The organism is Pseudomonas sp. SWRI68, assembly GCF_014269165.1.
GTDB classification, from domain to species: Bacteria; Pseudomonadota; Gammaproteobacteria; order Pseudomonadales; family Pseudomonadaceae; genus Aquipseudomonas; species Aquipseudomonas capeferrum.
The window spans coordinates 1-57,671 of record NZ_JABWRU010000008.1 but is presented as its reverse complement, the minus strand read 5'-3'; the positions used below and the strand labels follow the sequence as shown (position 1 = coordinate 57,671).

Sequence of the window (57,671 nt, the reverse complement as noted above, 5' to 3'; positions counted from 1 at the left end):
GCGTCTCACCCATCTGGCCGACGCGCTGCGCGCGACCGGCAACCGGCATGTACAGCTGCGCGTCTACCCACAAGCGCGGCACGAAGTGCTCAACGAAACCAACCGTGACGAGGTCACCGCCGATATTCTCGGCTGGCTCGAACAGGCGCTGGCCCTTGGCCGCCCTGCGCGCAGTGAATGATAGGCACCCTCGCCCCACCGCTTAAGGAAGCCCCGATGTCCCAGGTCACCAACACGCCTTACGAAGCCCTTGAGGTCGGCCAGAAAGCCACCTATGAGAAGTCTGTGGAAGAACGCGACATCCAGCTGTTCGCTGCGATGTCCGGTGACCACAACCCGGTGCACCTGGATGCCGAGTTTGCGGCCAAGAGCATGTTCCGTGAACGCATTGCCCATGGCATGTTCAGCGGCGCGCTGATCAGTGCCGCAGTGGCCTGCACCCTGCCTGGGCCTGGCACCATCTACCTGGGCCAGAAGATGAGCTTCCAGAAGCCGGTAAAAATCGGCGACACCCTGACCGTGCGCCTGGAAATCCTCGAGAAGCTGCCCAAGTTCAAGGTGCGCATCGCCACCAATGTGTACAATCAGAACGATGAGCTGGTCGTCGAAGGCGAGGCCGAAATCCTGGCGCCGCGCAAGCAGCAGACCGTCGAGCTGGTATCGCCACCGCATTTCGTGGCCAGCTGATTTCAGCACCGGCCGCTTCGCGGAGGTTCGGGGCGCCGAACCTCCGCGAAAAGGGCTGCAAATACCCTTACCCCAATTCGCGTAGACGGCTTTCGATATGCCGTCGCTCCGGCGCCTGCCGGGTCAACGCCAGTGCCTGCTGCCAGGCCGCGCGTGCCTCTTCGACATGACCCAACTGAGCATGCAACTGCGCCCTTGCCGCATAGGCCAGGTGATAATCGCGCAACTCCCCCGCCGCCAGAATCGCTTCAACCTCCGTGAGCCCCACCTGCGGCCCATCACGCTTGGCCAGCGCCACCGCCCGGTTCAGCGCCACCACCGCGGACGGCCAGTAGCGTTGCAACACATCGTACAGCCCGACGATTTCGTCCCAGTCCGTCGCATCGGCCGTGGCCGCCTCGGCATGCACCGCGGCAATCGCCGCCTGTACGGTGTAGGCGCCATAGGCCCGGCTTTGCAGGGCGTGGCGCACCAGCGCGCAACCTTCTTCGATACACTCGCGGTCCCACAGGCTGCGGTCTTGTTGCTCAAGCAGCACCAGATTGCCCTCGGCGTCTGTACGCGCACGCTGGCGCGACGCCTGCAACAGCATCAACGCCAGCAAGCCAAACCCCTCCGGGTCGGGTAGTAGTTGCACCAGCAGGCGGCCAAGGCGAATCGCTTCGTCAGTCAGATCTTGCTGCAGCAGGGCGTCGCCGGACGATGCCGAGTACCCTTCATTGAACACCAGGTAGATCACCCGCAATACGCTCTCGAGGCGCTCAGGCAACTCATTGAGCACCGGCACCTGATAGGGGATGCCGGCATCGCGGATCTTGGCCTTGGCCCGCACGATGCGCTGGGCGATGGTGGCCGGGCTTTGCAGAAACGCTCGAGCAATCTGCTCGGTGGTCAGGTCGCAGACCTCGCGCAGGGTCAGCGGCACCTGGGCGTCGCCGGCCAACGCCGGGTGGCAGCAGGTGAAGATCAGCCGCAAACGGTCGTCGCCGAGCAGTTCTTCGTCGCTGGGGTCTTGCGCCTGGCCTTCCAGCAGCATGATCAGGTCCGCCTGGGAGCGGTCGAAGCGGGCACGTCGACGTAACGCGTCGATGGCCTTGAAACGGCCGGTCGAAACCAGCCACGCCCGCGGGTTGTCGGGGATGCCATCACGCTGCCAGCGCTCGACGGCAATGAAGAACGCATCGTGCATGGCCTCCTCGGCCAGGTCGAAATCCCCCAGCAGGCGAATCAAGGTCGCCAGGATGCGCCGGGAATCGCGACGGTAGACTGCCTCGACCTCGGCGCGCACCTGCGCCAGCGTCACCATCAGTCCGGCATCCGCTGGGTCACCACCTCCACCAGGCGGTCCAGGCTTTCTCCCCAGCCTTGGTGAAACCCCATTTCTTCATGGGCACGGCTGTCGGCGGCGCTCCAGTGCCAGGCGCGGGCGGTGTATCGGGTTTGGCCGTGTTCCTCGTCGAAGGTCACCACGGCGGTCATGAAGGCTTTGTTTGAAGGCACCCAGCCTGGCCCGAAAGCGTCGGTGAACACCAACCGCCGGGGCGCGGCGATCTCCAGGAACACGCCCTGGGTTGGGTACTCGGTACCGTCCGGGGCGCGCATCAAGGTACGGAACAGGCCACCAACCCACAGCTGCATTTCGCATTCGGGGGTGGTCATGCCATGTGGCCCCCACCATTGCATCAGCCACTGGGGCTCGGTCCAGGCGCGGAACACCTTGGCCGGTGGTGCGTCGATCAGGCGGCTGATGGACAACTCGTGCTGCGCTTGCGCAGGGTGTGCAAGGCTCATGCTGGTTGTTCTCCGTTATTGTCAGGGTTGCAGTTCGCGCACAGGCCGCACTTCCACACTGCCGACCCTGGCGGCGGGGATGCCCTTGGCGATGTTCAGCGCCTCGTTGAGGTCGCGGGCATCCACCAGATAGAAGCCGGCCAGTTGCTCCTTGGTCTCGGCGAACGGGCCATCGGTGAGGCTCATCTGCCCATTGCGCACACGCACCGTGGTGGCGGTCTGCACCGACTTCAGCGCCTCGGCCGCGAGCATGCGCCCGCCGCCCTGCAGGGATTCGGCGTACGCCATGCACTCGGCGTCTTCCGGGCTGTCGGGCAGGCTGTGCAGCAGCCCTTCGTCACAATAGACCAGGCACAGGTATTTCATGGTCGCCTCCAGGGCATTGGCACAGTGCGTTTGGCGATATCGGCTCAGGGCTTGAGATCGAACAGGGCTTTCTGGGTGTCCATGTCGAAGGGTGCCGACCAGTGTTCGTGGATCACCTGCCATTGCCCGCCTTGGCGGCGATAGCCGACCGTGACGCGCATGAAGCCACACTGGCTTTCGTCATCGGACGGGCCGCAGCGGTTCAGCCAATGGGCCAGGCCCAGGTCGCCGTCGGCGTACACGGTGAGTTCGGCCAGTTCGAAGACCATCGGGCCGGTGCAAAAGCCCATGCACATTTCCCAGTGGGCCTGGTAGGTGGCTTTGCCTTTGAATTGCAGTGCCTTGATGGCATCGAAGGCGACGATGTCGTCGGCATAGGGGGCGGTGATGGCCTGGACGTCGCGGTCGCGCGCAGCTTGCATCCAGCGGTCGATCAGTTGGCGAATTTCGTTTTCGGCTGAGGTGCTCATCGGGGTGCTCCGATCGTTTGAGGTTTTGGCACAGATTTGGGCTGGGCCTTCAACTCTGGTCGAACGGTAGACGGGGGAATCGACAGGGTGGTGAAATTATTTTTGTTGCCGGAAAGAAAGGGTTGGGCCGGCAGGTGCATGCCTACACTGCCGAACTGGCGAGAATAAATTCACGATACCCCGAAACAATCACATAAACCGCGAAATAGCAGAAGATCGCCGCCGACAGCAGGTATGACCAGGTCAGCAGCCGGTCGCCAAGCAAGCGCCCGCCATGGCTGGCAATACCACACAGGCTCAGACACCAGACCAACCCAGCAGCAAAAAAGCCGCTAAGGAACAACCCGGCATCCAGCAAACTGCCACCGCCGGAGCGTGAAATCAGCACCCCACCGACAGCCGCGAACCACAAAATCGCGGTGGGTGACGACATGGCCAAAAAGATCCCTCGCAAAAACTCGCGCCAACCGGACTCCACCACCACGTCTGCCCGCGCCTCCATGTGCCCGCCGCGCCACGCGGCCAGCAGCATCTTCACCGCAAACCACACCAGCAGCGCCGAACCGCCCAGCCACAAGGTCCAGCGCACGCTTTCGAACTGCAACAGCACGGTCATCCCGGCCAGCGCGGCAACGGCATAGATCAAGTCACCCACGCAAGTCCCAAGCCCCAGCCAGAAACCTTTGAGAAAACCACGCTGCATGGCCAAGGTGATCATGGCGATGTTGGCGATGCCGATGTCCAGACACAGGGACAGGCTGAGGAGAAATCCATTGGAAAAAGGCATTGAGCACTCGATGACCGGCCAATTAAGCGCCGTAGAGCCTGCCACGAGTGATCACTCGATTGAAAGCGCAAATTCCCCATGACAGTGGGCGCGGTACCCCCTGATGCCAATCAAGCTCAGTCGATGCCCGCCAGCACGCGCGCATACAGCGCCCGATCCACATTCGCCCCGCTAAGCACCACGGCCACCCGCCTACCGACTTGTCGCTCGCGCTCCTGCATCAACGCCGCCAGCGCCGCAGCCCCTGCACCTTCGGCAGTATTGTGCGTGGCTTCGTGGTACAGCCGCATGGCCTCGGCGACTTCACTGTCGGTGACCCGCACGATGCGCGCGGCATGCTCGCACACCAAGGCGAACGCCTCCGGGTGCGGCACGCGGCAGGCCATGCCATCGGCGAAGGTCTGGGCGGTGGCGGTGGTGACGATGCGGCCCAGTTCGAAACTTTGCGCATAGGCATCGGCAGCACTGGACACCACCCCCACGATCTCGGTCTTCAACCCCAGCAGGTTGCGTGCCTGGATCAGCCCGCAGATCCCCGACCCCATGCCGATCGGCACGTACACGCTGTCCAGGTCAGACACCGCCTCGAGCAGCTCCAGGGCATACGTGGCCACGCCGCGCACCAGCTCCGGGTGAAACGACGGCACCATCGCGTACCCCAATTCATCAGCCAGCCGGGCAGCCTCTTCACGGGCCACATCAAAATCGACACCGTGCTCCACCAGTTCGGCGCCGAGGGCGCGCATGGCGGCGTTCTTTTCGGTGGAATTGCCTTCAGGCACCACAATCACCAAGGGGATGCCAGCCTGGCGGGCAGCCAGTGCCATGCTCTGGCCGTGATTGCCACGCGTGGCGGTGACCAGGCCGCGCGGCGGCTTGCCGCCCGCCAGCAGCGAGCGCACGTAGACCAACCCGCCACGCACCTTGAATGCACCGGTGGGCGCGTGGTTCTCGTGCTTTACCCACACCTGGCAGCCCAGCCGTTCGGCCAGCAAAGGCCAGGCGTGCTGCGGTGTTGCAGGCACGTGCTGGTGAACGAAATCGGCGGCTTCGCGCAGGGCATTCAGGTCGAACATGGCGATCATCCCTCTTCGGTAGGTGGTTGATCCGATCCTAAGCCCCGGGCATTGTATGGGTACAACCTTATATTGCATGGGTAGCAATTTCGTGTGGATCCCAACGCTCGCAAACGATGACCAGCCCCGCTACCTGGCATTGGTCGAGGCGATCGCCGATGCCATCGAGCGCGGCGAGCTCAAGGTCGGTGACCGCCTGCCACCGCAACGGCGCCTGGCCTGGAAACTCGACCTGAACCCCAGCACCACCCAGCAGGCCTACCGGGAAGCTGCCGCCCGCCACCTGGTGGCCGGCGAAGTCGGCCGCGGCACCTACGTGCTGGCAGGCAGCAAGGAAGCGACCCTGTTTCGCCTCAAACACCAAGACGGGCCAAAGCCGCTGATCGACCTGTCGACCAACGTACCGGTGGCCGACCCGCACAATCAGGACCTGCAGCGCAGCCTGCACAGCGTGCTGGAGCAGCGCGACAGCAGCTTGCTGGATCACTACCTGGGCCCCGAGCAACTGCTGCGCGGCCGTATTCAGGGCGCGCACTGGCTGGCCAAGCGTGGCTTGGCGCTGGCCCCGGACCAATTGCTGCTCAGTGGCGGCGCTCAGCAGGCACTGACCCTGGTGCTGCAGTCGTTCTGCCAGGCCGGTGAACCGGTCATGCTCGAAGCCTTGACCGCACCTGGCATCAAAGCAGCCTGCCGACAGCTACGCCTGCCCGTGCATGGCGTGGCACTGGACAGCCAAGGCCTGCGGCCCGACGACCTTGACCGCGTCACCCGCGCCAGCGGTGCCCGCGTACTGGTCACCACACCGACCCTGCACAACCCCACGGGCACCTGCATGGATGACGCCCGCCGCGAAGCGCTTGCGGCGGTCGTCAAACGCCTGGGGCTGCTGGTGATCGAGGATGACGTGTATGGCGCACTCAGCGACCGACCGCCGCTGTACCCACTGCTGGGCGAGCAAGGGGTGCTCATCAGCAGCTTGTCCAAGACGGTGGCAGCAGGTTTGCGTGTAGGGTGGATTGCGGCCAACCCACAGCTGCTTGCACACATCGACCCGCACGCCCAGGCGAGTCACTGGCCGGTGTCGCCACTGAACCTGTATATCGCCTGCCAGTGGATAGAAGATGGCACAGCAGCGCTACGCCTGGCCTGGCAACGTGCTGAAATTACCGAGCGCTGGCGCCTCGCGCGAAAGCTGCTGGGCGATGGGTTGCACAACACAGGCCAGCCTTCGCCGCACGCGTGGCTGGCCACACCGCAAGGTGCAGAGGGGGTGGTCAAGCAGTGTCGCGAACGGGGCGTGGAGGTTGTCCCGGCCAGTGTGTTCGCCATTGGCGCCAGCGAGGTGCAGGCCGTGCGTATCAGCCTGTCGGCGGCCGCCAGCCGGGCTGAACTGAAACAAGGGCTGGAGGTGGTGCGGCAGGTGCTTTCCAGTGAATGAACCGGGAGAAGCCTGCAACCTCTTCGCGTCGGCGCGGCGCGAAGAGGCCGCTGACCTTGAACGATCAACCCTGCTGGCAACCCTCGCCCATGGCGCGGTACTGAATGGTGTGCACCTGGCCCTGGTGGTCTTCATAGGTCATGGTTGCAGGTACCACTTCGCAAACATTGGGGATGGTCGACAGGTTGATGACCCGTTTGATATCCAGGTTCATGGAGTAGTCGTACTGCTGGGCCACAGGCTGGTTGGAGACAGGTTGGACCTCATCGGCGAGGGCGAACGAGGACATACCGACCAATGCAAGAATCAGTAATGGTTTCATGTGGGAGTGCCTATAAAGCAATCAAGCTGATCGATTGACTTCTAATGCCGTCATTGGCGCGGAGAAGTTGTCATCGACTGCAAAGATGACACGAAGTACCGATCCCGCTTCGTCGTACTGCTGGTGGGATGAGTAAAAGTCTACTCCCGGTTGGCAATAGTTGAACCCCAAAGTCGGATATTCACCCTTGCCGGATTTGCAACAATCTGCGACATAATGGGCGGTATATAGTGGCGTAGAGCCGTTGGTTGGCCTCTGCCCGACCCGGCCGACTCAACAAGGGAAATGCGCGATTTCTGATTACCTGTGTTGCTCAAGGCTGCTCGACCCTGAACGACGCCTGCTCGATCACTTCTACCGCCAGCACGGCTCGCGCATGCGCTCGGCCAGTGACGGCGAACTGTGGGTGGCGCGTGCCAGTTGCATCATTGCAGGGCTGAACTTGACCCCGGTGGGCGATGGCTACTGGCTTACCGGGCTGTTCGTCGACCCGCAACAGCGCAACCAAGGTGTGGCTGGGCGGCTGGTCGAAGCCGCGCTGGGGCAGGCCGTTGGGCCGACTTGGCTGTTCTGCCACCCCGACCTTGTGCCCTTCTACCAGCGCCTTGGCTTCGACACGGCAACCGCGCTGCCAGAAGCCCTGGCTGCCCGCCTGCAGCGCTACCAGCGCAGCAAGCCGCTAGTAGCCCTGCAGCGTGGTCAATCGTCGCTGGCGTCCAACCCGGGGAACAGCACCTCGGTGTAACCGAATTTGGCGAAGTCCTGGATGCGCGAGGGGTAAAGCCGGCCGATCAGGTGGTCGCACTCGTGCTGCACCACGCGCGCATGGAAGCCATCGGCAAAACGGTTGATCGGGTTGCCTTGCGGGTCGAGCCCCTCATAGCGAATGTGCTTGTAGCGCGGCACCACGCCGCGCAATCCGGGTACCGACAGGCAGCCCTCCCAACCGTCCTCGACCTCGGTGGTCATCGGCGTGATCACCGGGTTGATCAGGATGGTCTGCGGCACCGCTTCGGCATCGGGGTAACGCTCGCTGCGTTCGAAGCCGAAAATCACCAGTTGCAGGTCGATGCCAATCTGCGGTGCGGCCAGGCCCACACCCCCGACATGGCGCATGGTCTCGAACATGTCGTCGATCAACTGCTGCAGTTCGGCGCTGCCGATCAGGTGTTCGGGCACGGGCGGGGCGATGCGCAGCAGGCGTTCGTCGCCCATCTTGAGAATGTCACGGATCATCTGGGGTTCGGCTCGGAAGGTTGATGCTGGCTCGGTTGCGGGTGTTCGTGGCCCAGCACGGTCAGGGTTTCCTGGGATTTTTCACCGTCGAAATCCTTCTCGCCAGGGTTCTTGCCCTCGGCCGACATGTGCTCGATCACCGCGTTCATTTCCGCGCCGAGCAGCAGCACAGCGGCGGAAATATAGAAATACAGCAATAGCACGATGATTGCACCGATGCTGCCGTACATGGCGTTGTAATCGGCAAAGGTTTTGACGTAGTAGGCAAACCCCAGGGAGGCGACGATCCACACCACCACCGCCAGCACCGAGCCTGGGGTGATGAAGCGAAACTTCTGCTTCACATCCGGCATCACGTAGTAGATCAAGGCCACCGCTACCATCATCAAGATGATGATCGCCGGCCAGCGCAGGATGGTCCAGACCGTGACGATGACCTCCTGCATGCCGACCTGGGCGGCAATCCATTCCATCACCTGCGGCCCGAGCACCATCAGCGCTGCCGCAGCCAGCAGCATGCCGGCGATGCCCACGGTGTAGAAGATGGACAGCGGTATGCGCTTCCACACCGGGCGGCCTTCCGGCACATCGTAAGCGGCGTTCATGGCGCTCATCATCAAGCGCACACCCGCCGAGGCGGTCCACAGGGCAATCACGATACCCACCGACAACAGCCCGCCCTTGGACTGTTGCAACTGGTCGATCACCGGGTTCACCTGCTCCAGCGCCTGGGGCGGCAGCACCAGTTCCGATTGCAGGCGCAACCAGGTGAAGAAGTCTGGCAAATGCAGGAAACCGATCAGGGCAATCAGGAACAACAGGAAGGGGAACAGCGAAAACAGCATCTGGTAAGCCAGCGCGGACGCATAGGTGGACATCTCGTCGTCAAGGAACTCCTTGACGGTGCGCACCAGCACGCGGTGCAAGGGCAGGCCCTGCAGGGCGGAAAATATCATAGCGTCTCCTTTCGCCGCTCGATCGATACAACAGGCAAGTCTAATAGACCACGCCGTTGCTGTGCTGCTCCCGAGGGTTATAAAGAAAATGCCTACGTAACTGGGCCCAGGCATTCACGGGCAAGCCCGCCCCCACCGGCTACGTGCTACCTGCAGGGGCGGGCTTGCCCGCGAATCGATGGAACGCTCAATACGGCATCAAGGCTTCTTCACGGCATCCTTGACGTCACCCTTGATCTGCTGCGCTTCACCCTTGAGTTCCTGGGCCTTGCCTTCAGCCTTGAGCTTGTCGTTGTCGGTCACCTTGCCGACGCCTTGTTTCACGTTACCGATTGCTTCGTTGGCCAAGCCTTTCGCTTTGTCTTTAGTACCGCTCATGGCAAAACTCCTGCAAATGGAGACACGTGAACCGTGTCGACAGTCTGTGGACCCAGGGCCTTTCGCAAGAGTTTCAACCAATTTCACCCGAACAAGCCGAGCGGCAAATCTGCGTGCGAATATCGCACCCATTTACCCCGCCCAACTGCCCAGTACCTGCCGGCTGCCCTAGAATCGCGGCATACGCCCGCCCACATAGGGCAGGCCAGTCATAAAAACAACGATTTTCGGAAAACCCGCCCCCATGCGTCTGATGCCTGTGCTCGTGGCCCTGCTGCCACTGCTTCCCCTGCCCGCCCTTGCCGCCTCGCCGGCCGTAACCGAAACCCTGCGCGTCGACCGCTATGCCGACGACGGCCAACCCGGCAGCCTGCGCTGGGCAATCGAGACCAACAACCAGAACCCCGGCCACTACCGCATCGAAATCGCTGCGGTCGGCCAGGCGCCTTATGTCATCCGCCCGACGCGCGCGCTGCCTGAAATCAAAGGGCCGGTGCGCATCACCGGCCAGGCGTGGGCCCGCGACGGCCAGTACATCGCCATCGACGGCTCGGGCTACATCAAGGACCAGGGTGTGCACACCTGCCCCGGCGCTCTGCCCGGCCAGTTCGGCACCAACGTGCGCACCACCACCCACCCTGGCCTGGTGCTGCGCGACACCCAGGGCGTGCACCTGAGCGGCCTGGAAGTGCGCAACTTCTGTATTGGCATCCTGGTCAATCGCGCCAGTGGCAACGTCATCGAAGACAACCGCGTCATCGCCAACAAGGGCGGCGCTGGCATCATGCTGACCGGCGACGACGGTGCCGGCAACCCGACTGCAACCACCACGGTCAACAACAAGGTGCTGCGCAACCAGCTGATCGACAACGGCGACGGCCTGGAACTGACCCGCGGCGCAGCCTTCAACCTGGTGGCCGACAACCTGTTCCGTTCCACGGCGGCCAACCCCGAGCCCTCCCAGGGCATCGAAATTCTGCTGGGCAACGACAACAGCGTGGTCCGCAACCGTTTCGAGAACTACTCCGACGGCCTGCAGATCAACTGGGGCAACCGCAACTATTTGGGCGCCAATACCTTCAGCGGCAACTCGATCGGTGTCAGCGTCACCGGCGAGGGCAACATGCTCGATGGCAACCTGATCCACGGCAACCGCATCGGCGTGGCCCTGCGCCCGGAGCCGGCAATCACCGCCACCCGCTTGAGCGCCAACCGTATCTGGGGCAACAGCCAGGACATCCGCCGCTGCGAGGCTGGCGGCTCTTGCGTACCAGACCAGCGCACCGGCGCTATCGTGTTCGGCGTGCCGGCGCAGGCGCATGCGTTGTACGTAGGGTCGCGCGGGGTGGGGGCGGAGCTGGCGAAGAAGGACCAGGCAATCATCTGCAATGCCCAGGGTGAACCCAAGCCGTGCCAGCCGTTGCCTAATCACAACCAGCAACCACCACGGCTGATGGCGCTGGAGGGGAACGTGATCCGCGGTGAGGTGCAGGGGCCGGCGTCGAGCCTGTTGCGCGTCGAGTTGTTCGGCAATGCGCAAGCAACGGGCAGCGAGGCGGAGCAGTATCTCGGGGAAGTGCTGGTGAACAGCGATGCCAAGGGGCAGGCGCGGTTTGCCCAGGTACTGGAGAACAGTGCCGGGCTGCACAGCTTCACGGCGACCGTGACCACGGCCGACGGGGCGACTTCCGAGTTGAGCCTGCCGGTTCGTCGCTGAGGCAACCGGCCTCTTCGCGGGTTTACAGACGAAGAGGCCGGCCCAGGCAAACCTTGCTCAGCCACCCGCCACCCCTCACAATGCAGGCCTTATCAAGCGTCAACCCGCAGGAACCTGCATGAAACTCGACAAACCCGTCGCCATCGCACGGCGTAACGAAGCACTGGCCCGGCCAGTACTGACCAGCAGCAACACCCTGTTCGCTATCCTCGACCCGAAACGCAACCTGTGGTGGTTCGAGGTGCCGGTAGCGTTGCTGGGCAAGGGCCAGCCCGATTGGGTCAACCTGCTGCTGCACACCCCCGACACCGATGAGCTACAGCACCTGAAGGTGCCGACCAACTTCCTCAAGGCTCACCTGGAGCAGATGGAAGTGCGCAAGCCCGGCAAGCGCCGCTCGACCATCAGCCTGGCCCTGAGCGCCGACCGCGATTCGCTGCTGCGCGACACCCGCCCAGGTGGCGAGCAGCTGGACTTCCGGACCTTCGTGCAGGCCTGATCAGGCCCGCTCGATGCGATCGTCATGGATGACGATGCGGCCTTGCTTGAACAACGCACCAATGGCCTTCTTGAAGTTGCCCTTGCTGACGTTGAACAGCTTGCTGATCACTGCCGGGTCGCTCTTGTCGCACACCGGCAGCATGCCGCCTTCGGCTTCAAGGCGCTGCATGATCAGCTCTTGCAGGCTGTCCGCCAGGGCGGCGCCCACTGGCTGCAGGCTCAGGGCGATCTTGCCGTCGTGGCGAATCTCTTTGATGAAGCCCTTCTCGTGCATGCCCGAGCGCAGGAACTTGAACACTTCGTTCTTGTGGATCAGGCCCCAGTGGCGGTTGTTGATGATCGCCTTGAAGCCCATCGGCGTCTCGCCCGCCACCAGCAGCTCGACCGGCTGGCCCACCTGGTAATCGGCCGGGGTGCGGTCCAGGTAGCGGTCCAGGCGCGCCGTTGCGGTGATGCGGCGGGTGCGCTTGTCGAGGTAGGCGTGCACCACGCAGTAGTCACCGATCTTTAGCGGCTGCAACTCTTCCGAGTAGGGCATCAGCAGGTCTTTGGGCAGGCCCCAGTCCAGGAAGATGCCGGCGCCGTTGATGTCCTTGACCTTGAGGCTGGCGAATTCACCGACCTGCACCTTGGGCTTCTCGGTGGTGGCAATCAGCTGGTCTTCGCTGTCCAGGTAGATGAACACGTTCAACCAATCGTCGACCTCGGTCTCGGCGTTCTTCGGGATGTAGCGCCCCGGCAGCAGGATCTCGCCATCGGCGCCGCCGTCCAGGTACAGGCCGAATTCCACGTGTTTAACGATTTGCAAACTGTTGTAACGCCCAAGCAGAGCCATTTCCGATGTTCCTCAAGACAAGACGGCTATTCTACACCCGAAGCCGCCGCGCTGCCTGACCGCTGATTCGGTGGAACCGCCACCTTACCCTTGCGTCTACTGATTGGCAGCCACTGCAAGGATCAGCACATGCTTTCACGCCTGTTCAAGCCCCTGCTCATCGCCGTGGCGTTCGCCCTGGCCCTGGCGGCGTGCAGCCGCATAGACCTGGCCTACCGCAACCTCGACCGCCTGGTGCCGTGGTCGCTGGGCGACTATCTGGACATGAACCGCGAGCAGAAAGTACTGCTCGACGAGCGCCTCAAGCAGCACCTGGCCTGGCATTGCAAAACCCAGCTGCCCAGCTACCTCGACTGGCTGGACCGGGTGCGCACCATGGTCGCCGAGGACCAGGTGACCGACCAGGCGTTGCAGCAACGCACCCGCGAAGCGCGCGCGGCCATAGGCCGTGTAGCCGAAGAGATCACCCCTTCCGCTACCGAATTGTTACGTGGCATGAGCGACGCCCAGGTGGCAGAAATGCGCCAGGCATTCCGCGACGACATCAGCGAGCGACAAAAGAAGTATGTCGACACGCCCTTGCCCAAGCAGATTGCCCGCCGTACCGAACGCATGGAAAAACGCCTGACGCCGTGGTTGGGTGAGCTCAGTGCGGCGCAGCGGCTGCGGGTGCAAGCCTGGTCACAGGCGCTGGGCGACCAGAACCGCCAGTGGATCGCCAACCGCGCGCATTGGCAGCAACAGCTGGTGCTGGCAATGGACCAGCGTAGCGACGCCAGCTTCGAACCACGCCTGGCGCAATTGCTACAGCGCAAGGAGAGCCTGTGGACGCCGGCATATCGCATGGCCTACCAGAACACCGAGCAACAGGCGCGCACGTTGCTGGTCGACCTGATGCAACTGAGTACCCCAGCGCAGCGCCAGTTGCTGCAGCAGCGGCTGGGCAAGGTGCGGACTGACTTCAGTGAGTTGAAGTGTTTGAAGGGCTGACATGCTGGGGCCGCAAAGCGGCCCCGGGTTCACCGCAACTTGCGCCGATACGGAAACACATCGATCACCCTCCCCTCACGAATCGTCGCCTGCAGCCCCTTCCAGTAATCCGCGTCATACAACTCCCCATGCAACCGGCTGAACAGCCGCCGCTGGCCCATATCGGCAAACAGGAACGGCGGAAACTCCTCGGGGAACACATCATGCGGCCCGATCGAGTACCACGGCTCGCCCGACATCTCGTCCTCCGGGTAGCGCGGCGGTGGAATATGGCGGAAGTTCACCTCGGTCAGAAAGCAGATCTCGTCATAGTCGTAGAACACCACCCGGCCATGGCGGGTGACGCCGAAGTTCTTCAGCAGCATGTCGCCGGGGAAGATATTCGCCGCCGCCAGTTGCTTGATGGCCAGGCCATAATCCTCCAGCGCCTCGAGCACCTGCCCTTCACTGGCGTGTTCCAGGTACAGGTTGAGGGGCGTCATGCGCCGCTCGGTCCAGCAGTGGCGGATCAGCACCGTGTCACCCTCCAACGCGACCGTGGACGGCGCCACCTCCAGCAACTCGGCCAGGCACTGCGGCTCGAACTTGCTCTGCGGAAAGCGGAAATCAGCGAATTCCTGGGTATCGGCCATGCGCCCTACCCGATCGACACTCTTCACCAGGCGGTACTTGTCGATCACGGTGGCGCGGTCGACCGTCTTCGAGGGCGCGAACCGGTCCTTAATGATCTTGAACACCGTATTGAAGCCCGGCAGGGTGAACACGCTCATGACCATCCCGCGCACCCCCGGGGCCATGATGAAACGGTCGTCGCTGCTGGCCAGGTGGTTGATCAACGCCCGGTAAAACTCCGACTTCCCATGCTTGTAGAAACCAATCGAGGTGTACAGCTCGGCAATGTGCTTGCCCGGCAGGATGCGCTTGAGGAAGTTGACGAACTCCGCCGGCACCGGCACATCGACCATGAAATAAGACCGGGTGAAGGAGAAGATGATCGACACCTCGGCCTCGTCGGTGATCAGCGCATCGGCCTCGATGCCATGGCCTTCGCGGTGCAGCAAGGGGATCACCAACGGCCACTGCTCGTCGGGGGTGTACAGGCGGCCGACCAGGTAAGCGCCCTTGTTGCGGTACAGCACCGGCGAGAACAACTCGACCGCCAGGGCCGGGTCTTTGCACACCCAGTCCGGCAGGCATTCGCGCAGTTGTTCTTCCAGGCGCGTCAGGTCGCCTTCCAGGTCACCATAGGGCACATCGAACGGGTAGTCGGCGAAGATCGCCCGCAGCAAGCCTTTGAGGCCATCGCCAAGTGCGTAGGTGCGGGTTTGCGCGGCGCGCTCGTGGCTGCGCATCGACGGCCGGGTGGTGTGGATGAACATGCAGCCGTCGCTGATCTGGTCATGGCTGAACAGGCTGCAGAACAGCGAGTTGTACCAGGTCTCGGACAACTCATCGTCGAGCCGTGGGTCGATCAGGCGAATGTAGGCGCTCTTGACCAGCGGCCACTGCTCCACCTCCAGCAATACATCCTCGGCGAAGCGCTGGCGTAGCCAGCCGTTGGCCTCGGCCACCTTCTCTTCATACAGGTTGATACGCGCCGCTGCTGCGCGCTGGATGTCTTGCCAGCGCGCTTGCTCGAAGCGCTCACGGGCACCAAGGGTGATGCGCCGAAAGTGCTCGCGGTAGTCATCGAAGCCGTCGAGGATCATCCGGGCGATTTCGCCGGCGGGCCAGTGCTGGTGCATGCGAGGCATCTCGTTGCAGGGTGAGATACACAGCTTAGCCGGTCCCTTGCCCGCGAAAGGGCGCGCACCGATTCACTGCGCAAGAAAGCACAAGAATCCCGCTCCCCCCTGGCGTAAACTCGCGCCCTGCCCAAACCCCGGAGACCGTTGTGAGCCCCATCGCCCTAGCCCGCCTGCTGACCCTTGCCGCTGTCTGGGGGGCGAGCTTTTTGTTCATGCGCATCATCGCCCCCGAACTCGGCACCGTGCCGACTGCGTTTTTCCGGGTGTCGATTGCCTGCCTGGGGCTGATCGCCATCCTCGCCGCCGCGCGGGTACGCTGGGACTTCCAGGGCAAACTCGGCGCCTGCCTGGTATTGGGCATGATCAACTCGGGCATCCCGGCCACTTTCTACTCCGTGGCCGCGCAAGTACTGCCCGCCGGCTACTCGGCGATCTTCAACGCCACCACACCGCTGATGGGCGTGCTGATCGGCGTGCTGTTCTTCCGCGAACCGATGACCCTGCCCAAACTCTGCGGCATCTTCCTGGGCCTGTTCGGCGTCGGCATCCTCAGCGGCGCCGGCCCCGTCGCCCTGGACATGGCCCTGCTGCAAGGCGCCCTCGCCTGCCTGGCGGCCACCACCTGTTATGGTTTTGCCGGCTTCCTCGCCCGCCGCTGGGTCAGCGGCCTGGACAGCCGCCTTTCGGCCCTGGGCAGCATGCTCGGCGCAACCTTGCTGCTGAGCCCGCTGTTCGCCTGGAGCGCACTGACCCAGCCACCTGCCAGCTGGGGTGGCTGGAACGTGTGGCTGTCGCTGCTCGGGTTGGGCCTGCTGTGCACCGCATTCGCGTATATCCTGTACTTCCGTCTGCTGGAAGAAATCGGCCCGGTCAAGGCCAGCACCGTGACCTTCCTGATCCCGGTATTCGGTGTGTTGTGGGGCGCGTGGTTGCTGGACGAGCCGCTGTCGATGGCGCACCTGTACGGCGGCCTGCTGATTGGCGCCGCCCTGTGGCTGGTGCTGCGCCCGACACGTAAATAAAGCAGGAGCCACGATGAGCGATGCATACAAGAAGGTGTTGTTCCGCCTGCAGCAGGACGCGGACGGCTACCCGCCCGCCTCGGTCGAGGGCCTGTGGGCCAAGGAAACAGAGGGCGGCTACGAAGTCGACAACATCCCGTTCTATGTCTACGGCATTGCACCGGGCGACATCATTGGCACACGGGACGAAGCAGGTGAAACCTGGTTCGACGCCTTGCGCAGCAGCGGCGGCCGCTCGGTGTTCCGGGTCATCGTCAAGCCACCGGAAACCCTCGACCAAGTGCGCACGGCACTGGAGGATTTCGGCTGCAACTGCGAAGCGGAACAGGCAGTGAGGATGCTCGCTGTCGAAGTCGCCACACAGCGCTCGCTCGACACCTTGCTCTACTACCTGCTGACCCAGCGCGAAGCCGACCTGCTGGACTTCGAGGAAGGCGTGCTACGGCACACCATCCCCGAAGAATTCCGCTGAAGGCTTACGCCTCGGCCAATTGCGCAGCCGGCTTGCGGAACACGAACAGCAAGCCCACCACGATCAGCCCCATCCCCAGCAGGCTCAGCGGTGCCAGGCGGTTACCGAAGATCAGGAAGTCCATCACCGCCGTCACCGCAGGCACCAGGTAGAACAGGCTGGTGACGTTGACCAGGTTGCCCTTGGCGATCAGGCGATACAGCAGCAAGGTCGCCAGCAACGACACCACCAGCCCCATCCACAACAGCGCACCGACGAAACCACCGCTCCACTGCACCTGCAACGGCTGCAACGGCGCGAACAGCGCGCACAGGGCAAACCCTGCCAGGTACTGCAGCGGCAGCGTGCCCATGGGGTTGTCGGTGATGCGTTTTTGCAGGATCGAGCCAAAGGTCATGCTGCCCAACGCCAGCAGCGCAAACAGCATGCCGGCCAGGGACACCCCGCCAAGGTTGATGCTCTGATAGACCACCATCACCAGCCCGGCAAGGCCCAACCCCAGGCCGAACAACCGGCTCCAGGAGCGCTGACGCTCCATCAGTACCACGGTTAGGATCGGCTGCACCCCCATCACCGTGGCCATGACGCCGGGGGTGACATGGGTATTGAGCGCCAACAGATAGAAGATCTGATAGGCCCCCAGCAGCACACAGCCGGTGCCCAGGGCGCGCACAATCGCCCCGCGACTGCGCGGCCAGCGCAAGCCCAGCAACGGGCCGATCAGCAACAGGCCGGCGAGTGCCAGCGCCGAGCGCAACAGCAGGAAGGCGAACGGGCTGGCGTGCGCCAGGCCCAGCTTGGAGACGATTGCCCCGCTGCTCCACAGCAGGACGAACAGGCTGGTGGTGGCCGCCGAGGCCACGGATGCTTTGGAAATGACAGACATGTAGTGCCACCTTTCGGGCGAATAAGCCGAACGGAGGGCGTAACTTTCAGCGAGGGAAGTAGCCGACCGTGTTCAGTAGGTTGCGGGTGCGGTGGGATGCGGCAAAAAGCCGATCAGCCCAGCACGACCACGCAGCGAGGCGGAGCTACGCCGCCTACAACGCCACTGACAGGTGGTGGGTAGTGACTGATCATGGCCGGCTGCTGGCTGCCACGCACGACACTGCCCGCGACTGGCGCGAGGGCAAAGCATGTGGTGGAAGGGATGGCAGGCATGAACAGGTCTTCGGATGAGATCAATGGCCTGGACTATAGCCCGGCGTTTTCTGGTTGGCAACTCGCTAAACCGACCGATGCAGGGGCGGCCGCTGGTTAATTTTTCACCGCCTTGGCTCGTCTGAATGCGAAACGCCGCACGCATTCACCCGCTCCGAGGACCCCCAATGAACGCAAAAACCTGGCTCTACCGGCCAGCCCAGATCACCTGCCTGCTGCTGGTCAGCGCCTACGCCCACGCGGCCAAGCCAGGTGACGTATTCCAGGACTGCAAGGACTGCCCAGAGATGGTAGTGCTGCCCGCCGGCAGCTACGTGATGGGCGCCCCCGACGACGAAGTCGGCCGCCAGCCCGACGAAGGCCCGCTGCATACCGTGACCTTTGCCAAGCCATTCGCCATGAGCCGCTACCAGGTCACCGCTGGCGAGCTGGACGCTTATATCAAGGCCACCGGCACCGTCATCAAGAGCGGCGACGACCGCCCCGGCCGCTGGTGCGAGGCCAGCAAGCCAACCTACAAACAAACCGCTCGCCAACCTGCGGTGTGCGTCGACTATGACGAAGTCCAGGCCTACAGCGCATGGCTGGCGAAAAAAACCGGCAAGCCGTACCGCATGGTCAGCGAGGCCGAACGCGAATACGCCGCCCGCGGCGGCTCCACCGGCCCGTTCCCCTTCCCCTTCGATGAGCCGGGCAAGTACGAAATCAGCAAGCACGCCAACACCTATGGCCCCCGCGATGGCTACACCTTCACCGCCCCCGTGGGCAGCTACCCGGCCAATGCCTTCGGCATGTACGACATGCACGGCAACGTCTACGAATGGGTCGCCGACTGCTACCACGAAAGCTACGAAGGCGCCCCCAGCGACGGCAGCGCCTGGGTCCAGGACCCCACGTGCATCCGCGCGCACATGCGCGGCAACGACTGGGGTGAGCCACCGATCTTCTCGCGCTCGGCCAACCGCAATGACCGGCTGAAAACCACCCGGGGTGACTTCCTCGGTTTCCGCGTAGCACGCGAACTCTGAAACGTGTGACACGGTTAACGCTGCGCCTGCGAAAAAAGCAGTCAATAAGAATCGTTCCGGTTTTTCGCAGGTGCTGCGTCACATACAGCACATAGAAAAAAACCCCTCTGCCAACGAGAACGCAACCCGATGTCCAAGCCCTTGCCCAGTGCGCTCAACCCGCTCGCCAAAGCCTTACTGATTCGTCATTCGCTTCGTCCCCAGCGTGCGCTGTCACGCATCGGCATGGGCCTGGCGCTGTCTAGTGCGCTGGTTTTCCAGGTGCAGGCGCAGGAGTGGACGCTGGATATCCCGGCGCAGTCGATGAACTCCGCGCTGCAGGCGCTGGCCAAGCAGACGGATACGCAGCTGCTGTACAGCCCGGAAGACATTGGCGGGCTGCGGTCTTCGGCGCTGAAGGGGCGGCATGATCTTGCGTCGTCGTTGCGGATTCTGTTGCAGGGGACGGGGCTGCGGTATCAGATTGATGGTAATACCGTGACCGTGACGGCCAGCGCGGCGGCAAAAGACGGCCAAATCGAACTGTCAGCGACCAATGTGAACAGTGCCGGGCTGGGCGAAACCACGGAAGGAACGGGCTCCTACACAACGGGAGTTACCAGCACGGCCACCAAGATGAACCTTTCTATTCGCGAAACGCCCCAGACCATTACAGTGGTTACGCGTCAACGCATGGACGACCAGCATCTGGGCAGCATGAACGAGGTCCTGACCCAGACCCCTGGCATCACCATGTCGCAGGATGGTGGCGAACGCTTCAACATTTATTCTCGCGGTAGCGCTATCAATATCTATCAGTTTGATGGTGTGACGACCTATCAGGATAACCAGACGCGTAACATGCCCAGTACGCTTATGGACGTGGGGTTGTACGACCGTATCGAAATCGTCCGTGGCGCAACCGGCCTGATGACGGGGGCAGGTGACCCCAGTGCCGTGGTCAACGTGATCCGCAAGCGTCCAACACGCGAATTCAAATCTCACATTCAGGCAGGCGTTGGCTCTTGGGACTACTACCGCGCAGAAGCTGACGTCTCTGGCCCGCTGACGGATGACGGTCGAGTTCGGGGGCGCTTCTTTGCCGCCAAGCAGGACAACCACACGTTCATGGACTGGTACACGCAAGACCGAGATGTCTTGTACGGTGTTGTTGAAGCTGATGTAACAGACACCACAGTGGCTCGGTTCGGGATTGATCGCCAGACTTACAAAGTCAACGGTGCACCGGGTGTACCTATCATTTACACCAACGGCCAACCCACAAACTTTTCCCGCTCGACCAGTTCTGATGCACGTTGGGGTTACGACGATTACACGACGACCAATTACACATTTGGCCTTGAGCAGCAATTGGCCCACGACTGGCAATTCAAGCTGGCGGCTGCCTACATGGATGTTGACCGTGATTCGTTTTCATCCTATTACTCGACTACGACCAACCGCTCTTATCTGGAGCTCGATGGTTCAACCGAAATCAGCGCAGGTATCGTGACTGCCAAACAGCACCAAAAAGGCGTCGACGCCACGCTCCAGGGGCCATTCCAACTGTTGGGGCAAACACACGAACTGATAGTTGGGTATAACTATCTCGAGTACGAAAATAAACACCGGGGTGATTCTGGACCCGATGTGGATATCAATTTTTACGATTGGGATAACCAGACCCCCAAACCGGGTGATGACGAAATCATTCCCGGCATTCAGTACAATATTTCCAACCGCCAGTCCGGCTATTTTGTGGCGAGCCGCTTTAATTTGACCGATGATCTGCATCTGATTCTCGGGGCACGGGCGTCCAATTATCGGTTCGACTACGCCCTGTGGCGTATTGGTAATGAACCCGCGCCTTACAAAATGGTAGAACGCGGTGTCGTCACGCCGTATGCAGGCATCGTCTATGACCTGACGAATGAGCAATCCGTCTATGCCAGCTACACCGACATTTTCAAGCCACAGAATAACGTAGATATCACAGGCAAACCGCTTGATCCTGAAGTCGGAAAGAACTACGAGTTAGGTTGGAAAGGTGAGTTCCTCGAGGGCCGGCTGAACGCCAACATTGCGTTGTACATGGTCAAGCGAGACAACCTGGCCGAGTCGACCAATGAAGTGGTTCCTGACTCGGGTGGTCTCATCGCTTCTCGCGCAGTTGACGGTGCAGAAACCAAAGGTGTGGACGTAGAATTGTCGGGCGAAGTGCTGCCAGGCTGGAATGTCTTTACCGGCTATAGTCATACCCGCACCGAAGATGCTGACGGCAAGCGCCTGACCCCGCAACTACCGATGGACACATTCCGCTTCTGGAACACTTACCGACTGCCTGGCGAGTGGGAAAAACTGACCCTGGGCGGTGGTGTGAACTGGAACTCGAAATCCACGCTGAACTTTGCCCGCTACAACAGCCATGTGACCCAGGATGACTACTTCGTCACCAGCCTGATGGCGCGCTACCGGATCAATGAGAGCCTTGCCGCCACCTTGAACGTCAATAATATTTTCGACAAGAAGTACTACGCTGGCATGGCTGGCAGTTATGGTCATTACGGGGCACCACGCAACGCCACGGTAACACTGCGCTACGACTTCTGAGGCTCGTTGGCCAGAACCTGGGCTTGCTCCTGGGTCTGGCCATACTCTGCTGCTCTACCCCCTCTCTGATCCTCTCGTCCTCTCTTTATCAATCCCTCCTGTTACTGTGTCGACTGTTCGAAAGGCCGCGCACTAAAATCCTCCCCACCAAGCGCCGCCTCACCTGAGCTTGCTTGCCATGCGATAGGACTTTAGTGACGTCAGGCTGCGGGGAGCTCACAGCAAGCGCTTAACGAGCGTGCCCGCGAAATTCATAAGACACTGTCCGTTCCATAGCCAATCACTCTGCTGTGCTAGTGGATTGCTCTCGTTTTTCGTGGTGCCTAAAAAGCACATGGCCCCGAACCCGCAACCTCAAGGTGCGGGATCGGGGCCATGTCAATTGACGCTGGATAAATCAATCAACCTCGCTCAATCGATGATGGAGCCCTCCAACAACCACTGCGCCGCTAAGCCCTCAATTACGTCAGCATGCTTGAGAATGTCGTAATGCCCTGCAGCCACCGACTGACTTGTGCGAACAGTGATGTTCCATGCAGGCGTCACATGCCCCGCCCACCAGCATGTCGCACGAGCCTTGAGCCGAGGCAAGCTTGAAATGTTGAGCGACAACGCTTTCAAACGCATCGCCACCTCGAACGTATGAGCCAGTTCAGAGCTGTCGATATCGGCGTACATAGATTGCCCGAGCGGGTTAGAACGAATCTCCTCAATAAGCAGCTGCAGTGACGCGCCCCCCATGCCAGCGGGTACAGGTGGAACCTCCAGCGCGTCCTTGGAAACGCCCAGCAACACGCTGAGGAAGCCGTGCAAGTCATCGCTCCAATCCTCTGCCGTCTGATCATCAGTTGCTTGAGGAACAAAACTGTCCACCAGACCAAGCATTGCAACTGTCTCGCCTTGGATTTCCAGTTCCTGAGCCACCAATATTGCGAGCGTGCCACCCAATGACCAGCCTGCAAGTCGATACGGCCCTTCTGGCTGTTTCTGACGGATGTACTGCGCATAATCGATGGCCATCGCCTGAAGAGACTCGTCCTTCCACTGACGATCAAGCAACATACGGCACTGCACGCCATACACACTGCACACACCTTCTAGACGACGCGCCAGTGGCTCGTAGTCAAATACAGTGCCAAAGCCTGCATGCAGACAGAAAAGCGGCGTAGCCGTCTCAACACGAGCATTGAGTAACAGCACGGGGTCAAGATCCACCTCTACGCTTGAGTAGCCCGACAGCTCACCAATAGTCGGCTTTGCCATCACATCGCGTAGCTTCAGATCCAAATGCAGACCGACATGCGAGCGAACCTTGGACAGCATTTTCAACACCCGCAGAGAATCGCCACCCAGCTCGAAGAAGTTGTCATTGATGCCGATCTGATCAACGCTCAACACCTCTTGCCAGATCTGCGCCAAGGCCTGCTCTACGTTGTTGCGCGGAGGAAGGTGCATCCTATGGCCGACAAAGTCGGGCGCCGGCAACGCATTACGGTCAATCTTGCCGTTCGGTGTAAGCGGCATCGCCTCCAGTACCACAATCTGCGCGGGTACCATGTAGTCAGGTAGCTCGCACCGCAAAGCTTCACGAAGCTGCGTAGCAGTGGCTGCCTGAGCGCCACTTACCACATAGCCTACGAGTTGTTTGCCGATGGCGCCTTCACGCGCAACAACCACCGCGTCGCGGACATCCACCTGATTGCGCAGACGTGCTTCGATCTCGCCCGGTTCGATTCGGAAGCCACGTATTTTCAGTTGGTTGTCCAGGCGGCCAATGAAATCGATAACGCCATCGGCACGCCTGCGAACTCGGTCACCTGTACGATAAAGGCGTGCACCCACGGCGAACGGGTCCGCGACAAAGCGTTCGGAGGTGAGCGCCGCACGCTGGTGATAACCACGCGCCAGTCCATGGCCCCCAATATACAACTCGCCGGCCACACCATCAGGCAATGGGTTCAGGTTCTGGTCCAAGACGTGCAAGGTTCGCTCGCCGACCCGCTCACCGATCGGTGCATACACCGCCTGACAGGACTGTTCTGCCGACACTTTCCACAGCAAGGGTGTTACCACCGTTTCTGTCGGTCCGTAGCCATTGGTCAAGTACTGCGGACGCAATGTGCGTTTGACCAACTCGAACAAGGCATCTGGCACCGCATCGCCACCGAAACAGTAGATCCGAACAGGTGGTGCTGCTTGCTGTTGGGTTTCGCCGAACTCTGCCAACTGCTGGAGATAGGCCGGAGGGAAGCAAGCGATATCGATGCGTTGTGCATGCAACACTTGCCACGTCTCTTCAGCGGTCCAGAGGCGGTTTTCGCGAATGACCAGGCATCCACCCGACGTCAGCGTCGACAACCAACGCTCTTGAGCACCATCAAAAGCGAATGACATGAACAGCAACTCGCGCGTGCGTTCATCCATCTCGTAGAGTTTGGCAATGGCCAGGCAATGCATGCGGATCTGCCCATGGCTGACCGCCACGCCTTTGGGCTTACCGGTCGAACCGGAGGTGTAGATCAGGTAGGCAAGATTGTCATCTTGCACCTGCACCTGCGGCACGCTCGCCGTGAGGCCCACCGTGTCCAAAAGGTCCAGTTCTACACATTGCGCCACCTCGGTGAAGCGCTGACGCAAACCACTACTGGTCAGCAGCAAGTGCATTGCCGAATCTTCGACGATCCACTGCAGTCGATCCTGAGGGTAATCGATGTCCAGAGGCACATAAGCAGCACCGGTTTTCATCACTGCGAAGAAAGCGATGATCACTTCCACCGAGCGCTCCAGTGCAACACCCACCGTTGTTTCAGGTTTGGCACCCAACGCTATCAAGTAGTGGGCAAGACGGTTAGCGCGTTCCTCCAGTTCGCTGTAGGTCAGTTGCTGCTCGCCGCAGATCAGCGCCACTGCGTCAGGCTGTGCCTGAGCCTGCGCGCAGATGCGCTTGGCCAAAAGCGGCATGTCGACTGGGTTCGTGTGCAACTCGTTGCGCTGGCTGGCTTGCTTTATCTGGGCAGGGCTAAGCATGTCCAGGCTACCCACGGTAGCCTGCGGATTCGCCAGAATCGCGTTGAGCAAGCACTCGAAACTATCGCGAATCGCAGCAGTACCGGCCTCACTGAAACTGTCGCGTAAGTACATGAATTCGACCGAGAAGGTATCAGTCAGGTGCACAGCCAGATCCATCGCATAGTTTGTGACATCGCGATCGTTGGCCTCACCAAATTGCAGAGCGTTGTTGCTGCTACTGTTCAAGCGCTCATCGATTGGGTAGTTCTCGAACACCAGAATGCTGTCGAACAATGCCTGGCCTGGGCGCCCGGCCCAACGCTGAACATTGGACAACGCCGCATGCTCATGATCGCGTAGTTCCAGGTTGTAGCTCTGCAGTTGCTGTAACCAGTCACAGACTCGCTGCTGGGCAGCAGGTGCTTGCACCACAGGCAAGGTATTGATGAACAAGCCCAGCATTTCGTCAGCACCTGGCAGGCTGGCTGGCCGACCAGCTACAGTGGCACCAAAGCATACTGCCTCTTGTCCGCTGTAGCGCTGCAACAGCAGCAGCCAAGCTGCCTGCACAAGCGTGTTGGGCGTCACACGTAGGCCTTGCGCTGTCAAGCGCAGCCGCTCCGTACGCTCTAAATCCCAATGCAAGTAAAGCGCCGCGTGCCCTGACAAGTCGGAGTCCGGCCTTGGTAATACTGCCTGGGCGAGCAGTGTCGGGCTTTCAATCTGGCTCACCTTGGCCGTCCAGAACGTCTCCAGTTCCTTCTGCGATTGTGCTTCAAGCCAACGAATGTATTCACCGAAGCGCCCAGCAGCCCCCACCAAGGCTTGGCCATGGTAAGCCTGGAACACTTCACCCAGCAGACGTGAATTGCTCCAACCGTCCATCAAAATATGGTGGCGCGTCCAGATCAGCTGCATCCGCTGATCGTCCAGCCTCACCAGTGTCACCCTCATCAATGGCGCCCGCAGCATGTCGAAATCTTGCGCCGCATCGCCATCTACCAGCACTTGCAGCGCGCTTTCGGCAGCATCCCGGTCCCGCCAATCGAGTACGCGTACAGGCAAGTCCACTTGTCGATGAACAATCTGCAGGGGGTGTCCCAACTGCGCAGACGACCAGAATCCGGTGCGCAGAATATCGTGACGCGCAATCACTTGATTCCACGCTTCAACGAATCGCTCGACTTCCAACCCTTCGACAGCGACCGAAGTCTGGTTTATGTAAAGCCCCGTTTCGCCACCCTGACCGCTGTAGAACAACATGCCTTGTTGCATCGGTGACAACGGATAGATGTCGGCTACTTGCGCCACAGGCACAGGCAGGCTGTCCATCTGTGCCTGTGTAAGGCCGGCCAGCGGGAAGTCCGATGGGGTCGCGCCTTGATGCGGCTTCTGGCAGCAATGTGCGATCAGCGCTTTCAATTCCTCGGTATACGCATCTGCCAGCCCCTGGATGGTCGATTCATCGAACAGCTCGCGGCTATAGGACCAGGAAAGCTCCAGCGCCCCCCCGAACACTTGACCATTCAAAGTCAGCAGGCTACCTAGAGACGAGTTCGGGTCCTGCGTAGAGCCCGCATTTTCTTTGGCCGGCACGAATAACCCTGATGGCTCATCGAAGCTGCCGTCGAACTGTCCCAGATAGTTGAAGACGATTTCGCCCTGCGGTAATGCCGCCAGCGTCGCCGCGCATTCCTCGCCCCCAAGATAACGTAGCAGGCCGTAGCCCAGCCCCTTGTCTGGCACTGCGCGCAGTTGTTCCTTGATGGCCTTGATCGAGTTGTCGATTTTCAGCTGCGGGCTGAGACGGACCGGGTACATGCTGGTAAACCAGCCGACCGTACGGCTCAGGTCAACGTCGTCGAATATATCTTCGCGACCATGGCCTTCCAGGCGTACCAGCACGTTGGAGCGTCCAGTCCATCGTCCGACCACGCAGGCCAAGGCTGTTAGTAGAAGATCATTGATCTGCGTCCGGTAGGCTGCGGGTGCATCCTGCAACAGCTTTCGCGTCCACTCAGCATCGAGTCGACTGCTTACGCTGGTGGCACACTTGATCTGATTACTGCCTTGGGGGTGATCACAAGGAAGCGCATCGTCCACATTTCGCAACTGGTCTTGCCAATAATTCAATTGCTCTTGCAGTACGGGGGCTGTGGCATATGCCTGCAGACGCTCAGCCCATGCCTTGAACGAGCTGGTCTTCGCTGGCAGCGTCAGCGGCTGTCCGGTGCCTTGTGATTTATAGGCTTGCTGCAAGTCTTCTAACAGTATCCGCCACGACACGCCATCAACCACGAGGTGATGGATCACCAGAAGTATTCGCTGTGTAGCATCCGGCATTTCGATCAGCACTGCTCGCAATAACGGGCCTTGTGCCAGATCCAGACTGCGCTGGGCGTGCTCCAGTAATGGAGCAAGCTCTTGTGCCGTTTCCAGCCTGCGCACCCACACCAAATCCTGATCGGTGTCAGTGGCAAACTGCGCCTGCCAACTGCCCTGCTGTGATGCAAAACGCAGACGCAGCGCGTCATGATGCGTAAGCAATGTTCGCAACGAAGCTTCCAACCACTCGGCCATCACAGGCTCTCGGGTCTTGAGCAGCACCGATTGGTTCCAGTGGTGACGTGATGGAATGTCCTCCTCAAAGAACCACTGCAGGATGGGCGTCAACGCGTTAGACCCGGTGACAGGGCCTTGGTCGATCGATGTCCCCTCTTCACGGCGTGCGACAGCCGCCAGTTGGCGTACCGTCTGATGCTGGAACAACTCTTTCGCAGAGAATTGGATACTGACCTGGCGGGCCCGACTTACAACCTGCAGGGAAATGATCGAGTCGCCCCCTAGCTCGAAGAAGTTATCGGTGACCCCAACTTTTTCGAGTTTGAGTACAGCCGCCCAGATATCCGCCAAGTTCTGCTCAATCTCATTACAGGGCGCCACGTATTGGTTGTGCAACTGGCTTTGATCGACGCTAGGCAGACGCTTGCGGTCAAGCTTCCCACTCGGCGTCATGGGCATCTTATCTAGCACTATGAGGTAGCTCGGAACCATGTAGTGCGGCAAGCTGCTCTTGAGCGACTCCCTTAACGCGTCGCGCAATGCAGGTTCATCGGGCGCACCCTCCGCTGGCACTACATAACCACACAGCTGTTTGCCGCCAGCATGATCCACGGCAATCACCGCCGCCTCGCGCACCTGTGGATGCGCTTGCAGATGTTGTTCGACCTCACCAAGCTCGATGCGGAAACCGCGTACCTTGACCTGATGATCGGCGCGGCCACGATAGGCAAGTTCACCCTGCTCATCGAAATAACCCAGGTCACCCGTGCGGTACAACCGTGCGCCACCTTTTTCAGCCAGCGGGTCAGGGATGAACCGTTCGGCAGTCAGCGACGGGCGCTGGTGGTAACAGCGCGCCAGGCAGCCATCGCCACCGATGTACAACTCCCCCGGAACACCGATCGGTGTAGGCGACAGGCTGTCATCCAGCACCCGCATCACCCGCCCGCCAATTGCGCGACCAATCGGTACCCCGCTCTCCGGCAAGGGTGCTTGCGCCAGTCTCGAGCAGTCATAAGTCGTGGCAACCACAGTGGCCTCGGTCGGCCCATAAGTATTGAGCAGCCGCACATTCGCCGGGCCATCTGCCAGCCACGCCTGCAGACCATCTAGTGCGACAGCTTCACCACCGACATGGATCTGCTTCAACTGGCCATAGGCTTGCGGTTCACGTCGATCCAGCGCCAGCAGACGCCAGTAGGCCGCCGGTAAATCGGCCACCGTGACGCCATGACGTATGACCTGCTCGCTGAAGGTGTCGGTGTCCCAGAGCTGCTGATCACGCATCACCACGCACGCCCCACGGGACAATGGCGGGAAGAACTGCTCGATGAATCCGTCAAAGCTGAACGTGGCGAATTGGAGCACCCGGTCATCGGCAGTCAGCCGCGAGTAGCCGCTAGCGACCTCGCAGAAAACCGAGAGGGCATGATGAGGTATGGCCACGCCTTTAGGCATACCGGTGGAGCCGGAGGTGTAGATGACATAGGCCAGGCTGTCCGGCGTGACCGCGCATTGCAGGGGCGCGGCGCTGAATGTTTCCAACCACCGCGTTCCAGGTTCGAGGCCAACACAAGGCAGGTCGGCAGGAACCGGCAGTCGCTTCATGGACACTGCATCTGCCAGCAGCAATCCAATACCGCTGTCCTTGATTAGATAGGCCAGGCGATCCTGCGGATACTCAGGGTCGAGCGGCACGTAGGCTGCTCCCGCCTTGTGAATGGCGATCAATGCGACGGCAAGCGCAAGGCCACGCTCCGCAGCGACCCCAACCAGGCTGTTGGCGGTAACCCCACGCGCGATCAGCAGGTGGGCCAAACGATTGGTTTGCACGTCCAGTTCACGGTAGCTCAGTTGCTGCTCACCGAATACCAGCGCCACAGCATTCGGCCGCTCATTGGCTTGCGCCTCGAAGCGTTGATGGGCACATTGGCCCGACAAGGCAATTGCCTCGCTGCGATTCCAGTCATCGAGCAGCAACTGGCGTTCGGCGCCCCCCAGGAGCGACAACTCTCCGATCGCTACGTTGGCATCTTCGACCAGTGCTCGCAGCAGGTTTGCGAAGTGCTCCGCCAGGCGCTCGACGGCAGCATCGCCCCAAGAGGCACGGGCATGGCTGTACTGAATCGACAGTGTTTCACCCATGGTAGCCGCCAGGGTGAGGGCATAGTTGGTCTGTTCCAGGTTGGCGACCTGCCCGAAGCGCAAGCCGTCTGGCGCACCCTCCTGCAAGGCTTGTGACACCGGGTAGTTCTCGAATACCAGGAGGCTGTCGAAAAGTGCTTCCCCCCCGAGGCCCGCCCACCGCTGAACAGCATTCAGCGGCGTATGTTCAAACTCGCGTAACGCCAGGTTGCACGCCTGCACCTGTGCAATCCACTCGGCTACAGTCTGCTCGCAACGCGGCGACCCGATTACCGGCAAGGTATTGATGAACAGACCGATCTGTTCCTCCACCCCTGGCAGGTCCGCCGGGCGCCCTGCCACTGTGGCGCCGAAGCAAACAGTGGACTGCCCGGTATAGCGTTGCAGCAACAGCAACCATGCCGATTGCACCAGGGTATTGACGGTAACCCGGTTGGCGCGAGCGAAGGCCTCGATGCGTTGGGTCTGCGCGGAGTCGAACACCTGATGGTATTCACCCTGGCCATGCAGCTCGCCAGCACCGTGACGCACCACTTGCGACAGTCGTGTCGGCTCTTCCAACGTGGACAGTTGAGCCTTCCAGAAGGTTTCAGCGGCCGTTGCATCCTGGCGCTGCAGCCAAGCGATGTAATCGCGATAGGGCGCCGTCAGCGCCGGTACATGTTGCCCTGCATATCGCTGCAGAACTTCACCCAGCAAGCGCGAGGTGCTCCAGCCGTCCATCAGAATGTGATGGTTGGTGTAGATCAAGTGATGACAATTGTCGTCCGTGCGCACCAGCGTAAGACGCTGCAACGGTACCTGGTCGAGCTCGAAGCCAGCTTGTCGCTCACTTTCAGCCAGCGTTTGCACGGCCTCCTGCAACGCCGGCTGGCCGCGCCAGTCATACTCGACGAGCGCTTGCACGACCTGCTTGTGCACCACCTGAACCGCCCGGTCCAGTTCGCCCTGCCAGACAAAGCCGGTCCGCAGGATGGCGTGAATATCCACCGCCGCCTGCCAGGCCTGCTTGAAACGCTCCACATCCAAGCCGTGAACATCGACCCGCAGCTGGTTGATGTAGTCACCGGACTGCTGCTCGTACAAGGTATGGAACAACATGCCCTGCTGCATCGGCGATAGCGGATAGATATCGGCAATCTGCTCGGCAGGCAGCGGCAGGCTGTCGAGCTGCAACTGTGTAAGCTCGGCCAGCGGGAAGTCCGAAGGCGTCACTCCACGGTGCTCAAGCTCGCTGCAATGGGTAATCAGCGCCGTAAGCTCTTGCGCATACTCGTCGGCAAGGCGCTGGATGGTGGACTCGTCGAACAGTGCCCGACTGAAGCTCCAACCCAGTTTCAGCTCACCGCCGTAAACCTGGCCATTCAGGGCCAACAGGCTGCCTAGCGGTGCATGCTCGTCCTGAGTGGCGCCAGCATATTCCTTCGCTGGGACGAACAAGCCCGACTGCTGGTCGAAGCTTGCGTCGAACTGCCCGAGGTAGTTGAACACAATCTCGCCACGCGGCAAGGCCGCTAAGGTCGCCTGCGCCTCCGGGCTGCCCAGGTAGCGCAACAGACCGTGGCCGAGGCCTTTATTAGGCACCGCTCGCAACTGCTCCTTGATGGTCTTGATCGAATCGACAAGGCTGGTTTTCGGGCTGAGTTTTACCGGGTACACGCTGGTAAACCAGCCCACGGTGCGACTCAGGTCGACGCCGTCGAAAAGGTCTTCACGTCCATGGCCCTCCAGACGCACCAGCACATCGGAGCGACCGGTCCAGCGGCCGATCACCCGTGCCAGCGCGGTCAGCAGCAGGTCATTGATCTGCGTACGATAGGCTGCCGGTGCTTCCTGCAGGAGTTGTCGCGTGAGTTCCCGGTCCAGACGGATACTGACCGACGCCGAGTCGCGCTCCAGGTTACTGCCGTGCGGATAATCCCAGGGCAGCTCATCACTCGTCCCTTGCAACTGCGCCTGCCAGTAGCTCAGTTCTGATCGCAGGCTGTCGCTTGTGGCATAGCCTTGCAAATGCTCGACCCAGTTTTTGAATGAACTGGTCTTGGCCTGCAATTTCAGCGGATGGCCAGCTTGCTGCGCCTGGTAAGCCTGTTGCAGGTCCTCCAGCAGCACGCGCCAGGAGACGCCATCCACCACCAGATGGTGAATTACCAACAGCAGCCGTTGAGTTCCATCAGCCAACTCCGCCAGTACTGCCCGAAGCAACGGTCCCTGTTGAAGATCAAGGCTGCGCTGGGCTTCGACCGCCAGGTGCTGCAGAGCCTGCGCATCGTCGACCTTGCGGCACCAGAGTACTTCGCACATGGCATCGCTGAATGAACCCTGCCAACCATCATTGCCCTGTTCGAAGCGCAGACGCAACGCATCGTGATGCGCCACGACAGCCTGCAGAGCCTTGTTCAACGGCTCCGGCGCCAAGGTCTCGTGCGGCATCAGCAACACGGACTGGTTCCAATGATGACGCTGAGGAATATCAGCGTTGAAGAACCAATGCTGAATCGGCAACAGCGCAGTAGCGCCGATAACTGCCCCTTGGTCGATAGCTGTACTGGTCGAACGCTGCGCAACCGCAGCCAGTGCTTGCACAGTCTGATTCTGGAACAAATCTTTGGGCGTAAACTGAATGTCCTGCTGACGCGCACGGCTGACCACCTGCAATGACACGATGGAGTCGCCACCCAATTCAAAGAAGTTGTCGTTCAGACCGACCTTGTCCAGCCTCAGCACATCGGCCCAGATACCTGCTATCTGTTGCTCAAGCGCGCTCTGCGGGGCGACATATTCGCCCTGCAGCAGGCTCGCATCCGCTTGGGGCAAGGCCTTGCGGTCCAGCTTTCCATTGCCGGTCAACGGCAAGCTGGCGAGGAACAGCACATGAGCCGGTACCATGTATTCCGGCAAGCTCGCCTTGAGCGTTTCGCGCAAGGCATCGCGCAGTAAAGCCTGGGCTGTGAAACTTTCCAGGACCGCGCTATCGGCCGGCACCACGTAGCCCACCAACTGTTTGCCACTTGGGCCATCCTGGGCCAGTACCACGCCTTGGCGCACAGCAACCTGGTCTTGCAGACGTGCCTCGATTTCCCCCAGCTCAATTCGGAATCCGCGAATCTTCACCTGATGGTCAATCCGCCCCAGGTATTCGATCACCCCGTCGCCGCAGTAACGTGCCAAGTCGCCCGAACGATACAAGCGCCCACCTTGGGTATCGAACGGGTTCGGCACGAAGCGTTCAGCGGTCAATGCCGGCCGACCGTGATAACCGCGAGCCAACCCATCCTGACCGATCATCAACTCACCCTGGCTACCCGGTACGATCGGATTCAGAGCATCGTCGAGCAGGTACCAGGTCAGGTCGGGAATAGCCTCGCCAATCGGGCTGCTGCCGACATTTTTCAAGTCATCCCGGCAGATCGGGCGGTAGGTCACATGTACAGTGGTTTCGGTGATCCCATACATGTTGATCATGCGTGGGTGGGCATCACCAAACACCTCGAACCACGGTTTGAGGCTGCTCACATCCAGAGCCTCACCGCCAAACACAACGTGACGTAAAGCCAACTGATTGCCGGCCTGTGCTGCCTCGCAGGCGATCGGTATAAGTTGCTGGAACGCCGAAGGTGTCTGATTGAGCACCGTCACCTTCTCGCTTACCAGCAAGGCGTGGAAGTCCTGCGAAGAACGCGCCACATCCTGCGGGACAATGACGGCCTTGCCGCCATACAGCAATGCGCCATACAACTCCCAGACCGAGAAGTCGAAGGCATAGGAATGGAACACTGTCCACACGTCGCTAGCGTCGAACTGGAACCAATCCTGGGTTGCCGCGAACAAGCGCACCACGTTGTGGTGAGCGAGCAGTGCCCCTTTGGGCTTGCCAGTGGAACCCGAGGTATAGATCACATAGGCCAGGTTGTGTGGCGAAACAGCTACCTGCGGATTGGCTTCGCTGTAGTCGGCCAGCGATGCGTCGCCGAGGTTCACACAGTGGATGCCGGCAGGAATTGGCAAGGCTTCACGCAGGTGCCCCTGGGTCAGCAGCAGATCAATGCCGCTGTCTTCTAATAGGTAGCTCAGGCGATCCTGCGGGGATTGCGGGTCCAGCGGTACATAGGCGCCACCGGCCTTCAGGATGCCCAGCAAACCTACGACCATCTCCAGGCTGCGTTCGACAGCAATGCCCACCAGACTGTCCGGGCCTACGCCAAGCTCACGTAGCTTGTGCGCCAGCTGGTTGGCGCGACGGTTCAATTCATCATAGCTCAGCGTCTGTTCGCCAAAGCTCAGCGCGGGCGCATGTGGTGAGGCTTCGACCTGGGCCTCGATCAATTGATGAAGCGTACGATCACTTGGGAAACTCTTCTGGCTGTGGTTCCAGTCCTTTATGACCAGAGCTTGCTCCTGCGCCCCCATCAACGGCAGGTCGCCGATTACTCGTGTTGCATCAAGGACCAAGGCATGCAAAAGATTCTGGAAGTGTTCCGCTACCTGGCAGATGGCAGGGTTGGCCCATAGTGCTTGATCATAGCTGTACTGAATCGAGAGCGTCGAACCGAGGTTAACCAGCACGGTAAGCGGGTAGTTGGTCTGTTCGCGATTCGCGACTTCACCAAAACGCAGCCCCTGAGGTGCTCCCTGCTGCAGGGCTTCGGATACTGGGTAGTTTTCGAACACCAAGACGTTATCGAACAGGGACTCACCGCCCAGCCCAACCCACCGTTGCACTTCGTTCAACGGTGTATGTTCGTATTCACGCACTGCGAGGTTGCCCGCCTGGACCTGAGAAATCCAATCCGCGACGGTTTGCTCAGCACGCGGTGTGCCCACCACAGGAAGGGTGTTGATGAATAGACCGATCTGCTCTTCCACGCCTGGCAGGTCTGCGGGGCGACCTGCCACAGTCGCGCCGAAAGCCACGCTAGCCTGACCAGTGTAGCGCTGTAATAGCAGCAGCCATGCCGACTGCACAAGCGTGTTGACCGTGACCCGATTAGCCCGGGCAAAGGCTTCGATCGACAAAGTCTGTGCACGATCGAACACTTGGTGATGGGCGTCATACCCAGAAGCGCTCGCTGGTGGGGAAATTCGTGTTGCCCGGAGCAGGCGAGTGGGTTCCTGCAGCTCGGCCAGTTGAGCCTTCCAGAAGGTTTCGGCAGCGCCAGCGTCCTGGCGCTTCAACCAGGCAATATAGTCGCGATAGTGCATCGTCTGGGCCGGCAGATGGTGGCCAACATAGCGCTGGAGCACTTCACCCAACAGACGCGAGGTACTCCATCCATCCATCAGGATGTGATGATGGGTGCATATTAGGTGATGTCGATTTTCAGCTGTCCTTACCAGCACCAGGCGCAGCAAAGGTGCTGCATCCAACACAAAACCGCGCTGTCGCTCGCGTTCGGCCAATGCCTCAAGTGCATGATCTTCTGTCGCTTGATTACGCCAGTCATGTTCTTTGAACGGCAGCTCGACATGCTTGTGCACGATCTGCACCGCTTGGTCCAGCTCCCCCTGCCAGACGAAACTGGTTCGCAGAATATCGTGCGCACCCAGTGCCCCCAGCCAGGCCTGCCTGAAACGCTCCACGTCCAAGCCGTCCACGTCCACCCGTAGCTGGTTAATGTAGTTGCCGGCCGCCTGCTCATACAGTGTATGGAACAACATGCCCTGCTGCATGGGTGCCAACGGGTAGATATCGGCGATATCGGCAGCGGGTACGGGCAGGCTATCCAGTTGAGCCTGGCTCAAGCACGCCAGAGGGAAATCCGACGGGGTAACCCCACGATTCGTTCTCTGGCAGCAATGAGTGATGAGCGCCTTGAGTTCCTCGGCGTACTCATCAGCCAACCGCTGAATGGTCGACTCGTTGAACAGTTCCCGGCTGAAGGTCCACCCCATCTTCAGCTCGCCAGCGTAAACCTGCCCGTTCAATGCCAACAGGCTACCCAATGGCGCATCGTCGCTTTGATTGGCCCCGCCGTACTCCTTGGCAGGCGTGAAGACGCTGCCTTCTTCCTGGAAACTGCCGTCGAATTGCCCCAGGTAGTTGAAGACAATTTCGCCCTGCGGCAGGTTATCCAGAACCTGCCGACTGTCATCGCTGCCAAGATAGCGCAGCAGCCCGTAACCAATACCTTTGTTGGGTACTGCCCGAAGTTGTTCCTTGATGACTTTGATCGAGCTATCCAGTTGCGCCTGAGCGCTCAGGCTCACCGGATAGATACTGGTGAACCAGCCCACGGTGCGTGTCAGGTCCAGGTCGTCGAACACGTCCTCACGGCCATGTCCTTCAAGGCGTACCAGCACGTTGGAGCGCCCGGTCCAGCGAGCCACCACCCGCGCCAGCGCTGCAAGCAGCAGGTCGTTGATCTGGGTACGGTAGGCCATGGGCGCTTCATGCAGAAGCTTGCGGGTCCACTCCGCGTCCAGATGGGTGCTCGCATAGGCGGCGTGACTTACTTGATTGCCACCTTGCTGATGATCACGGGGCAAATCATCATCAGCATGTTGCAGTTGTGCATGCCAGTAGGTCAGCTCCTGGGCCAGATCGGCACTCTTGGCATAAGCCTGCAACCGTTCGGCCCACGCCTTGTAGGCGCTGGTCTTGGCAGGCAGTTCGGCAGGCTGGCCGGCCGAGGCTGCCAGGTAGGCCTGCTGCAGGTCCTCCAGCAGCACGCGCCATGACACACCGTCAACGACCAGGTGATGGACGACCAATAGCAGTCGCTGTTCACCCTGCGGCAGCGTGCCCAGTAGCACCCGCACCAACGGGCCGCCGAGCGCGAAACTGCGCTGCGCCTCACCGGCTGCGTGCAAAAGCGAGTCCATGTCGCTAAACGAGCGATCCCACAGGATGCCCTGCGTATCGACCTCATTGAACGTGCCTTGCCACTGTCCGGCTGCCTGATCGAAACCAAGGCGCAGGGCGTCATGCTGCTGCAGCACGCGTTGCAGCGCCGTAGCCAGATACTGCGGATCAATGCTCACGCTTGGTGCCAGCAGCACCGACTGGTTCCAGTGGTGAGGTTGCGCCATCGCCTGATCGAAGAACCAGTGTTGAACCGGAGTCAGCGGCGTGGTGCCGGTGACTGCACCCTGGTCGATGACAACGTTGTCCGCACACCGGGCAACCGAAGCCAAACCTTGTACGGTCTGGTATTGGAACAGTTGCTTGGGCGTGAAGTGGATGCCCGCCTGGCGCGCACGGCTGACCACCTGCAAGGAAATGATCGAGTCGCCACCGAGTTCGAAGAAGTTGTCGGTAAGCCCTACCTTGCTTAGTTTCAACACGCCGGCCCAGACAGCCGCAATATCCCGCTCCAGTTCAGTACGAGGTTCAAGGTATTCCACTTGGAACAGGCTGATATCGGGCTGCGGTAGTGCCTTGCGATCCAGCTTGCCATTCGGCGTCAGCGGCAGCGCCTCAAGGAATACCAACTGCGCTGGCACCATGTAATCCGGCAGGGTTTGCTTGAGCTGGCCACGCAGCGCATCGCGCAGCGCTGATTGCCGCGCGAGGGTGGCCATCACGGTCTCGTCGACCGGCACCACATAACCTACCAGCTGTTTGCCAGTTGGGCCGTCCTGAGCCAACAGGACCGCTTCGCGGACAGCCTCCTGAGCCTGCAGACGTGACTCGATCTCCCCCAGTTCGATACGGAACCCGCGGATCTTCACCTGATGATCGATGCGACCTGCGTACTCGATAAGCCCATTGTCCTGATAACGGGCAAGGTCCCCGGTGCGGTACATCCTGCCGCCGCCCTGCTCATCGAACGGATCAGGAATGAAGCGTTCGGCCGTCAACCCAGGGCGGCCGAGATAGCCCCGTGCCAACCCAGCACCGGCCATGTACAACTCACCGTTTACCCCTACCGGTACCGGTGCTACGGCCTCACTCAGCAGATAAACCGCACTGTTGGCAATCGGCCGGCCGATGTTCGCCCTGCCATTGGCGCAACGCAGGGTAAAGGTGGAGTAGGTGGTGTCCTCGGAGGGGCCGTACAGGTCATAAACCTGCTGCACATGCCCGGTCGCATACAACTCGTCGACCAGCGACTGCTTCAGCGCCTCCCCAGCAAGGTTGATGGTGCGCACGGTCGCCGGCAGTTCGCCGGTCTCAAGCAGCATCTTGATCGCCGATGGCACGGTGTTGACCAGACGCACCCGGTCTTTGGCCGCCAGGTGCGGCAGCTCGAGGGCGTTGGCAGCGAGCACCGCGTAGCCTCCAGCCGACAGCGTGACGAACAGCTCCCACACCGACAGGTCGAAACAGATCGAAGTAGATGCCAGCACACCACACAGGTCCTGTTGGCTATAGACCGTCAGCGCCCAGCCAATCAGCGCCGTTACGTTTCGATGCTCGATCAACACGCCCTTGGGCTTGCCCGTGGACCCGGAGGTGTAGATGCTGTAGGCCAGATTGCCCGGTTCGGTCATGCAGACCGGATCGGTTACCGGGTAGCCCTCCAGCGACAACTGATCGAGCAACAAGGTCCGGGCATGAAACGCTTCAGGCATGCGCGCAAGCAGGTGCGACTGGGACAGCAGCAAGATCGACTGGCTGTCCTCGAGCATGTACTCGATACGGTCCTGCGGGTACTCAGGGTCGAGCGGCAGATAGGCGCCACCCGCCTTCAGGATCGCCAGCAGGCCAACCACCATTTCGGGGCTGCGTTCCATGGCGATGCCCACCAGCACATCCGGCCCCACCCCCTGCTCGCGAAGTCTGTGTGCCAACTGGTTGGCCCGTTGATTCAACGCCGTATAGCTCAGCACCTGCTCGCCGAACAGCAATGCCGGCGCATCGGGTGACACCTTGACCTGGGCCTCGAACAACTGGTGCAGGCTGCGTTCGGCAGGGTAATCGGCTTGGGTACTGTTCCAGTCTTTGATGACCAACTGCTGTTCGTGCGGGCTCAGCATTGCCAAACCAGCAACAGGCTGATGCGGCTGCCCTGCGATGCTGACGAGCAAGTTCAACCAGTGCCCTGCCATGCGCTCGACGGTGGCCGTATCGAACAGATCGGTCGCATACGTCAACGCCGCGCTGATACCGGCTTCGTGCTCGAACGTGTCCAGTGCCAGGTCGAACTTGGCCACGTGGCTGTCCGAGGCGATCTCTTCCATCACCAGGCCAGGCAGGTTGCGCCCTTCGCCCTTTTTGGTCTCGGTCTGGTGGTTGTACATCACCTGGAACAACGGGCTGTGGCTGAGGCTGCGCTCTGGCTGCAAGGCCTCGACCAGTTGTTCGAACGGCAAGTCCTGGTGCGCCTGTGCGCCCAATGCACGTTTCCTGACCTGCTCCAGCAGCTCGGTAAAGGTGGTGCTCAGTTCGAATTCGGCACGCAGTACCTGGGTATTGACGAAGAAGCCCGCCAGGCGCTCCGTCTCGGCACGGTTGCGGTTGGCGATCGGCACACCCACGCGGATATCCGCCTGCCCGGAGTAACGGTGCAACAGCGTTTGAAAGCTGGCGAGCAACAGCATGAAGGGTGTCACGCCCTGCTGCTGTGCCAATTGCTTGAGCGAACCGACCAGTTCCCCGCCCAACGGGATTTCCAGCCGTGCGCCTTGCTGGCTGTAGACCGCCGGGCGCGGGCGATCAGTCGGTAGCTCCAGCACCGGCTGCTGGTCCCCCAACTGCTCTTTCCAGTAGGCCAGTTGCCGGTCCTGTTCACCGGCCTGCATCCAGGCCCGCTGCCAGATGGCATAGTCGGCGTACTGGATCGGCAGCGTCGGCAACAGCACGTCGTGGCCTTGGCTGTAGCCCTCATAGAGCCTGACCAGGTCATCCACCATCACCGGCAAGGACCATCCATCCGCCACGATGTGGTGCAACGTCAGTGTGAGCACGTGCTCTTGCGCACCCAACTGCAGCAGCCTGGCCCGCATCAGCGGCCCATGCTCCAGATCGAAGGGTTGCTGGGCCTCATCTTCCAGGCTGGCACGAACACCGCTCGGCGCTGTGGCCTCGACAGCCTCCACAACCAGCTCGAACGGCATGTGCGGGTGAATGACCTGTACGGTCTGCTCACCCTCCAACCGGAAGGTAGTGCGCAGCGTTTCGTGGCGGGCGATCAACGACTCGAAGCTGCGCTGCAAAGCGGCGATATCCAGCGCACCGGTGAACTTCAAGGCAGCGGGAATGTTGTAGGCAGAACTTTGCGGCTCAAGCTGCCACAGAAACCACTGCCGCTGCTGAGCGAAGGAAAGCGGAACTTGGTCGAAATCACCACGGCTTTGTGGGATCGGCAACTGCGCAAGGCTCATGCCTTTCGATGCGAGCTTTTCAAGAAACAGCTTGCGCTGCGGCAGGGGCAGGCCAATGAAGCGTTTTACCAGTTCCATGTTTCTGTTATCCGTTTGCATCTCAAACTGCCTCAAGCTCGCTCATGAAGTCCTGGAGGTCGTCCAGGTCCGCATCGGTATTGGTATTCAAGCCACTGATCATGGCTGCGTATGCCTGCAGGTTTTCCGCCTGGAACAGCAAGGCGAGCGGCAGGTTGATGCCCAACTCAACCTGCAGGCGAGCCATCACCTGGGTCGCCAGCAAGGAGTGGCCACCCAACTCAAAGAAGTTGTCGTGAAGGCCCACTTTGTCCAGCTTCAGCACATCGGCCCAGATCGCCGCAATGCGCTGCTCCAATGCACTTTGCGGCGCAGTGAACTGGCCCTGCAGCAGGCTGGCATCCGGTTGCGGCAGCGCCTTGCGATCCAACTTGCCGTTGCCGGTCAGCGGCAAGCTGGCCAGGAACAGCACATGAGCCGGCACCATGTAGTCCGGCAGGCTTGCCTTGAGCGCTTCGCGCAAGGAACCCCGCAGAAGAACCTGGCTTTCGAGGCTGTCCAGGACCGAGCTGTCACCCGGCACCACATACCCCACCAACTGCTTGCCTTGCGGGCCATCCTGAGCCAGCACCACGCCCTGACGCACAGCGCCCTGCTCCTGCAGGCGTGCTTCGATCTCACCCAGTTCGATACGGAAACCACGAATCTTCACCTGGTGATCAATTCGCCCCAGGTAGTCGATGACGCCATCACCGCCATAGCGGGCCAAATCGCCCGAGCGGTACAAGCGACCGCCTTGGCTATCGAAGGGGTTCGGCACGAAACGCTCAGCCGTCAACGCCGGACGACCGTGATAGCCACGCGCAAGGCCATCCTGGCCAATCATCAGTTCACCGTGGCTGCCTGGCACGATCGTGTTCAAGGTGCCGTCGAGCAAGTAGCAACTCAGGTCTGGAATGACCTCGCCAATGGGGCTGCTGCCAACATTCTTGAGATCATCCAGGCTGATCGGCCGGTAGGTCACATGCACCGTCGTCTCGGTGATGCCATACATGTTGATCAGGCGTGGCTGACGGTCGCCGAATACGTCGAACCATGGCTTGAGGCTGCTCACATCCAGCGCCTCACCGCCAAACACCACATACCGCAATGCCAACTGGCTGCCGCCTCGCGCGGCTTCGCAGGCAAGCGGAATCAGTTGCTGAAATGCCGATGGCGTCTGGTTCAGCACCGTTACCTGCTCGCTGAGCAACAACGCATGGAAATCCTGCGAAGAACGCGCCACGTCTCGCGGCACGATGACCGCCTTGCCGCCATACAGCAGCGCGCCGTACAGCTCCCACACGGAAAAATCGAACGCGTAGGAGTGGAACACCGTCCACACGTCACTGGCGTCGAAGCGGAACCACTCCTGGGTGGCCGCGAACAAACGCACCACGTTATGGTGCGTCAACAGTGCACCTTTGGGCTTGCCAGTGGACCCGGAGGTGTAGATCACGTATGCCAGGTTCTGCGGCGATACCGCGCCAGCCAGGTTGGCTTCGCTGTAGTCGGCCAGTGCCGTGTCGTCCAGATTCAGGCGTTGGATGCCTGCCGGAATGGGCAAGGCGTCACGCAAGTGGCTTTGGGTCAGCAACAAGCCGATGCCACTGTCCTCGAACAGGTAAGCGAGGCGATCCTGGGGGGCCTCCGGGTCCAGCGGCACATAGGCGCCGCCCGCCTTGAGGATGCCGAGCAGGCCCACGACCATGTCCAGACTGCGCTCTACGGCAAGCCCCACCAGCACGTCGGGCCCCACGCCCAGTTCGCGCAGCTTGTGCGCCAGGCGGTTGGCGCGGCGGTTCAATTCGCCGTAGCTGAGTGTCTGAGCGCCAAAACTCACGGCGGGTGAATCAGGCGATAACTCGACCTGGGCTTCGATCAACTGATGGAGCGTGTGCTCGCTGGGGAATTTAGTCGGGTTGCGGTTCCAGTCCTGAACGATCCGAGCCTGCTCATGCTCTGCCAACAGAGGCAGGTCGGTAATGCGCTGCTCTGGTTCGCGGACGATCCCCTGCAGCAGATTCAGCCAATGATTGGCCATGTGCTCGACGGTCTTGGCCTCGAACAGGTCGGTGGCATAGGTCAGCGCAGCACTGATGCCTTGCTCATGCTCGAAGGTGTCCAGAATCAGGTCGAACTTGGCCGTGTGGCTATCCCAGGCCAGCTCTTCCATTTCCAGCCCTGGCAAACTGCGGCGTTCGCCCTTGGCCTGGGTCTGGTGGTTGTACATCACCTGGAACAGAGGGCTGTGGCTGAGGTTGCGTTCGGTCTGCAGGGCCTCCACCAGCTGTTCGAACGGCAGGTCCTGATGCGCCTGAGCGCCCAGCGCACGCTGCTTGACCTGTTGCAGCAGCTGATTGAAGGTCATCTGCAGGTCGAATTCGGCGCGCAGCACCTGGGTGTTGACGAAGAAGCCGATCAGCCGCTCGGTCTCGACCCGGTTACGGTTGGCGACCGGCACACCGACGCGGATGTCGGACTGCCCGCTGTAGCGGTGCAGCAATGCCTGGAAGCTGGCCAGCAACACCATGAAGGGCGTGGCGCCCTGTTGCTGGGCCAATTGCTTCAGCGCGCCAGCCAACGTGTTGTCGATGGCCACGGTAACTCGGGCGCCCTGATAGCTGCTTATCGCTGGCCGCGGTCGATCGGCAGGCAACGCCAGCACGGGTTGCTCGTCACCGAGCTGCGCCGTCCAGTAGGCCAGCTGTCGCGCCTGCTCGCCGGCCTCCATCCAGTTACGCTGCCAGGTGGCGTAGTCGGCGTACTGCACCGGCAGCACGGGCAGGTCCACCTTCTGCCCTTGGCTGTAGCCGTGGTAGAGCTGCACCAGCTCATTGATCATCACGGGCATCGACCAACCGTCGGACACGATGTGGTGCAGGGTCAGCACCAGCACATGCTCGTCCTGCACCAGGCCCAGCAACTTCACCCGCAGCAGCGGGCCGGTTTGCAGGTCGAAAGGCAGATGAGCTTCGTGCTCGACATGACTGCGCACGCTGGCGTCATCGGTCTGCTCCAACTGCTCGAACATCAACTTGAAGGGGCTGTGCGGATGGACCACCTGCACGGCCTGCTCCCCTTCCAGGCGGAACGTGGTGCGCAGGGTCTCATGACGGGCGATCAAAGCCTCGAAGCTACGCTGCAGGGCACCCGTGTCCAAATGCCCTTTGAAGCGCAGGACGGACGAGAGGTTGTACGCGGTACCCACCTCGCCCAGCTGTGACAGAATCCATAGCCGCTGCTGGGCATAGGAAAGCAGTACCGGCGCTTCTGGATCCCTCGGGAAGATCGGCGTGACCCCATACAGGTTGACGCCTTGTTTCTTGAGCAAGGCTGCCAACGCCTTACGTTTTTGGGTGGACAACGATACGACTGTATCGAGCAGCTCTTGCACAGGGAATCTCCTAAGAAATCAGCTCTTCAATTTCCTCCGTAGTTAGACGATTGAGCACTGCCAAGGATTTAGGCCCCCCCTCGTGCACGATTCCAGTAGGAGCGGCCTTGCGTCGCGAAAGGGCTGCGTAGCGGCCCCTGGGTCTCAGCTTCGCCGCATAAATTGCTGGGCCCGCTACGCAGCCCTTTCGCGACGCAAGGCCGCTCCTACACCGTTTGCGCCATGGGCAAGAGACGCGTTTAGTCTGCCGACCGCAAAGACTAGGAAATCAGCTCATCGAGCTCCTCCGTGCTCAAGCTTTCGAGTAATGCTAGCGACTTGGCCAATTGGTCCTGGGTGGTGTCGACGACTGGCGCCTTACCTTCGAGCTGACGACTGAAGTCGGCCAGTACAGGGAACTCGAAGAGTTCTTTCAGTTCGGCCAAAACACCGGCTTGCTCCTGTATGCGAACGATCACCGAGGTGGCCAGCAGGGAGTGACCGCCCAGCGCGAAGAAATTGTCGGTCAACCCGACCCTCTCCAGCTTCAGCACATCCGCCCAGATCGTCGCGATCTGCTGTTCCAGCTCGCTCTGCGGCGCCACGTACTCGCCTTGCAGCAAACTGGCATCCGGTTGCGGCAAAGCCTTGCGGTCCAGCTTGCCGTTCGGTGTCACTGGCAGTTTGCCGAGCAGCAGCAGATGCGCAGGCACCATGTAATCCGGCAGGCCGACCTTCAGCGCCTCCCGCAGGCTTTCGCGCAGTGCGCCCTCGTCTTGCGTGCTGTCGGCCGGTACCACATAACCCACCAACTGCTTGCCGCTCGGACCGTCCTGGGCCAGTACCACTGCCTCCTGCACACTCGGCAGCTCCAGCAGGCGCGCTTCGATTTCACCCAGTTCGATACGCAAACCGCGGATCTTCACCTGGTGGTCGATACGCCCGGCGTAGTCGATCACGCCGTCGGCGTCGTAACGTGCCAGGTCACCGGTGCGGTACAGACGCCCGCCGTTGTCGCTGAACGGGTCTGGCACGAAGCGTTCGGCAGTCAGCGCTGGGCGCTGGTGGTAACCACGGGCCAGGCCCACGCCACCCAGGTACAGCTCGCCGGCACTGCCGCGTACCGCAGGTTGCAGGCTGCCTTCGAGGATGTGGGCCTTGAGGTTGTCGATCGGCTGGCCGATCGGCACGCTGATGCTTTCGTCCGGCTGGCAGGTCCAGTGGGTGACGTCGATGGCGGCTTCGGTCGGGCCGTACAGGTTGTACAGGCCGGCCGCTGGCAGGCGCTGCAGGGTCTGGCGGGCCAGCTCGGCAGGCAACGCTTCACCGCTGCACACCACGCGCTTGAGGCTGACGCAGCTCTCGACTGCTTCATGGATCATGAACGCCTGCAGCATCGACGGCACGAAGTGCAAGGTGCTGATGGCGTACTGGTTGATGGTGTCGACCAGCAGTTGCGGGTCGCGGTGGGCACCTGGCTGGGCCATGACCAGACGGGCGCCGGTCATCAGCGGCCAGAAGAACTCCCACACCGACACGTCGAAGCTGAACGGGGTCTTCTGCAGCACGTTGTCGCTGGCATCCAGGCCGTAGGCCTTCTGCATCCACCACAGGCGGTTGACCAGCGCCTGATGGCTGTTGCCGGCGCCTTTCGGGCGGCCGGTGGAGCCGGAGGTGTAGATCACGTAGGCGAGGTTCAGCGGCGCCACGTCGATGTTCGGGTTGGCGTCGCTGTAAGCACCGAGCTGCTCGGTGTCCAGGTCCAGGCTGCGCAGGCCGGCCGGGATCGGCAAGGCATCGCGCAGGTGCGACTGGGTCAGCAGCAAGGCGATGCCACTGTCGGCGAACATGTAGCTCAGGCGGTCTTGCGGGTACTCCGGGTCCAGCGGCACGTAGGCGCCGCCAGCTTTGACGATGCCCAGCAGGCCGATGACCATCTCCAGGCTGCGCTGCATGGCGATGCCCACCAGCACGTCCGGGCCAACGCCCAGTTCACGCAGCTTGTGCGCCAGCTGGTTGGCTTGGCCATTGAGCTCGGCATAGCTCAGGGTCTGCTCGCCAAACACCAGTGCCGGGGCGTGTGGGGTGGCGAACGCCTGGGCTTCGATCAGCGAATGGATGCTGCGCTGATCCGGGTACGCCGCTTGGGTGTCGTTCCAGCGCTCGACCATCAGTTGCTGTTCTTGCAGGCCCAGCATCGGCAGCTCGCCGACCACTGCCTGCGCATTGGCAACCAGCGCCTGCAGCACGTTGGCGAAGCAACCCGCCAGTCGGCCAATGGCCTCGTCGCTCCACAGCGCACGGTCGTGGCTGTAGTGCATCGACAGGGTCGCGCCCAGTTCCACCACCAGGGTCAGCGGGTAGTTGGTCTGCTCCTGCACGGCCACGTCGCCAAAGCGCAACCCGCCAGGCGCGCCTTGCTGCAAGGCCTCGGACACCGGGTAGTTCTCGAACACCAGGATGCTGTCGAACAGCGCATCACCGCCCTGCCCTGCCCAGCGCTGCACGTCATACAGCGGGGTGTGCTCGAACTCGCGCACGGCCAGGTTGCTGGCCTGCACCTGGCCAATCCATTCGGCCACGGTCTGTTCGGCACGGGGTGCGCCGATCACCGGCAGGGTGTTGATGAACAGGCCGATCTGCTCTTCGACCCCAGCCAGGTCTGCCGGGCGACCCGCTACCGTGGCGCCGAAGCACACGCTGGCCTGGCCAGTGCAGCGCTGCAACAGCAGCAGCCAGGCCGATTGCACCAGGGTATTGACGGTGACCCGGTTGGCGCGGGCAAAGGCTTCGATGCGCGCCGTCTGCTCCGCATCGAAGGCCAGGCGATGATCACCGTAGCCGGTGCCTGCAACCCCCGCGCTACCGGCAATGGCCTGGGCCAGCCGGGTCGGCTCGTCGAGCCCGGCCAGCTGGGCCTTCCAGAAGCTTTCGGCAACCGCTGTGTCCTGGCCTTGCAGCCAGGCGATATAGTCGCGGTAATGCGTGGCTTGGGCCTGTGGCGCCAGCCCCGCGTAACGTTGCAGCACTTCGCCCAGCAAACGCGAGGTGCTCCAGCCATCCATCAGGATATGGTGGTTGGTGTAGATCAGGTGGTGGCGCGCCTCGCCCGTGCGCACCAAGGCCAGCCGCAGCAGCGGCGCCTCGGCCAGTTCGAACCGGCGCTGGCGCTCGCCCTCGGCCAAGGCCTGCAAGGCGGCTTCCAGCGCCGGCTGGCCACGCCAGTCATGCTCGCTGCACGGCAACGCTACCGACTTGCGCACCACTTGCACCGCCTGCTCCAGCTCGCCCTGCAGCACGAACCCGCTGCGCAGGATGTCATGGGCATCGAGCGCGGCCTGCCAGGCCTGCTTGAAGCGCTGCACATCCAGCCCTTCGACATCGACTCGCAACTGGTTGATGTAGTTGCCGGCCTGCTGGTCGTACAGGGTGTGGAACAGCATGCCCTGCTGCATCGGCGACAGCGGGTAGACATCGGCGATCTGCCCCGGGGCCAGCGGCAAGCTGTCCAGCTGGGCCTGGGTGAGTGCCGCCAGCGGGAAGTCCGACGGCGTCACGCCCTGGTGCTGAGGCTGGCAGCAATGCTCGACCAGCTCAGCCAACGCTTGCTCGTAGGCCTGAGCCAGGTGCTGGATGGTTTCCGGGCGGTAGACGTCTTCGCTGTAGGTCCACTCCAGGAACAGCTCGCCGCCGTACACCTGGCCGGTGATGCTCAGCCAGTTGCCCAACTGCGCACCGGCGCATTGGGTGCGGCCGGCGCTTTCGCCGCTAGGGCTGAACGATGCCGCGTCGGCGGCGGTGAAACTGCCGTCGAACTGGCCCAGGTAATTGAAGGTGACGCGTGCCTGCGCGGCGCCGCTGAGCCGCTCGCGGGTCTGGGCATCGCCCAGGTAGCGCAGCAGGCCATAGCCGATGCCTTTGTCCGGCACGGCGCGCAGTTGCTCCTTGATCGCCTTGATCGACTCGCCAACGGCCTGGCCAGGGGCCAGACGTACCGGGAACAGGCTGGTGAACCAGCCGACCGTGCGGCTGAGGTCAAGGTCGTCGAACAGGTCTTCGCGGCCATGGCCTTCCAGTTGCACCAGCACCTCATCCTGCGCGCTCCACTGGCACAGCGTGCGCGCCAGCGCGGTCAGCAGCAGGTCGTTGATCTGCGTGCGATAGGCAGCGGGGGCCTGCTTCAGCAACTGCGCGGTACGCGCGGCATCCAGGCGCGACGCAGCAGTGCGGGCGTGCTGGTTGCCCAGGCTGCCCTGTGGGTTGTCACGCGGCAGTTCTGCCGGGCTGCCTTGCAGCACCTGCAGCCAGTAGTCGCCCTGTGCCTGCAGCGCCGAGCTGCTGGCATGCGCAACCAGCCGCTCGGCCCAGGTTTTCACCGAGCAGGTCTTGGCTGGCAGGCTTACCGGCTGACCTTTCAGGCGTTGCTGATAAGCCTCTTGCAGGTCCTCGAGCAGCACCCGCCAGGACACGCCGTCCACCACCAGGTGGTGAATGACCAACAGCAAGCGCTGCTGGCCATCGGCGAGGTCGAACAGTTCGGCACGCAGCAGCGGGCCTTGCTCAAGGTTCAAGCTGGCCTGCACCTCGGTGCCAGCGGCGTCCAGTTCGCCCAGCGCTGCGAGGCTGCGCTGGCGCACCAGCGGCGCACTGTCCAGGGCCTGGAAGCGGGCCTGCCACTGGCCGTTCTGGCGGCTGAAGCGCAAGCGCAAGGCATCGTGCTGCTCCAGCACCGCACGCAGGGCCGACTCCAGGTGTTCCACCTGCACGCGCTGGGCAGGTTTCAACAGCACCGACTGGTTCCAGTGCCCTGGCTGGGCGATGTCCATCTCGAAGAAGCGCGCCTGCGCGGGCAGCAGCACCACTTCACCGCTGACAGCGCTGTCCACCGGGGCTGCGGCTGCCGGCTGCTTGGCTTCGATGCGCTTGGCGACCTGGGCCAGTTGGCCGACGGTCTGCTGTTCGAACAGCTGCTTGGGGGTGATCTTGATGCCCTGGCGCTTGGCCCGGGCGATGATCTGCAGGCTGAGGATCGAATCGCCGCCCAGCTCGAAGAAGTTGTCGCTGCTGCCCACGCGTTCCAGCTTGAGCACGTCGGCCCATACCGCGGCCAGCTTCTCCTCGATGTCGCCTTCAGGCGCCACGTAACCACGGCTTACCGCGCCCGGCGCCGGCAAGGCGCGCTTGTCGAGCTTGCCGTTGGCGGTCAGCGGCAGACGCTCTAGCAACAGCACCTGCGCAGGCACCATGTAGTCGGGCAAGCGGGCCTGCAATTGCGCCTGCAACTGCGGCACGGTCACGCCTGCTTCGGCCACCACGTAGGCCACCAGTTGCAGGCGCTCGGCATCGCCTTCCAGCGGCAATGCCAGGACCACGGCGTCGCTGACATCGGGCAGCCCGGCGAGCACGCGACCGATTTCACCCGGTTCGACGCGATAGCCACGGATTTTCACCTGGTCATCGGCACGCCCGATAAATTCCACCAGGCCTTCAGCGCTCAACCGCGCCCGGTCGCCGGTGCGGTACAGGCGGGCGCCATCGGCCGCCGGCACGAAGCGTTCGGCCGTCAGCGCGGGCTGGCCCAGGTAACCCTGGGCAACGCCCTGGCCACCCAGGTAGAGCTCGCCGACCACCTGCGGCGCCAGCGGGTTGAGGTAACCATCGAGCACTTCGGCGCAGGCATTGCCCAGCGGGCGACCGACCGGCACCGTGCGGCAGTTGGCCAGGCGCTGGTCGGGTTCGAAGGTGAGCACGCCGACCGTGGTCTCGGTCGGGCCGTAGTGGTTGATGACGCGGCATTCGGGGCGCAATGCGCGGATTTTTTCCAGCAGGCTCCAAGGGCACGCTTCACCGCCCAGAATCAGTGCTGCAGCAGGCAGCACATCGGCGGCGCGGGCAGCCTGCAGCAGGCCCTGCAGGTGGCTTGGCACCAGTTTCACCACGCCCACCTGATGCTGCGCCATGTAGCTGGCGAAACCATCCGGGTCGAAGGCCAGCTCCTGCGGTAGCAAATGCAGCAAGCGGCCCGAGGCCAGGGCACCGAACAGTACGGTGTGGCCAAGGTCGGCGGCGGTGGTGGACACCATGGCCATGCTCGCCCCGGTCGGCAGTTGCAGGCGTTCGAGCACAGCCTGGATATAGCTGGCCAGTGCTCCGTGGCTGACCACCACGCCCTTGGGCTGGCCGGTCGAACCCGAGGTGTAGATCAGATAAGCCGGCTGCTCAGGGCTGACCGCGACCGCCACCGGGCTGTCGCTGCAGGCCGCCCACGTCGAGGGCTCGCAGGCAACCGCCTGCAAGCCGTCGAGGCCAGCGAAGCGGGTATCGCCAGGCTCATGCAACAGCACGGCGGCGCCGCTGTCGACGACCAACTGCTGCAGGCGCTCCTGCGGCTGCTGGGTATCCAGCGGCAGGTAGGCGGCGCCGGTCTTGAGCACCGCCAGCAAGGCCGTGACCCAATCGATGGAGCGCGGCAGGCACAGGGCAACGATACTGCCGGCACCGACGCCACGCTGGCGCAGGTAGTCGGCTACGCGGTTGGACGCAGCGTCCAGCCCGCCCTGGGTCATGAAGCGCTCACCAGCGCGCACGCCGCCCTGGGCCTGCCCTTGCGCCATCGCCTGGTGCCACAGGGCGAGGAAGTCGCGGTGCGGGTAGGCGTTGGCTGCGGCCGGCTGCTGCGCCGCCACCTCCAGGTGGTCGACGATCGGCTGCTGCTGGGCATGGCTGAGCACGTCCAGCACCCGCCGCAGCGAGTCGGCCAGGCGTTGGATGGTCGCGGGCTCGAACAAGTCGGTGGCGTAGGTGAAGTACCCCTCGATGCCATCGGGTTTATCCGAGAAGTCGAACGCCAGGTCGAAGCGCGCATCGCCACCTTCACGGGCAAAACCTTCCACCTCCAGCGCACCCAGGCGCTTGCGCGACGCGTCGCCCGCCGCCACGTGCTGGTTGATCTTGAACTGGAACAGCGGGTTGTGGGCCAGGTTGCGCTCTGGCAGCAAGGCATCCACCAGGTGCTCGAACGGCAGTTCCTGGTGCGACTGGGCGCCGCCGATCACGTCCTTGACCTGTTCCAACAGCTCGGCGAAGGTCGCGCGTTCGTCTACCTGCACGCGCAACACCTGGGTGTTGATGAAGAAGCCGATCAGGCCTTCCAGCTCCTTGCGGTTACGCCCCGCATTCGGCGCGCCGATGCGGATGTCCGACTGCCCGCTGTAGCGCGACAGCACCACCGCCATGGCCGCCAGCATCAGCACGAACAGCGTGTGCCCGCCCTTGCGCGCCTGGCTGCGCAGCGCTTCGGCCTGCTCGGCGCCAATCTGCAGTTTGAGCACCGCGCCGCGGTAGCTCGGCGTGGCGGGCCGCTCGAAGTCCAGCGGCAGGCTCAGCAGCGGCTGCTCGTCACCCAGTTGCGCCTGCCAATACGCCAGCTGGCGCTGGGCCTCACCGGCCTCGAGCCAGGCGCGCTGCCAGATCGCATAGTCGGCGTACTGGATCGGCAGGGCCGGCAATTGCGCCTCGCGGCCTTCAGCCAGCGCGGTGTACAGCTGGATGAACTCCTGCACCAGCAAGTCGCTCGACCAGCCGTCGGAGATGATGTGGTGCATGCTCAGGGCCAGCACGTGGTGCTCGGCACTCAGGCGCAGCAGGGTGACCCGCATCAGCGGCCCGGTCAGCAGGTCGAACGGTTGCTTGAGCGCGGCATCGACGGCTTCGCTCAAGGCGGCTTCATCGTCGCCCGCCTGGAACTCGACCACGTCCAGCACCAGCGGGCAGGCGCCGAGAATCTCCTGGTGGAACTCGCCTTCATCCGAAACGAAGCGCGTACGCAGCGACTCATGGCGGCTGACCAGCGCATCCAGCGCCTGCTGCAGCACCGTTAGCTCCAGAGCGCCCTTGAGGCGCACGGCCATCGGCACGTTATAGGCCGGGCTGTCGGGTTCCAACTGCCAGAGAAACAGCAGGCGCTGCTGGGCAAACGACAAGGGAATGCGCGCCAGGCCCTGGCGTGCAGGCACGATGGGCAGCAGGCGGAAGCTCTGCCCGGTGGCCTGCATTTTCGCCAGGATCTGCTGACGCTGCTCCACAGGCAGGCTGACGAAGCGTTGGGCAATGCGTTGTGCGGGGGTGAGTTGCATGTCAGGCCTCGGTGAATTCGTTCATCATTTTTTCGATATCGCTCAGGCCGTCGTCGCTCAGCGACAGGCCTTGTTCATCCAGTGCCTGGGCGAACGCGCGCAGCTCGGGGTGGGCGAAGATCAGCCGCAGCGGTATGTCCAGGCCCAGTTCCACGTTGATGCGCGATACCGCTTGCGCCGCCAGCAGGGAGTGGCCGCCAAGTTCGAAGAAGTTGTCGTTCAGGCCGACCTGACCGAGGTTGAGCAACTGCGCCCAGATCTGCGCCAGTTGCTGTTGCAGTTCGGTCTGCGGCGCTTGGTAGTCGTGCGGTGGCTGGCTGGGGTCGGGCAATGGCAGCGCCTTGCGGTCGAGCTTGCCGCTGGGGGTCAGCGGCATGCTCGGCAGGGTCACCAGGTAGGACGGGATCATGTAGTCCGGCAGGCTGGCCTTGAGGTACTGCTTGAGAGCCTGGCGCAGATCGCCGCTGGCGCCTTCAGCAGGTACCGCATAGGCGCACAGCTGCTTGCTGCTGGGCAGGTCGATGGCCAATACCGTGGCCTCGCGAACGTCCGGGTGCGCGCGCAGGTACTGCTCGATCTCGCCCAGTTCGATGCGGAAACCGCGCACCTTCACCTGGTGGTCAGCCCGCCCGCGATAGGCCAGTTGCCCATGTGGGTCGTAGTAGCCCAGGTCGCCGGTACGATACAGGCGGCCACCGCCCACGCTGTCGAACGGGTCGGGGATGAAGCGCTCGGCCGTCAGCGACGGGCGCTGGTGGTAACCCCGCGCCAGGCACCCTGCCCCGCCAATGAACAGCTCGCCAGAGACGCCCACTGGGGTCGGCGCCAGGCCATCGTCCAGCGCGTGCAGGGTACGGCCCGGCAGCGCTCGGCCAATCGGTACACCGCCCTGGCTGATCTGCGCGGGCGTCATCTGCGAGCAGTCGAAGGTGGTGGCCACCACGGTCGCTTCGGTCGGCCCGTAGGTGTTCAGCAGACGCACCGCCGGCGGCCCATCGGCCAGCCAGGCGCGCAGGGCGTCTTCCGGCACCGCTTCACCGCCAACGTGGATCTGTTTGAGCCGGCCGTAGGCCTCTGGCCCGCGACGCTCCAGGGCCAGCAGGCGCCAGTAGGCGGCGGGCAAGTCGGCCACGGTCACACCGTGGCGGTTGATTTCGTCCAGCAGGGTGGCGGTGTCCCACAGCCGCAGGTCGCGCAGCACCACGCAAGCGCCTTGCGCCAGCGGCGGGAAGAACTGCTCGATAAAGCCGTCGAAGCTGAAGGTGGCGAACTGCAGCACGCGATCACTCGGGCTCAGGCGTGAGTAGTCGGCGGCCACCTGGCAGAACACCGACAGCGCATGGTGGTCGATGGCCACGCCCTTGGGCATGCCGGTGGAGCCCGAGGTGTAGATGACGTAGGCCAGGTTGTGCGGCGCCGCCAGGTTAGGCAGCGGCTCGGCCGGCCAGGCGTGCAACCACTGGATGCCAGGTTCGAGCACCAGGCAAGGCAGCTGCGGGTCCAATTGCAAACGCGCCAACGACGGCGCATCGGCCAGCAGCAGGCCGATGCCGCTGTCTTCGACCATGTACGCCAGGCGCTCTTGCGGGTAGTCCGGGTCCAGCGGCACATAGGCACCGCCGGCCTTGTGGATGGCGATCAACGCCAGCGCCATGCCCAGGCCACGCTCGACGGCCACACCCACCAGGCAGTCAGGGCCTACGCCCATTGCACGCAGGCGATGGGCCAACTGGGTGCTGCAGCGGTCCAGCTCGGCATAGCTCAGTTGCTGATCATCGAAGATCAGTGCTACGGCGTCTGGCTGCGCACGCGCCTGGCGCTCCAGCAACTGGTGCGCGCACAGGCCGCTGCTGGCTGCTGGCGCGGGGTTCCAGCCATGGGTCAGTTGGCGACGCTCAGCGTCGCCCAGGAAGTCCAGCTCGGCGATGCAGCGCTGCGGCTCGGCGCAGATGGCTTCGAGCAGCGCTTGCCAGTGCCCGGCCATGCGCTCGATGCGCGGCGCATCGAACAGGTCGGTGGAGTAGTTGAACGAGGCGGTCACACCGTCGGAGCGCTCCAGGGTATTGAGCGAGATGTCGTACTGCGCGCCCGGCTCCAGCAAGTCCACTTCGCGGACCTTGAGGCCCTGCAGGGCATCGCTGGACACCTGCTCGCCCAGGTCGCGCAAATGGTTGTAGAGCACCTGGAAGAACGGGTTCACGCCCTGGTCGCGCTCTGGGTACAAGGCCTCGGCAACCTCCAGGAACGGCACGTCCTTGTTGGCCTGCGCCTGCAGGGTGGTTTCCTTGATCGCCGCCAGCAACTGCGGGAACGGCAGGCTGCCATCGACGCCGACCCGCGCCACCACCACGTTGATGAAGAAGCCGATCAGCCCTTCGAGCTCCAGGCGATTGCGGTTGGTCACTGGGACACCGATGTTGATCGTGTCCTTGCGGCTGTAGCGCGACAGCACGATGGCGTAGGCCGCCAGAAACACATGGAACAGCGTGGCATTGGACGCCACCGCCAGGGCCCGCAGGCGCTCGGTGAGGGCCAACGGCAGGCGCAGGTCGAAGCGGCTGCCCTGGTAGCTCTTGGCCGGCGGGCGAATACGGTCGGCGGGCAGTTCGAGCACTTCGAAATCGTCCTCCAGGCGCGCCTTCCAATAGTCGATCTGTGCCTGCATCTGCCCCTCGGCCAGCCATTTGCGCTGCCAGGCGGCGAAGTCGGCGTACTGCACCGGCAGCGGCTCGATGGCCCTTGCCTGGCCGCTGGCAGCCGCGTTGTAGGCGGCAGCGAACTCGCGTACCAGCAGGCTCATCGACCAACCGTCAGAGACGATGTGGTGCAAGGTCAGCGACAGCAGGTGCTCGTGCGCATGCACCTTGAACAGGCGCGCACGCAGCAGCGGGCCGTGCTCCAGGTCGAACGTGGCAAAGGCTTCGGCTTCGAGCTTGCGCATCTGCGCGGCCTCGTCCTGGCCGCTGAGGTCTTCGAAGCCAATCGGTACCGAAGCGGCGGGCAGAATGCGCTGCCACGGCAAGCCGTTGGCTTCGACGAACACCGTGCGCAGTGATTCGTGGCGTGCCACCAGCGCATCCAGCGCGGCCTGCACGGCTGCGCGGTCGAGGGCGCCTTGCATGCGCACGGCCATCGGTGTGTTGTAGGCCAGGCTTTGCGGGTTGAGTTTCCAGAACAGCCATTGGCGGTTCTGCGAGCGGGACACCGGCAGCGGCTGCTGGCGGTCGAGGATCTCGATCTCCAGGCCCGCGCCCTGCTCGCCCTCGGCCACGGCCTGGGCAAAGGCCTGCAGGTCGAGCGTGTCGAACAGCGTGCGCAGCGGGATGTCCAGGCCCAGGTGCTTGCGCACCCGCGACACGGCCTGGGTGGCCAGCAGCGAATGCCCACCCAGGGCAAAGAAGTTGTCGCCCAGGCCCACCTGCGGCACCTGCAGCACCTCGGCCCAGATCTGCGCCAGCTGCACCTGCAACGGGGTTACCGGCGCCTGGTAGGCCACCTGGGTGGCGACCGGCGCGGGCAGCGCCTTGATGTCGACCTTGCCGTTGACCGTCACCGGCAGGCGCTCCAGCACCATCAGGTGGGTGGGTACCATGTGCTCGGGCAGCAGCCCTTTGAGCGTGGCGCGAATCGCCTCCTGCCAGGCCTGGCTGTCTGCCGGCATCTGGCTGGGCACCAGCCAGGCCGCTAGTTGCAGCTCCGGTGCCTGGCCCTGGACTCGCACCAGGGCATTGGCGACGCCCTCCAGCCCACGCAGCTGGTTCTCGATTTCGGCCAGCTCCACGCGGTAGCCACGGATTTTCACCTGGCCGTCCATGCGCCCGGCAAACTGCAGCTCGCCGGTAGCGCTCTGCCGTACCCAGTCGCCACTGCGGTACAAGCGCTCGCCATTACCGTTCGGGTCGGGCACAAAACGCTCAGCGGTCAACGCCGGGCGGGCGAGGTAGCCACGGGCAAGGCCTGCCCCGCCGATGTACAGCTCGCCTTTGGCCTTGGCCGGCAAGGGCTGCAGGCAGCGGTCGAGCACGCTGAGGCGTGCATTGGCCAGCGGTTGGCCGAGCGAAGCCTGGTTGTCCAGTTCGGCCACCAGCACGCCGACCGTGGTCTCGGTCGGGCCGTAGTGGTTGAACACCTTGAGTGCTGGGGCCAGCGCGCGGATCTTGCCGAGCAGGCCCGGGCTGATGGCTTCGCCGCCCAGCACCAGGCACTGCTCCGGCAGCGCCGAGCGGCCGGCGACCAGCATGGCCTCCAGGTGCGAGGGCACGATTTTCAGTGCATCCACCTGGTGCTGCGCCAGGTAGGCCGCGAAGCCTTCGGCATCCAGTACCTGATCGCGCAGCAGCAGGTGCAAGGTCTGGCCGCCACACAGGGCGCCGAACAGCATGGTGTGGCCGAGGTCCGCAGCCGGGGTCGAGACCTGCGCCATGCTGTGGATCTGGCTCATCGGCAGGCGCGCGGCGATGCCCTCGACATAGTTGCCCAACGCGCCATGGCTGATTGCTACGCCCTTGGGCTGGCCGGTGGTGCCGGAGGTGTAGATCACGTAGGCGAGGTTGGCCGCTGCAACGGCACGCCGTGGGGCGCTTTCACGAGCGGCCTGGGTGTGTTCCCAGGCCAGCCGATGGACGCCACCTGGCAGCGTTGCCTGCCAATTGCCGGGCGCCAGCACCAGGCGGGTGCCACTGTCGGCGAGCATGTAGGCCAGGCGTTCGGCCGGTTGCTCGGGTTCCAGTGGCAGGTAAGCGCCGCCCGCCTTGAGCACGCCGAGGATGCTGGCGAGCATGCCGACGCTGCGGTCGGCCAGCACGCCGACCAGAGTGTCCGGCTGCACGCCAGCTTCGACCAGCCTGTCGGCGATGGCTTCGGCATGGGCATCAAGCCCGGCAAAGCTGGCCGCCTCGCCTGCTGCCATCACGGCGGTGCGCTCGGGGTGGCGCTGGGCAGCCTCGGCAAAGCGCTGGTGGACCAACAACGGCTCGGCGGCCTGCCCATGCGCATTCCGGGTGGCGGCCAGGCCTGGCAACGGCAACTCGCCCACCGCACCGGGGGCCTCGTCGGCCAGCGCCTGCACCAGCGCCAGCCATTGTTCGCCAAGGGCTTCGACAGTGGCCGCATCGAACACATCGAGGGCATAGGTGAAGGCAGCATGCAGCTGGCCGGCCCGCTCGTGGGTATCGAGTGCCAGGTCGAAACGGGCGCTGTGCTTTTCCAGGGTGATCGGTGCCAGGCTCAGCCCGGAGCGGGTCTTGATGGCTTCGACATCCGCCACCTGAGCCTGGTGGTTGAACAGCACCCGGAACAGCGGGCTCTCGGTGCTGCGCGGCAGCTCCAGGGCCTCGACCAGTTGTTCGAACGGCAGGTCCTGGTGGCTTTGCGCGCCCACGGCGGTTTCGCGCACGCGCTGCAGCAGGCCGGCGATATCCAGCAGTGGGTCGATTTCGGTGTGCAGCACCTGGGTATTGATGAAGCAGCCGATCAGGCCCTGGCTTTCGGCACGGTTGCGGTTGGCAATGGGCACCCCGACGCGGACGGCGCTCTGCCCGCCATAGCGCTGCAGCAGCAGCTTGAAGGCTGCCAGCAGGACCATGAACAGGGTGACGTTGTGCCGACGCGCCAGGCCGCGCAGGCGTTCAGCGACATCGGCGGCAATCGGGAATTCGTGACGCGCGCCGCGGTAGTTCGGCCGGCCGCTGCGGGCGCGGTCCAGTGGCAGCTCCAGCGGCGAGTGATCGTCGCCCAGGCGCGCCTGCCAGTACGCCAACTGGCGGTCCTGCTCGCCAGCCTGAAGCCAACTGCGCTGCCACAGGGCGTAGTCGCGGTACTGGATCGGCAAGGGTTCGAGTGTGGCTTCGGTGCCGGCCACGGCGGCATCGTAGAGGTGCAGGAACTCGTCGATCAGCACGTTCATCGACCAGCCATCGGCGACGATATGGTGCAGGGTCAGCAGCAGTACATGGTCCTGTTCTGCCAGTTGCAGCAGGCGCACGCGCAGCAGCGGGCCGGCGGCCAGGTCGAAGGGGGCCAGGGCTTCTTCTTCGGCGATGGATTCGAGGGCGTGATGGCGGGCCTCTTCGGCCAGCTCGCTCAAGCCGTCCTGGCGCAACTGCAGCGGGGCGGCGGCTGCATCGACTTGCTGACGCACATCATCGCCGTCGGCGACGAAGCGGGTGCGCAGGGTTTCGTGGCGGGCCACCAGGGCATCGAAGGCGTGCTGCAGGGCCAACAGGTTCAGCGGGCCATGCAGGCGCACGGCCATGGGCAGGTTGTAGGCTGCGCCTTGGGGGTCGAGCTGCCAAAGGAACCACATGCGCCGCTGCGCGTAGGACAGCTGGTCACGCTCGTCGACCTCGACACCTGGCGCGATCGGCAGCACGGAGAAGTCCATGCCCTCGCCCTGCAGCGCCTTGAGGAACAGGCGGCGCTTGCCGGGGCTGAGTTCGATGAAGCGGCGAGCGAGTTTGAGCGTCTGTTCAGCATTCATGTCGAGCGATGTCCTGGCAGTCGAGCGGTAACTGTCAGACGAAGGCATGGGGGGCTGATTTAGGGGCGGGGGG

The 57,671-nt window shown here is 62.5% G+C and carries 28 protein-coding genes (1 of these 28 running past the window's edge); 11 read left to right on the top strand and 17 right to left on the bottom strand.

The window, feature by feature from the left end:
* A protein-coding gene (locus HU770_RS13905) for an alpha/beta hydrolase (RefSeq protein ID WP_033699684.1) crosses the window boundary here: on the top strand, positions 1-181 show its end. 764 nt of this gene lie to the left of the window's left edge; 181 of the gene's 945 nt are visible here — the last part of the coding sequence; the start codon falls outside the window, past its left edge; its stop codon occupies positions 179-181.
* A 35-nt stretch (positions 182-216) separates the two neighbouring features.
* Positions 217-687, top strand: a complete 471-nt coding sequence (locus tag HU770_RS13900) for a MaoC family dehydratase (RefSeq protein ID WP_033699686.1) — start codon at positions 217-219, stop codon at positions 685-687.
* Between the two features lie 67 nt (positions 688-754).
* Here the strand turns inward: HU770_RS13900 and HU770_RS13895 are convergent, their stop codons facing one another.
* The 6 genes from HU770_RS13895 to HU770_RS13870 all read right to left on the bottom strand — a co-directional run bounded on the left by HU770_RS13895 (position 755) and on the right by HU770_RS13870 (position 5,177).
* Positions 755-1,993, bottom strand: a complete 1,239-nt coding sequence (locus HU770_RS13895; protein WP_186658105.1) for an RNA polymerase sigma factor — start codon at positions 1,991-1,993, stop codon at positions 755-757.
* Complete coding sequence (locus HU770_RS13890; RefSeq protein ID WP_186663925.1) at positions 1,993-2,478, bottom strand: SRPBCC family protein; 486 nt, start codon at positions 2,476-2,478, stop codon at positions 1,993-1,995. The genes HU770_RS13895 and HU770_RS13890 overlap by 1 nt, the downstream gene beginning before the upstream one ends.
* Before the next feature lie 21 nt (positions 2,479-2,499).
* Entirely contained in the window at positions 2,500-2,844 is a 345-nt protein-coding gene (locus HU770_RS13885) for a YciI family protein (protein ID WP_033699692.1), read from the bottom strand.
* 44 nt (positions 2,845-2,888) lie between these two features.
* The gene (locus HU770_RS13880; RefSeq protein ID WP_186663923.1) at positions 2,889-3,314 is read right to left on the bottom strand and encodes a nuclear transport factor 2 family protein; all 426 of its coding nucleotides are present in this window, start codon (positions 3,312-3,314) and stop codon (positions 2,889-2,891) included.
* Between the two features lie 142 nt (positions 3,315-3,456).
* Entirely contained in the window at positions 3,457-4,101 is a 645-nt protein-coding gene (locus HU770_RS13875; RefSeq protein WP_033699695.1) for a LysE family translocator, read from the bottom strand.
* 116 nt (positions 4,102-4,217) lie between these two features.
* The gene (locus tag HU770_RS13870; RefSeq protein ID WP_186658113.1) at positions 4,218-5,177 is read right to left on the bottom strand and encodes a threonine dehydratase; all 960 of its coding nucleotides are present in this window, start codon (positions 5,175-5,177) and stop codon (positions 4,218-4,220) included.
* A 76-nt stretch (positions 5,178-5,253) separates the two neighbouring features.
* On the opposite strand from HU770_RS13870, the gene HU770_RS13865 reads away from it, so the two are divergent.
* The gene (locus HU770_RS13865) at positions 5,254-6,615 is read left to right on the top strand and encodes a PLP-dependent aminotransferase family protein (protein ID WP_186658115.1); all 1,362 of its coding nucleotides are present in this window, start codon (positions 5,254-5,256) and stop codon (positions 6,613-6,615) included.
* Positions 6,616-6,679: 64 nt separating this feature from the next.
* On the opposite strand, the gene HU770_RS13860 is transcribed toward HU770_RS13865, so the two are convergent.
* Entirely contained in the window at positions 6,680-6,937 is a 258-nt protein-coding gene (locus tag HU770_RS13860) for a DUF2790 domain-containing protein (RefSeq protein WP_033699696.1), read from the bottom strand.
* 376 nt (positions 6,938-7,313) lie between these two features.
* On the opposite strand from HU770_RS13860, the gene HU770_RS13855 reads away from it, so the two are divergent.
* Positions 7,314-7,682, top strand: a complete 369-nt coding sequence (locus tag HU770_RS13855; protein ID WP_186664031.1) for a GNAT family N-acetyltransferase — start codon at positions 7,314-7,316, stop codon at positions 7,680-7,682.
* Here HU770_RS13855 and def read toward each other — a convergent pair.
* From def to HU770_RS13840, 3 genes are all read right to left on the bottom strand, one after another.
* Positions 7,637-8,173 (bottom strand): peptide deformylase, encoded by a 537-nt coding sequence (gene def, locus HU770_RS13850; RefSeq protein WP_033699698.1) that lies wholly within the window; start codon positions 8,171-8,173, stop codon positions 7,637-7,639. The two genes, HU770_RS13855 and def, sit on opposite strands and share 46 nt — an antisense overlap.
* Positions 8,170-9,129, bottom strand: coding sequence for a YihY/virulence factor BrkB family protein (locus tag HU770_RS13845; RefSeq protein ID WP_186663921.1), 960 nt, complete (start codon positions 9,127-9,129; stop codon positions 8,170-8,172). The genes def and HU770_RS13845 overlap by 4 nt, the downstream gene beginning before the upstream one ends.
* A gap of 198 nt (positions 9,130-9,327) precedes the next feature.
* Positions 9,328-9,507, bottom strand: coding sequence for a CsbD family protein (locus HU770_RS13840; RefSeq protein ID WP_033699700.1), 180 nt, complete (start codon positions 9,505-9,507; stop codon positions 9,328-9,330).
* A gap of 244 nt (positions 9,508-9,751) precedes the next feature.
* Here HU770_RS13840 and HU770_RS13835 point away from each other — a divergent pair, with 244 nt between their 5' ends.
* On the top strand, positions 9,752-11,224 hold the full coding sequence (locus tag HU770_RS13835) for a NosD domain-containing protein (protein WP_186658121.1): 1,473 nt from the start codon (positions 9,752-9,754) through the stop codon (positions 11,222-11,224).
* 118 nt (positions 11,225-11,342) lie between these two features.
* Positions 11,343-11,723 (top strand): hypothetical protein, encoded by a 381-nt coding sequence (locus HU770_RS13830; RefSeq protein ID WP_186663919.1) that lies wholly within the window; start codon positions 11,343-11,345, stop codon positions 11,721-11,723.
* Here HU770_RS13830 and HU770_RS13825 read toward each other — a convergent pair whose 3' ends face one another.
* The gene (locus HU770_RS13825) at positions 11,724-12,560 is read right to left on the bottom strand and encodes a S1-like domain-containing RNA-binding protein (RefSeq protein ID WP_033699704.1); all 837 of its coding nucleotides are present in this window, start codon (positions 12,558-12,560) and stop codon (positions 11,724-11,726) included.
* Between the two features lie 129 nt (positions 12,561-12,689).
* Here HU770_RS13825 and HU770_RS13820 point away from each other — a divergent pair, with 129 nt between their 5' ends.
* A complete protein-coding gene (locus tag HU770_RS13820) occupies positions 12,690-13,550 on the top strand; it encodes a DUF6279 family lipoprotein (RefSeq protein WP_186658130.1) in 861 nt (286 codons plus the stop codon).
* Between the two features lie 29 nt (positions 13,551-13,579).
* Here HU770_RS13820 and aceK read toward each other — a convergent pair whose 3' ends face one another.
* Positions 13,580-15,295, bottom strand: a complete 1,716-nt coding sequence (aceK, locus tag HU770_RS13815) for a bifunctional isocitrate dehydrogenase kinase/phosphatase (RefSeq protein WP_186658133.1) — start codon at positions 15,293-15,295, stop codon at positions 13,580-13,582.
* A 149-nt stretch (positions 15,296-15,444) separates the two neighbouring features.
* Here aceK and HU770_RS13810 point away from each other — a divergent pair, with 149 nt between their 5' ends.
* A complete protein-coding gene (locus HU770_RS13810) occupies positions 15,445-16,320 on the top strand; it encodes a DMT family transporter (RefSeq protein ID WP_186658137.1) in 876 nt (291 codons plus the stop codon).
* Between the two features lie 13 nt (positions 16,321-16,333).
* Positions 16,334-16,792: a DUF4265 domain-containing protein gene (locus tag HU770_RS13805; RefSeq protein ID WP_186663917.1), complete on the top strand. Its 459-nt coding sequence runs from the start codon at positions 16,334-16,336 to the stop codon at positions 16,790-16,792.
* Between the two features lie 4 nt (positions 16,793-16,796).
* On the opposite strand, the gene HU770_RS13800 is transcribed toward HU770_RS13805, so the two are convergent.
* Positions 16,797-17,678 (bottom strand): DMT family transporter, encoded by an 882-nt coding sequence (locus tag HU770_RS13800; RefSeq protein WP_047583795.1) that lies wholly within the window; start codon positions 17,676-17,678, stop codon positions 16,797-16,799.
* Between the two features lie 442 nt (positions 17,679-18,120).
* On the opposite strand from HU770_RS13800, the gene HU770_RS13795 reads away from it, so the two are divergent.
* Both HU770_RS13795 and HU770_RS13790 read left to right on the top strand, forming a co-directional pair.
* Entirely contained in the window at positions 18,121-18,981 is an 861-nt protein-coding gene (locus HU770_RS13795) for a formylglycine-generating enzyme family protein (protein WP_186663915.1), read from the top strand.
* Positions 18,982-19,110: 129 nt separating this feature from the next.
* Positions 19,111-21,570, top strand: coding sequence for a TonB-dependent siderophore receptor (locus HU770_RS13790; protein WP_186663912.1), 2,460 nt, complete (start codon positions 19,111-19,113; stop codon positions 21,568-21,570).
* 411 nt (positions 21,571-21,981) lie between these two features.
* On the opposite strand, the gene HU770_RS13785 is transcribed toward HU770_RS13790, so the two are convergent.
* The 4 genes from HU770_RS13785 to HU770_RS13770 all read right to left on the bottom strand — a co-directional run bounded on the left by HU770_RS13785 (position 21,982) and on the right by HU770_RS13770 (position 57,598).
* The gene (locus HU770_RS13785) at positions 21,982-39,630 is read right to left on the bottom strand and encodes a non-ribosomal peptide synthase/polyketide synthase (protein ID WP_186663910.1); all 17,649 of its coding nucleotides are present in this window, start codon (positions 39,628-39,630) and stop codon (positions 21,982-21,984) included.
* A gap of 22 nt (positions 39,631-39,652) precedes the next feature.
* Positions 39,653-43,006, bottom strand: coding sequence for a non-ribosomal peptide synthetase (locus tag HU770_RS13780; protein ID WP_186663908.1), 3,354 nt, complete (start codon positions 43,004-43,006; stop codon positions 39,653-39,655).
* Positions 43,007-43,266: 260 nt separating this feature from the next.
* Positions 43,267-51,120: a non-ribosomal peptide synthetase gene (locus HU770_RS13775; RefSeq protein ID WP_186663906.1), complete on the bottom strand. Its 7,854-nt coding sequence runs from the start codon at positions 51,118-51,120 to the stop codon at positions 43,267-43,269.
* A gap of 1 nt (position 51,121) precedes the next feature.
* Complete coding sequence (locus tag HU770_RS13770; RefSeq protein ID WP_186663904.1) at positions 51,122-57,598, bottom strand: non-ribosomal peptide synthetase; 6,477 nt, start codon at positions 57,596-57,598, stop codon at positions 51,122-51,124.
* Between the last annotated feature and the right edge of the window lie 73 nt (positions 57,599-57,671).

Excerpts from the sequence above, each read along its gene's own strand:
- HU770_RS13900 (WP_033699686.1), top strand. The coding sequence starts at position 217 with ATGTCCCAGGTCACCAACACGCCTTACGAAGCCCTTGAGGTCGGCCAG.
- HU770_RS13895 (WP_186658105.1), bottom strand. The coding sequence starts at position 1,993 with ATGGTGACGCTGGCGCAGGTGCGCGCCGAGGTCGAGGCAGTCTACCGT.
- HU770_RS13890 (WP_186663925.1), bottom strand. The coding sequence starts at position 2,478 with ATGAGCCTTGCACACCCTGCGCAAGCGCAGCACGAGTTGTCCATCAGC.
- HU770_RS13885 (WP_033699692.1), bottom strand. The coding sequence starts at position 2,844 with ATGAAATACCTGTGCCTGGTCTATTGTGACGAAGGGCTGCTGCACAGC.
- HU770_RS13880 (WP_186663923.1), bottom strand. The coding sequence starts at position 3,314 with ATGAGCACCTCAGCCGAAAACGAAATTCGCCAACTGATCGACCGCTGG.
- HU770_RS13875 (WP_033699695.1), bottom strand. The coding sequence starts at position 4,101 with ATGCCTTTTTCCAATGGATTTCTCCTCAGCCTGTCCCTGTGTCTGGAC.
- HU770_RS13870 (WP_186658113.1), bottom strand. The coding sequence starts at position 5,177 with ATGTTCGACCTGAATGCCCTGCGCGAAGCCGCCGATTTCGTTCACCAG.
- HU770_RS13865 (WP_186658115.1), top strand. The coding sequence starts at position 5,254 with ATGGGTAGCAATTTCGTGTGGATCCCAACGCTCGCAAACGATGACCAG.
- HU770_RS13860 (WP_033699696.1), bottom strand. The coding sequence starts at position 6,937 with ATGAAACCATTACTGATTCTTGCATTGGTCGGTATGTCCTCGTTCGCC.
- HU770_RS13855 (WP_186664031.1), top strand. The coding sequence starts at position 7,314 with ATGCGCTCGGCCAGTGACGGCGAACTGTGGGTGGCGCGTGCCAGTTGC.
- def (WP_033699698.1), bottom strand. The coding sequence starts at position 8,173 with ATGATCCGTGACATTCTCAAGATGGGCGACGAACGCCTGCTGCGCATC.
- HU770_RS13845 (WP_186663921.1), bottom strand. The coding sequence starts at position 9,129 with ATGATATTTTCCGCCCTGCAGGGCCTGCCCTTGCACCGCGTGCTGGTG.
- HU770_RS13840 (WP_033699700.1), bottom strand. The coding sequence starts at position 9,507 with ATGAGCGGTACTAAAGACAAAGCGAAAGGCTTGGCCAACGAAGCAATC.
- HU770_RS13835 (WP_186658121.1), top strand. The coding sequence starts at position 9,752 with ATGCGTCTGATGCCTGTGCTCGTGGCCCTGCTGCCACTGCTTCCCCTG.
- HU770_RS13830 (WP_186663919.1), top strand. The coding sequence starts at position 11,343 with ATGAAACTCGACAAACCCGTCGCCATCGCACGGCGTAACGAAGCACTG.
- HU770_RS13825 (WP_033699704.1), bottom strand. The coding sequence starts at position 12,560 with ATGGCTCTGCTTGGGCGTTACAACAGTTTGCAAATCGTTAAACACGTG.
- HU770_RS13820 (WP_186658130.1), top strand. The coding sequence starts at position 12,690 with ATGCTTTCACGCCTGTTCAAGCCCCTGCTCATCGCCGTGGCGTTCGCC.
- aceK (WP_186658133.1), bottom strand. The coding sequence starts at position 15,295 with ATGCACCAGCACTGGCCCGCCGGCGAAATCGCCCGGATGATCCTCGAC.
- HU770_RS13805 (WP_186663917.1), top strand. The coding sequence starts at position 16,334 with ATGAGCGATGCATACAAGAAGGTGTTGTTCCGCCTGCAGCAGGACGCG.
- HU770_RS13800 (WP_047583795.1), bottom strand. The coding sequence starts at position 17,678 with ATGTCTGTCATTTCCAAAGCATCCGTGGCCTCGGCGGCCACCACCAGC.
- HU770_RS13795 (WP_186663915.1), top strand. The coding sequence starts at position 18,121 with ATGAACGCAAAAACCTGGCTCTACCGGCCAGCCCAGATCACCTGCCTG.
- HU770_RS13790 (WP_186663912.1), top strand. The coding sequence starts at position 19,111 with ATGTCCAAGCCCTTGCCCAGTGCGCTCAACCCGCTCGCCAAAGCCTTA.
- HU770_RS13785 (WP_186663910.1), bottom strand. The coding sequence starts at position 39,630 with ATGGAACTGGTAAAACGCTTCATTGGCCTGCCCCTGCCGCAGCGCAAG.
- HU770_RS13775 (WP_186663906.1), bottom strand. The coding sequence starts at position 51,120 with ATGCAACTCACCCCCGCACAACGCATTGCCCAACGCTTCGTCAGCCTG.
- HU770_RS13770 (WP_186663904.1), bottom strand. The coding sequence starts at position 57,598 with ATGAATGCTGAACAGACGCTCAAACTCGCTCGCCGCTTCATCGAACTC.